This is a genomic window from Streptomyces sp. NPDC088810, from assembly GCF_044750305.1.
GTDB lineage: Bacteria > Actinomycetota > Actinomycetes > Streptomycetales > Streptomycetaceae > Streptomyces.
Genome location: NZ_JBIVJQ010000002.1, coordinates 224,389 through 280,869, shown reverse-complemented (window position 1 = coordinate 280,869; position 56,481 = coordinate 224,389). Strand labels below are relative to the sequence as shown.

Sequence of the window (56,481 nt, the reverse complement as noted above, 5' to 3'; positions counted from 1 at the left end):
AGCACGTTGGAGGCGACCGAGTAGTTCCACTGGGTGCCCGGGTCGAACTGCAGCGGCAGCCGCGCGTACAGCTCCACGGTCCGCGCGAGGTCCTTGCCCGGCGGCACCGAGTACTCCAGGCCCGCCTCGCGGTACAGCGCGTCCACGGGGTGGCGGTGGTAGAAGCCGAAGGTGAGGCCCGCGGTGTGGGTCAGCAGGTGCCGGATCAGGATCGGGCCGGCGGCCGGGCGGGTGCGCACGTCGGCGCCCGAACCCTCCACGTACACACGGGGACCGGCGAAGGCGGGCAGATGGCGGTCCAGCGGGTCGTCCAGGGACAGCCGGCCCTCCTCCACCAGCAGCAGCACCGCGACCGCGGTGACCGGCTTGGTCATCGAGTAGATCCGCCACAGCGTGTCCGCCTCGACCGGCAGCCCGGCCGCCACGTCCCGCAGACCGTACGTGGTCAGATGCGCGACCCGGCCGCCGCGGGCCACGGACACCAGGTAGCCGGGCAGCCGGCCCGCGTCGACGTGCCCGGCGAAGTGCCGGTCCAGACGGTCCAGCGCCCCGGCGTCCAGCCCCGCCTGTGCCGGCTCCACGTCCTGTCGCAGCTGCGCCATCGCTCTCCTCCGGTCGCGTCGTCCGCGGTTACGTCCCGGCCGCCCTGCCGGCCCCGCCCCTCATCCTCGCGCAGGAGTCCCCGCCGGGACCGGTTTCCGGGGTGTGTGTGGTCGGCATGACGGCGGCCGGCCGGGGCGCGGCTGTCCGTGGGGCCTGCGGCCCGCGTCTCATCGTGGGGCAGGGCCCTGCGCCGGGACCGGTTCGTCCGAGGCGTGTGCGAGCTGCGCGGCGGCGGCCGGTCCCGGCAGCGCGCGGGTCGCGGGCAGGGCGAGGGCGGGCAGCACCGCCAGGGCGAGCAGGGCCGGACCGGGGCCGGCGGTGAGCAGTGCGGTCGCGCCGGCCACGCCCACGGCGGGGCCGATGTTCAGCGCGGTCTGCTGCAGCCCGCCCGCCACCCCGGCCGCCGTCACCTTCGCCCACCGTACGATCACCTGGGTGGCCGCCACCATCACCGTGCCGAACCCGGCGCCCAGCAGCGCGAACCCGGACCCGAGGGCGGCCGTGCGGGTGGCTCCGGACAGCACCAGCACGCCGAGCGCGAGCGCCACCGTGGCCCCCGCCGTCGTCGCCCGGGCGCCGCACCGGCGCAGCAGCGCGGGACACAGCGCGGCCGACAGCACCATGAGAACCGCGAGCGGCAGGCTGCGCAGGGCGCTGTCGAACGGATCGAGGCCGAGGCGGCGCTGCAGGACGTACGTGACGACGAACAGGGTGCCGAACAGGGACGCGGAGACGGCGACCAGGACGCCGAGCGCCGCCCCGACCGCACGGGAGCCGATCACCCGCGGCGGCAGCAGCGGACTCGCCGCGCGCCGCTCGTGCCGGACGAGGACGGCCGCCGTCGCCGCGGACAGGGCCAGACCCGCCCCGGAGACGGGCCGGGCCGTGACGGCGTACACCAGGCAGCCCAGCGTCACCGCGAGCAGGACGGCGCCGGGCAGGTCCAGCGGGGTCCGGGCAGGCACCGGGCGCCGGCCGGGCCGCAGCAGGGCCGGCAGGCCGAAGGCGAGCGCGGGCAGCACGTTGACGAAGAACACCGCCCGCCAGCCCAGACCGGTCACCAGCGCCCCGCCCACCAGCGGCCCCGCTGCCGCCGCCAGCCCGATCGCGGCGGTCCGCACGGCCAGCGGCGACGCCAGCCGGTCCGGGGGATACGCGGCCCGCAGCATGCCCAGCGTGGCCGGCTGCAACAGCGCCCCGAACACGCCCTGCACCGCCCGCAGTCCGATCACCCAGCCCACCCCGGGCGCGAGGCCGATCCCGGCGGAGGCGGCGCCGAAGCCCAGCATGCCGAGCCCGAACAGCCGCCGCTGACCGTACCGGTCACCGAGCCGCCCGGCGAACACCAGCAGGCTCGCCACCGCCACGAGATAGCCGGTGCTGGTCCACTGCACCTGGGCGAACGACGCGTGCAACTCCCTTTGCAGACTGGGCTGCGCGACCGTGAGGACCGTACCGTCCAGCGCGACGATCACCGCGCCCGCCACGCTGCTCGCCAGCGTCCAGGGCCGGTTCACCGCCCGTCCCCGGGTCCCAGGTGCGCGGTCAGCACGGTGTCGAGCAGCGCCCCGGAGTCCTCGTCGCCGAGGGCGAGCTGGAGACTGCGCCAGCGCCACAGCTGGGCGATCCCGTGCAGGTTCGCCCACAGAGCGGCCGCCACCCGCCGGGCGCAGGCAGCCGGATCCGCGGCGCCGATCAGATCCGCCAGCAGCGAGAACAGCGGAAGACTCGTCTCGCGCAGGCCCAGGCCCGACTCCCCGCTGTCCAGCAGGTCGTGACGGAACATCAGCTCGTACATTCCGGGCCGCTCCCGCGCGAACTCCAGGTACGTCCGCGCCAGCGCGGCCACCCGGGCGCGGGGCCCGCCGGCCTCCCGCTCCAGCGCCGCGTGGGCCCGTCCGGCCAGCTCGGCGAAGCCCCGCCGGGCGATGGCGGACAGCAGGTCCCGGTGGGTGGGGAAGTAACGGCGCGGCGCCCCGTGCGAGACGCCCGCGCGCCGGGCGATCTCCCGCAGGGTCAGCGCCTGCGCTCCCTCGGCGGCCAGCAGCTCCACGCCCACGTCGACCAGCCGGGCCTGCAGGCCCGCGTCGGAATCAGTCATAGACACTGTCTACCAGTCGCCGGTAGACACTGTCTACTGATCTTCGGGCGGGAGGGAATGCGCAGGGCACCCGGCCGAGTTGACCCGGATATGACTCAGGACTCCTCGCAGGACGCGCTGCTCGGCCTGCTCTCCGAAGGCCACGCCGGCGTGCTCGTCACCCTCCGGCGCGACGGCCGCCCCCAGCTGTCCAACGTCAGCCACGCGTACTACCCCGACGAGCGGATCATCCGGATCTCGGTCACCGACGACCGCGCCAAGACCCGCAACCTCCGCCGGGACCCGCGCGCCTCGTACCACGTCACCAGCGACGACCGCTGGGCGTACACCGTCGCCGAGGGCACCGCCGAGCTGACCCCGGTCGCCGCCGACCCGCACGACGACACCGTGGAGGAGCTGATCCGGCTCTACCGGGACGTCCTCGGCGAACACCCGGACTGGGACGACTACCGGGCCGCGATGGTCCGCGACCGCCGCCTGGTGGTGCGGCTGCGCGTCGAGCGGGCGTACGGCATCCCGCAGGGCTGAGCCGCGGCCGGGGCGCCGCTCACGACGCCCCGGCGGTCCGCGCCTCGATCGCCCGCAGCACGGCGACCATGTCCTCGCCGCCGTGGCCGCGCGTCACCGTCTCCTCGAACAGGGTGTGGCAGACGTCGAGGAGCGGCGAGGCGAGGCCGGCCGTGCGGGCCGCCTCGGCGATCAGCCGGTTGTTCTTCAGCACGTCCCGCGCCGCCGCCTGCACCGCGAAGTCCCGCTCGCGCAGCTTGGGCGCCTTCATCCGGGACACCGCGCTGGCCATCGGACCCGCGTCCAGGACGTCCAGGAACAGCCGGCGGTCCAGGCCCTGCCGTTCGGCGAAGTGGAAGGCCTCGGTGAGTCCGGTCACCTGGGTGATCAGGAAGATGTTCACCGCCAGCTTCATCAGCAGCGCGCCCGGGACCGGCCCGCAGGCGAACGTCTCCCGGCACATCGGCGCCAGCAGCGGCCGTACGGCTCCCACGGCGGCCTCCTCCCCGGCGAGCATGGCCACCAGCTGTCCCTCCTCGGCCGGCACCCGGGATCCGGAGACCGGTGCCTCGACGTACCGGCCGCCGGCCGCGCGGATGTCGGCCTCCAGGGCGTGGGAGTACTCCGGGGAGGTCGTGCCCATGTGGACGACGGTCCGGCCGGCGACCCGCGCGGCCAGGACGGGCGTGCCCCGGCCGAGGATCGCGTCCACCGCCGTCTCGTCGGCGAGCATCAACAGCACCGCCTCCGCCCGCGCGAACACCTCGGCGGGGTCCGCGGCGACCTCGGCGCCGGCCGCGCGCAGCGGCTCCGCGCGGTCCGGGGTCCGGTTCCAGACCACCAGCGGGGTGCCGGCGGACGCCAGCCGCAGGGCCATGGGGCGGCCCATCACTCCGAGACCGATGAATCCGACGCGCATGGGGCCGCCCTCCGCTGCCGCGGGCCGACTATGACAGTGGTCATAGTAGCCGCCGTTATGACGTCGGTCATAGGGTGGGGGCGAGGAACGGAGGCACGATGACCGAGGCGCGTCGCGGACCGCGGGAGCGGATGGTCTTCAGCGCGGCCCAGCTCATGCGGCGGGGCGGGATCGCCGCGACCGGCATGCGCGAGGTCGCCGCGCACGCGGACGCACCGCGCGGCTCCCTCCAGCACTACTTCCCGGGCGGCAAGGAACAGCTCGTCAGCGAGGCGGTCGAGTGGGCCGGCCGGTACGCCGGCAAGCGCGTCGCCCGGTTCCTCGCGGGACTCGAACGTCCCACCCCGAGCGGCCTGTTCGCGGCGATGGCCGGGCAGTGGACCGACGAGTACGCGGCGGACGGCTTCGCGGCCGGATGCCCGGTCGCCGCCGCCACGGTCGACTGCGCCGCCATCGGCGACTCGACCCGGGAGGCGGCGGCCACGGCGTTCGCGACCTGGCGGAACCCGGTCGCCGCGGCGCTCACGGACATGGGCGTGCCCCCGTCCCGCGCAGACTCCCTGGCCATCCTCATGATCAGCACCCTGGAGGGCGCGATCCTGATGGCCCGCGCCGAACAGAACGTACGCCCCCTCACCACGGTCGTACACGAACTGGGCCCCCTGCTCGACGCGGCCGTATGCGCCTGACCCACGCGGCCGTGCGGCCACGGCCCGGCGGGCGGGATGTTGCGCTCGCGTGTCCCCGGGTGCCAGGCGTCCGTGCGCGAACCCGTCAGCCGGCCGCCCGCTCCGCCGTCAGGTAGGCGATCACCATGTCCCCGAGCATGGACCGGTAGTGCTCGCGCTGCGCCGGGTCCACCAGGTCCCGGCCGAACAGTGCGCCGAACGTGTGCCGGTTGGCGACCCGGAAGAAGCAGAACGAGCTGATCATCGCGTGCAGGTCGACCGCGTCCACATCGGCCGTGAACAGCCCGGACTCCTGCCCGGCGGCGAGGATGCGGCGGATCACGTCCAGCGCCGGGGAGCCGATCCGGCCGAGCTTCTCGGAGGCCGCGATGTGCTCGGCGCCGTGGATGTTCTCGATGCTGACCAGCCGGACGAAGTCCGGGTGCCGCTCGTGGTGGTCGAAGGTCAGCTCCGCCAGCCGCCGGATCGCCGCCACCGGGTCCAGGTGCTCGACGTCCAGCTGCTGCTCGGCGTCCCGGATCACCCCGTAGGCCCGCTCCAGCACGGCCGTGAACAGCTGCTCCTTGCCGCCGAAGTAGTAGTAGATCATCCGCTTGGTGGTGCGGGTGCGGGCCGCGATCTCGTCCACGCGGGCGCCGTCGTAGCCGGCCCGGGCGAACTCCTGCGTGGCCACGTCGAGGATCTCGGCCTTGGTGCGGGCCGCGTCGCGCACCCGCCCACCGGGTCGTACCGGTTCTCCGACGCTGGTCATCGCTGTCCTCCGGGCCGTGAGGCGCCGGAACGGCGCGCTCGTTCGCGTGCCGGTGATTGTAGAAGCAGGGCGCCGGCGCGCGGCGGGGTCTCCCGGACGGCCCGTACGGCTGAATGCGGCTGACCGTTTCGGCAGCCGGTGCCTGGTGCAGCGCGGCCCCGGCCACCAGCGGTACGGCGCCGTGAGCGCGCCGGTGAGGCCGGCGGCCCGGCGCGCGGCTTCACTGGCGGCTGACCGTGCGGGTCACACCGGCGATCACGGTCGTCGCCAGGATCCAGCCGGTGAGGACGAGGACGTAGGCGAGGACCTGATGGCCGCCGCGCGGTGCGAACGCGGAGTCCTGCCCGAAGGAGATCACCGGCAGCAGCAGGTCGAGGGTGTAGAACACCGGGTTGAACGGCGGTGCCTCGCCCGCCTTCAGCGGCTGCGGGTGGTGCAGCGCGAACGCTAGGGAGCCGAGCGCGAGCAGCGACAGCAGCCACCCGGCGGCACGCAGCGGACGGAAGCCGTAGCCGACGGTGACGTCCTGGACCAGGCCCCACAGCCGGCCGTACCAGGGGAGCGTGCGGCGGTGCCGGCGCTGCTTGGCGAGCTGCACCAGCCGGGCCGCGTGGTCGTCGCCGACGCGGCGGTAGGCGGCCGTCAACTGCTCGTAGGCGTACGGGACATAGCCGTCGCGCTCGCGTTCCAGCAGGGGCAGGCGGCGCTCCGCCGGCTCGTGCGGGGTGAGCGAGGTGTACGTCAGGTCGCCGAGCAGCACCTCCTCGGGCACCGACTCCGGTTCCAGCAGCAGCACGTCGAGCTGGGCGCGCCGCAGGTTGAGGGCGCCCTCCATGGGGGGGCGCCTTGCGCAGCCACAGCTCGCCGATGGTGGTGCTGCCGGCCCGCAGCGCCGAACTGCCCGGATTCGACAGGACGGTGTACGACAGGTCGAGCCGCCCGGCGATACGGGCGCCGCGCAGGCCGATCCAGCCGCGCACCTCGGCGTGCCGGACCAGCATGTCGCCCCCGACGGTGAACGTCTGGGCGTCGAGCGCCGCCTGCCCGGGATGGTTCAGCCGCGCCTCGCAGAGGTTGAACGACCCGGCGACGGACGCGCCGTTGAGCCGTATCTGCCCGTGCGTGCGCAGCCCCGGCGCCCACAGGTCGGCGCCGACGGCGGCCTGGTTGAGCTGGAGCACCGGCTCCTCGGTGCCGGGCGCGGCCATGTCCGCGCTCTCCAGGTACAGGCTGCCGGCGATCCGGGCGCCGCCCAGGCGCACGGTGCCGGTGCACCGGGCGCGGGTCAGGCGGACGACGCCGTCGACGTGCACGGCGTGGGCGACCAGGCCGGGCAGGACGGACTCGCTGAGGTTGAGCTCGCGCAGCCGGGCGGCGTCGCACCGCGGGGCCTGGTCGAAGTGGCAGTGCCGCAGTCGCACCGGGTGGTCGATCGTGGCGTACTGCAGATCGAGCCGGCCGGTGATCCGGGCGCCCGCCAGGCTGAGCGCGGCTGTCTCCCCGTCCTGCCGCGGCCCGCCGAGCAGCAGCGCCCGCACCACCTGGGCGCGCACGGTCCGTTCGGCCCCCCAGCTCTCCCCGTCGGCGGCATCCTCGTCGGGTGACTCCCGGAAGTCCACGGCCTCCCCGCGCGGGAAGGCCCGCCACACCCGTTGCTCGGCCGCCGTCAGATCGTCGATCTCCACCAGCCGGACTCTCGCCCGAGCGGGGAGCGGCTGTCAATCCGCCCTGCTCGCCGTGCCCTTGACGCCGCGTGCCCCCCCGGCCCGCCGGGGCGGCGAACCGGGGGCACACGGGTGTGCGGTGTCCGGCTACGGCCGGACGTTCCACTCGGCGATCACCGGGCGGCCGTGTTCCGTCGACAGGCGGCTGACCGTGCCGGTGGCCAGCTGGAACAGCCGGCCCTCGGCGGGCGGCAGGCCCAGGCGGCGGGCGGTGAGGACGCGCAGGAAGTGCGCGTGCGCCACCACGACCACGTCCCCCTCGGCCAGGGCCGGGGACAGCCGGGCCAGGACCCGGTCGGCGCGGGCGCCGATCTGCGCCGGCGACTCGCCGGGGTGCCCCTCGGGGCCGGGCGGCACGCCGTCGGTCCACAGGTCCCAGTCGGGCCGGGTGCGGTGGATCTCGGCGGTGGTGACGCCCTCGTAGCCGCCGTAGTCCCACTCGTGCAGATCGGGGTCCGGTACGACCCCGGGGATGCCCGCCAGGTCGGCGGTGCGCAGCGCGCGGCCGAGCGGGCTGGCCAGCGCGCGGGCGTAGGTCCGGCCGGTGAGGAGCGGGGCGAGGGACTTGGCCTGTTCCTCGCCGTGCTCCGTGAGGGGCAGGTCGGTCCAGCTGGTGTGCTGTCCCGACCGGCTCCACTCCGTCTCACCGTGGCGGACCAGCAGGAGGTCCCCCACGGCAGGTCAGTCCTTCTTCTCGACCGCGTGGCCGCCGAACTGGTTGCGCAGCGCGGCGATCATCTTCATCTGCGGGGAGTCGTCCTGCCGGGAGGCGAACCGGGCGAAGAGCGAGGCTGTGATCGCGGGCAGCGGTACGGCGTTGTCGATGGCCGCCTCCACGGTCCAGCGGCCCTCGCCGGAGTCCTCCGCGTAGCCGCGCAGCTTCTCCAGGTGCTCGTCCTCGTCCAGGGCGTTGACCGCGAGGTCCAGCAGCCAGGAGCGGATGACCGTGCCCTCCTGCCAGGAGCGGAACACCTCGCGGACGTTCTCCACCGAGTGGACCTTCTCCAGCAGCTCCCAGCCCTCGGCGTAGGCCTGCATCATGGCGTACTCGATGCCGTTGTGGACCATCTTGGAGAAGTGCCCGGCGCCGACCCGCCCGGCGTGGACGTAGCCGTACGGGCCCTCCGGCTTGAGCGCGTCGAAGATCGGCTGCAGCGGTTCCACGTGCTGCTTGTCGCCGCCGACCATCAGCGCGTAGCCGTTCTCCAGGCCCCACACACCGCCGGAGACACCGGCGTCGACGAAGCCGATGCCCTTGATGCCGAGGGCGGCGGCGTGCTTCTCGTCGTCCGTCCAGCGGGAGTTGCCGCCGTCGATGACCGTGTCACCGGGGGAGAGCAGGTCGCCGAGTTCGTCGACGACGGTCTGGGTGGCGGTGCCGGCCGGGACCATCACCCACACATGGCGGGGCGCGTCGAGCTTCTCGACCAGTTCGGCCAGGCTCTTGACGTCCGAGACCTCCGGGTTGCGGTCGTAGCCGATGACGGTGTGGCCGGCGCGGCGGATCCGCTCGCGCATGTTGCCGCCCATCTTGCCGAGACCGATGAGACCGAGCTGCATGATCAGTTCTCCGTTGCGTTCTTGAGAGTGCGGTAGGCGGCGACGAGGGCCGTGGTGGACGGATCGAGACCGGGCACGTCCGCGCCCTCGGTGAGGGCCGGCTCGACGCGCTTGGCGAGGACCTTGCCCAGCTCCACGCCCCACTGGTCGAAGGAGTCGATGTTCCACACCGCCCCCTGCACGAACACCTTGTGCTCGTAGAGGGCGATCAGCTGGCCGAGCACGGACGGGGTCAGGTCGCGGGCGAGGATCGTGGTGGTGGGGTGGTCGCCGCGGAAGGTGCGGTGCGCGACCTGCTCCTCGGCCACGCCCTCCGCGCGGACCTCCTCGGCGGTCTTGCCGAAGGCGAGCGCCTGGGTCTGGGCGAAGAAGTTGGCCATCAACAGGTCGTGCTGCGCCTTCAGTTCCCCGCTCAGCTCGCCGACGGGGCGGGCGAAGCCGATGAAGTCGGCCGGGACGAGCCTGGTGCCCTGGTGGATCAACTGGTAGTAGGCGTGCTGCCCGTTGGTGCCCGGGGTGCCCCAGACGACCGGGCCGGTCTGCCACTCCACCGGGGTGCCGTCGCGCTGCACCGACTTGCCGTTGGACTCCATGTCCAGCTGCTGGAGGTAGGCGGTGAACTTCGACAGGTAGTGCGAGTACGGCAGCACCGCGTGGGTCTGGGCGTCGAAGAAGTTGCCGTACCAGACGCCCAGCAGGCCCAGCAGCAGCGGCGCGTTGGCCTCGGCGGGCGCGGTGCGGAAGTGGTCGTCGACGATCCGGAAGCCGTCCAGCATCTCGCGGAAGCGGTCCGGGCCGATGGCGATCATCAGGGAGAGGCCGATGGCGGAGTCGTAGGAGTAGCGGCCGCCGACCCAGTCCCAGAACTCGAACATGTTGTCCGGGTCGATGCCGAACTCGGTGACCTTCCCGCCGTTCGTGGACAGCGCCACGAAGTGCCTGGCGACGGCCTTCTCGTCGCCGTCGAAGGCCCTCAGCAGCCACGAGCGGGCCGAGGTGGCGTTGGTGATGGTCTCGATCGTGGTGAACGTCTTGGACGCCACGATGAACAGCGTCTCCGCCGGGTCCAGGTCGCGGGTCGCCTCGTGCAGGTCGGAGCCGTCCACGTTCGACACGAACCGGAACGTCATCTCCCGTGCGGTGTACGGGCGCAGCGCCTCGTAGGCCATCGCGGGGCCGAGGTCGGAGCCGCCGATGCCGATGTTGACGACGTTCTTGATGCGCTTGCCGGTGTGGCCGGTCCACTCGCCGGAGCGGACCCGCTCGGCGAAGCCGGCCATCTTGTCGAGCACGGCGTGCACCTTCGGCACCACGTTCTCGCCGTCGACCTCGATCACCGCGTCCCGCGGGGCGCGCAGCGCGGTGTGCAGCACGGCCCGGTTCTCGGTGAGGTTGATCTTCTCACCGCGGAACATGGCGTCGCGCAGCGCGAACACGCCGGTGGCGGAGGCGAGTTCCTGGAGCAGGGCCAGGGTCTCGTCGGTGATCAGCTGCTTGCTGTAGTCGATGTGCAGGTCGCCGACCCGCACGACGTACCGCTCGGCGCGGCCCGGGTCCGCCGCGAACAGCTCGCGCAGCCGCGGCTGGCCCTGGGCGCGGTGGTCGGCCAGCGCCGTCCATTCGGGCCGGTCGGTGAGCTTCGGGAACTCTGCCATGTCAGGCGTTCTCCTTGGCGGCCTCGCCCTGCAGGGCGATGGCGTACATCTCGTCGGCGTCGAGGCGGCGCAGCTCCTCGGCGATCAGTTCGGAGGTGGGGCGGACCTTCAGCGCGAGGGTGCGCGGCGGCTGGCCCGGCAGGGTCAGCGTGGCCAGCGGGCCCTCGGGGCGGTCGACGACGATCTCACCGTTCGCGGTGCCGAGGCGGACGGCCGTCACGAACGGGCCGGCGCTCTGCACCCGCTCCACCGGGACGCCCAGGCGGGCCTGGAGCCAGCGGGCGAGCAGCTCGGCGCTGGGGTTGTCGGCCTCGGCCTCGACGGCCGCCGAGGCCACCTTCACCCGGGCCTGGTCCAGGGCCGCGGCCAGCATCGACCGCCACAGGGTCAGCCGGGTCCAGGCGAGGTCGGTGTCGCCGGGCGCGTAGGTGCGGGCCCGGGCGTTCAGCACCTCCAGCGGCCGCTCGACGGCGTACAGGTCGGTGATCCGGCGCTGCGCGAGCGCACCCAGCGGGTCCTTGGCGGGGGCCTCGGGGGCGTCCCCCGGCCACCACACCACCACCGGGGCGTCCGGCAGCAGCAGCGGCAGCACCACCGAGTCGGCGTGGTCGGACACCTCGCCGTAGGTGCGCAGCACCACCGTCTCCCCGGTGCCGGCCTCGGAGCCGACCCGGACCTCGGCGTCGAGCCGCGAGTGGGTGCGGTCGCGCAGGGTGCGGGCCTGGCGCCGGATGACGACCAGGGTGCGCGAGGGGTGCTCGTGCGAGGCCTCCTCGGCCGCCTTGATCGAGTCGTAGGCGTTCTCCTCGTCCGTGACGATGACCATCGTCAGGACCATGCCCACAGCGGGCGTACCGATGGCGCGGCGGCCCTGCACCAACGCCTTGTTGATCTTGCTTGCCGTGGTGTCGGTCAGGTCGATCTTCATGGCCTGCGCCAGCTCCGTCCGTCTCGTGCGAGCATCTCGTCGGCTTCCCTCGGCCCCCAGCTGCCCGACGCGTACTGGGCCGGCCGGCCGTGCGCCGCCCAGTACTCCTCGATGGGGTCGAGGATCTTCCAGGACTCTTCCACTTCCTGGTGGCGGGGGAACAGGTTGGCGTCGCCGAGCAGCACGTCCAGGATGAGCCGCTCGTACGCCTCCGGGCTCGACTCGGTGAACGACTCGCCGTAGGCGAAGTCCATCGACACGTCCCGGATCTCCATCGAGGTGCCCGGCACCTTCGAGCCGAACCGCACGGTCATGCCCTCGTCCGGCTGGACGCGGATGACGATCGCGTTCTGGCCGAGTTCCTCGGTGGCGGTGGAGTCGAACGGGGAGTGCGGGGCCCGCTTGAAGACCACCGCGATCTCGGTGACCCGGCGGCCCAGCCGCTTGCCGGTGCGCAGGTAGAAGGGGACGCCCGCCCAGCGGCGGTTGTCGATGCCCAGCTTGACCGCGGCGAAGGTGTCGGTCTTCGACTTGGGGTCGATGCCGTCCTCCTGGAGGTAGCCGACGACCTTCTCGCCGCCCTGCCAGCCGGTGGCGTACTGGCCGCGCACGGTGTGCCGGCCCAGGTCCTCCGGGAGGCGCACCGACTTCAGCACCTTCAGCTTCTCGGTGAGCAGCGCCTCCGCGTCGAACGCGATCGGCTCCTCCATGGCGGTGAGCGCCATGAGCTGCAGCAGGTGGTTCTGGATGACGTCCCGGGCGGCGCCGATGCCGTCGTAGTAGCCGGCCCGGCCGCCGATGCCGATGTCCTCGGCCATGGTGATCTGCACGTGGTCGACGTACGACCGGTTCCAGATCGGCTCGTACATCTGGTTGGCGAAGCGCAGCGCCAGGATGTTCTGGACGGTCTCCTTGCCGAGGTAGTGGTCGATGCGGAACACCTGGTCCGGCTCGAACACCTCGTGCACGATCGCGTTCAGCTCGCGCGCGCTGACCAGGTCGTGGCCGAACGGCTTCTCGATGACCGCGCGGCGCCAGGAGCCCTGCGGCGGGCTGGCCAGGCCGTGCTTCTTCAGCTGCTGGACGACCTTCGGGAAGAACTTCGGCGGCACCGAGAGGTAGAAGGCGAAGTTGCCGCCGGTGCCGCGGGAGGCGTCCAGCTCCTCGACAGCGTCCTTGAGCTGCTTGAACGCGGTGTCGTCGTCGAAGTCGCCGGGGATGAACCGCATGCCCTCGGCGAGCTGCTGCCACACCTCCTCGCGGAACGGGGTGCGGGAGTGCTCGCGCACCGCGTCGTGCACGACCTGCGCGAAGTCCTGGTCCTCCCAGTCCCGGCGGGCGAAGCCGACGAGGGAGAAGCCCGGCGGCAGCAGACCGCGGTTGGCCAGGTCGTAGACGGCCGGCATCAGCTTCTTGCGGGACAGGTCGCCGGTGACTCCGAAGATGACCAGGCCCGAGGGACCGGCGATCCGGGGGAGCCGGCGGTCGCGGGCGTCCCGCAGCGGGTTCTCCCAGTCGGCGGCCGGGGCCACCGGGACCCGCACCGGCTGCGGTGCGGGCGCCTGGGCGGGTGCGTTGTCGGTCATCGGGCGTCAACTCCCTTGCTCGTCAGGGACTTCGCTACGGCGTCCAGAAGGTCCTGCCAGGCCGCCTCGAACTTGGCGACACCCTCGTTCTCCAGCTGCCGGACCACCTCGTCGTAGCCGATGCCGAGCCGTTCGACGGCGGCCAGGTCGGCGCGGGCCTGCGCGTAACCGCCGGTCACCGTGTCACCGGTGATCTCGCCGTGGTCGGCGACCGCGTTCAGCGTGGCCTCGGGCATCGTGTTGACGGTGCCCGGCGCGACCAGTTCGTCCACGTACAGAGTGTCCTTGTACGCAGGATCCTTCACCCCGGTGGACGCCCACAGCGGACGCTGCTTGTTCGCCCGGTCACCGGCGAGGGCCAGCCAGCGGTCGGAGGCGAAGACCTCCTCGTACGCCTCGTAGGCCAGACGGGCGTTGGCGAGGGCCGCGCGGCCCTTGAGCGCGAGCGCCTCGTCGGTGCCGAGGGCGGTCAGCCGCTTGTCGATCTCGGAGTCCACGCGGGAGACGAAGAAGGACGCCACCGAGTGGATCGCGGACAGGTCGATGCCCCGCTCGCGGGCCTTCTCCAGACCGGCCAGGTAGGCGGCCATGACCTCGCGGTAGCGGTGCAGGGAGAAGATCAGGGTCACGTTGACGCTGATGCCGCTGCCGATGACCTCGGTGATCGCCGGCAGACCCGCCTCGGTCGCCGGGATCTTGATCATCACGTTGGGGCGGTCGACCAGCCAGGCCAGCTGCCTGGCCTCGGCGATCGTGGCCTCGGTGTGGTGGGCGAGGCGGGGGTCGACCTCGATGGAGACCCGGCCGTCACGGCCGCCGGTGGCCGTGTATACAGAATGCAGAATATCGGCGGCAGACCGCACGTCGGCGGTCGTCATCATCCGCACCGCCTCGTCGACCGTCACCCCGCGCACCGCGAGGTCGGCCAGCTGCTCCTCGTAGCCCTCACCGGAGCCGATGGCGGCCTGGAAGATGGACGGGTTGGTGGTGACACCGACGGCGCTTCCGCTCGCCACCAGCTCGGCGAGGCTGCCCGAGGTGATCCGCTTGCGGGACAGGTCGTCCAGCCAGATCGACACGCCCTCGTCGGCGAGGCGCTTGAGGGCTCCCGGGGTCGCGATTGCTTCGGTCACTGTGATCATCTTTCTTTCGCGTCGGTGGAGACGTCGGTGTCAGGCGCGCGCGGCGGCGAGCGACTCGCGGGCCGCCGCGGCGACGTTCTCGGGGGTGAAGCCGAACTCGGCGAAGAGGGTCCTGGCGTCCGCGGAGGCACCGAAGTGCTCCAGCGAGACGATGCGTCCCGCGTCGCCCACGAACCGGTGCCAGGTCAGACCGATCCCGGCCTCGACGGCGACCCGGGCCTTCACGGCCGGCGGCAGCACCCGCTCGCGGTAGGCGCGCGGCTGCTCCTCGAACCACTCCACGGACGGCATGGACACCACCCGGGTGCCGATCCCCTCGGCCTCCAGCTGCTCCCGCGCGGCCACGGCCAGCTGCACCTCGGAGCCCGTCGCGATGATGATCACCTCCGGGACCTGGGTCGAGGACTCGCGCAGGACGTAGCCGCCCTTGGCCGCGTCCTCGTCCGGCGCGTACACGGGCACACCCTGGCGGGTGAGCGCGAGCCCGTGCGGGGCGGGGTGCGTGGCGTGCCTCTTCAGGATCTCGGCCCAGGCGATCGCGGTCTCGTTGGCGTCCGCCGGGCGGACGACGTTCAGACCGGGGATGGCACGCAGCGAGGCCAGGTGCTCGACCGGCTGGTGGGTCGGGCCGTCCTCGCCCAGACCGATGGAGTCGTGCGTCCACACGTACGTCACCGGCAGCTGCATCAGCGCCGACATGCGCACCGCGTTGCGCATGTAGTCGGAGAAGACGAGGAAGGTGCCGCCGTAGATGCGGGTGTTGCCGTGCAGGGCGATGCCGTTCATCTCCGCGGCCATGGAGAACTCGCGGATGCCGAAGTGCACCGTACGGCCGTACGGGTCGGCCTCCGGCAGCGGGTTGCCCTCCGGCAGGAAGGAGCTGGTCTTGTCGATGGTGGTGTTGTTCGAGCCGGCCAGGTCGGCGGAACCGCCCCACAGCTCGGGGAGCACCGGGCCGAGTGCCTGGAGCACCTTGCCGGAGGCGGCACGGGTGGCCACCGACTTGCCCTCCTCGAAGACCGGGATGCTCTGCTCCCAGCCCTCGGGCAGCTCGCCCTTGCTCACGCGGTCGAACAGCTCGGCCCGCTCCGGCTGGGCGGTGCGCCACTCGGCGATCCGCTTGTCCCAGGCCGCGTGCTCCTCGGCACCCCGGTCCAGGGCCCGCCGGGTGTGTTCGAGGACCTCGTCGGCGACCTCGAAGGTCCGCTCCGGGTCGAAACCGAGCAGGCGCTTGGTGGCGGCGATCTCGTCCTCGCCGAGCGCGGAGCCGTGGGAGGCCTCGGTGTTCCGGGCGTTCGGGGCGGGCCAGGCGATGATCGTGCGCATCGCGATGATCGACGGCCGCCCGGTCTCGGCCCGGGCGGCCTCCAGCGCCCGGTACAGGGCGGGGGCGTCGATGTCCCCCTCGGCGGTCGGCTCGACGCGCTGGACGTGCCAGCCGTAGGCCTCGTACCGCCCCAGCACGTCCTCGGAGAACGCGGTCGCGGTGTCGCCCTCGATGGAGATGTGGTTGTCGTCGTAGAGGAAGACCAGGTTGCCGAGCTTCTGGTGGCCGGCGAGGGAGGAGGCCTCGGCGGAGACGCCCTCCTGAAGGTCGCCGTCGGAGACGATCGCCCAGATGGTGTGGTCGAACGGGGAGGTGCCCGCGGGGGCCTCGGGGTCGAACAGGCCGCGCTCGTAGCGGGCGGCCATCGCCATGCCGACGGCGTTGGCGACGCCCTGGCCGAGCGGGCCGGTGGTGGTCTCCACGCCGGCGGTGTGCCCGTACTCGGGGTGGCCCGGCGTCTTCGAGCCGTGGGTGCGGAACGCCTTCAGGTCGTCCAGCTCCAGCTCGTACCCGGCGAGGTACAGCTGCGTGTAGAGGGTCAGCGAGGTGTGCCCGGGGGAGAGGACGAACCGGTCACGGCCGGTCCACTCGGGGTCGGCCGGGTCGTGTCGCATCACCTTCTGAAAGATCGTGTACGCGGCAGGGGCCAGGCTCATCGCGGTGCCCGGGTGTCCGTTGCCCACCTTCTGTACCGCGTCCGCCGCCAGAAGTCGGGCCGTGTCCACGGCACGCCGGTCCAGGTCGGTCCACTCGAAGCCGTCGGAAGTCTGCGTCGTCATCTTCAAGAAGTCCTCGTTCAGTGCGGAATGGCTGGCCGGACGCGTTCAAACTTAAAAGTCTGACTTTTTCGAAGAAAGGTCGGGGTGTGTCAGCCTGTGGTGAATCTGGGACAGTGATCGCGCGACAGGGACGGCACGAAAAGGGCATGGCAGTCATAAGAGACCAAGCTGAGGGTGACGGGATCAGAACCTTCCCCTTCCCGGCCGAGCTGGCCGTCGGCGGCGTGGGCATGCAGGTCGGGCCCATGGGCACCGAGCGCCGCTGGCACGCCGACGCCCCCCTGCACCGCGTCCACCGCATCGACTTCCACGTGGTCATGCTCTTCACCGACGGCCCCGTACGGCACATGATCGACTTCGCCGAGTACGAGGCCGACGCCGGCGACCTGCTGTGGATCCGCCCCGGACAGGTCCACCGGTTCTCCCGCGAGTCCGTGTACCGCGGAACCGTGCTGACCATGCAGCCCGGCTTCCTGCCCCGCGCCACCGTCGAGGCCACCGGCCTGTACCGCTACGACCTGCCGCCGCTGCTGCACCCCGGCCCCGCGCAGCTCACCGCACTCCGGTCCGCCCTCGACCAGCTGCGCCGCGAGTACGAGGACACCGCCACGCTCCCGCTCAGCCTGCACACGGCCGTCCTGCGGCACACCCTGACCGCCTGTCTGCTGCGCCTGGCCCACCTCGCCGCCAGCTCGGCCAAGACCTCCGAGCGGCACGCCGACAGCACCTTCACCCGTTTCCGGGACGCCGTCGAGCAGGGCTTCGCCACCAACCACAGCGTCAGCGCCTACGCCGACACCCTCGGCTACTCCCGCCGCACCCTGGTCCGCGCCGTCCGCGCGGCCACCGGCGAGACCCCGAAGGGCTTCATCGACAAGCGTGTCGTCCTGGAGGCCAAACGCCTCCTCGCCCACACCGATCTGCCCATCGGCCGCGTCGGGGCGGCCGTCGGCTTCCCCGACGCGGCGAACTTCTCCAAGTTCTTCCACCTGCACACCGGTCAGACGCCGGTGGCGTTCCGGGCGGAGCTGCGCTGAGCCGTTCCGGCCCCCACCGGCCCGCCGGCGAGCCACGGCATCCGGCGTACGAGGGTGTCCCGCATCCGGGTCAGCGCCTCGATCCGCGCCTGGAGTTCGGCCACCCGGCGCGCACCCACCTCGTAGTGGGCCGCGCAGGCCTCCGCGTACGCGAACACCTCCGGCAGGTCGCTGTCGAGGTAACGGACGAAGGACGTCACGTTCTCCACCGTGAACCCGGACGCGAGCAGGTCGCGCACATTGCGGACCCGGACGACCGCCTCCGGCCCGTAGACCCGGTACCCGGCCGCGGTCCGCCCGGGCTCCAGCAGACCCTGCTCCTCGTAGTAGCGCAGGGTGCGGGTCGTCGTGCCCGTCGCGGAGGCGAGTTCACCGATCAGCATCACGGTCGCCCTCAACGCCCAGCCGGACCACGGTCTTCCCGGTGTACCGGCCGCGCACCAGGTCGGCCAGTGCCGCGGGCGCGTCGAGCAGGCCGTCGATCACCGTCTCGTCGTACACGATCGAACCGTCCCGCAGCCAGCCGCGGAACCGCTCCCCGAACTCCGCTGCCCTCTCCAGGTGTTCACCGACCGTGAAGCCGCGCAGCGTCAGCCGCTTGGCGATGATGTCCATCGGGTCGCCGGGCCCGGGATCGGGCCGGCCCGTGGACTGCTGTTGCAGCGCTCCGCACAGGGCGATCCGGCCGTGCTCGTTCATCACCTGGACCGCGGCCCGCAGTTGCTCGCCGCCGACATTGTCGAAGTAGACGTCGATGCCGTCGGGCGCCGCCTCGCGGAGCCGGTCCAGGACCGGGCCGTCGTGGTGGTCGAAGGCCGCGTCGAAGCCGAGCCGCCCGGTCAGATGCGCCGCCTTCGCCGCCGAGCCGGCGCTGCCGATCACCCGCCGCGCTCCGGTCAGCCGGGCGATCTGCCCGGCCAGGCCGCCGACCGCGCCGGCCGCGCTGGAGACGAACACCGTCTTGCCGGGCTGGAGCCGGGCCACCTCCATGAGGCCCACATAGGCGACGAGCCCGAAGCCGAGGTGCAGGGACGGGCTCGGGTAGGCGTCCCGGTCGACCCGCCGGAACGCCTCCGCGTCGGCCACCGCGTACTCCGCCAGCCGAGCCGGTGCACCACCAGGTCGCCCGGGGAGAGCGAGGGATGAGCGGAGAGGAGGACCTCGCCGACCGCGTCGCCGTGCATCGGCGCGCCGATCTCGTAGCGGGGCAGCGGCAGCCGGCCGCCCTCCGCCATCAGCAGCAGCATGCCGGGGTCGAGGGAGAGGAACAGATTGCGGACGAGGACCTGGCCGGGCGCCGGATCCGGTACGGCCACCTCGGCGATCTCTATGTCGCCGGGTGCGGGCAGTCCGTGCGGGCGGGCGGCGAGGCGGGCCTGAAGTCCGGTGCGGGCAGGAGCCGGTGTGGTCGTCATGGCGGCGACGCTAGGGGTTGACGTATGCGTGAAGGTCAACTCCCCGGCGCCGCCGCCCCTTTGCCGGTCAGTGCCCGAAGTCGAACCAGTTTACGTTCACGAAGTCGGCCGGCTGCCCGCTGGTGAAGGTGAGGTAGACGTCGTGCGTGCCGGTCACCGCGCCGATGTTGGCCGGAACCGTCCGCCAGGACTGCCAGCCCCCGGTGTTGCCCACGGCGAAGCTGCCGACGGGCGCGTTGCCACGGCTGTCCAGGCGCACCTCGACCAGCCCGCTGACCCCGCCCGCCGCACCGCTCGCGACCCGCGCGTAGAACTGCCTGGCCGCTGTGGACCCGAAGTCGACGCCCTTGTACAGCGCCCAGTCGCCGTTCGCGAGGGAGCCGATGTCCTGGCCGCCGCCGCTGTCCGTGGTGGTCTCCCGGACGACGCCGGACTGACTGTCGTAGGACTCGGCCTGGATGGCGCTGTAGGCGTCCCGGTTGCCGGTCGGCGGGGGAGTGGTGGTGCCGCCGGAGGACTGCAGGACCTGCACGTAGTCGACGGTCATCGGGTGGCCGGGCTCGGTGCCGCTGTCCGGGCCGCCGCCGAACGCGTCCGGGAAGCCGCCGCCCATCGCGACGTTGAGGATGATGAAGTAGCCGTGGTTGGTGGCATTGGCCCAGGTCGTCGCGTCGACCTGGTTCGCCCGCACGGTGTGGAAGTTGACGCCGTCGAGGTAGAAGCGGATCTCCTCGGGGCTGGTCGAGCGGTCCCACTCCATCGCGTAGGTGTGGAATCCGGCCTGACAGGTGGTGCCGGTGCAGGAGGTGGAGTTGCCGATGCCGGAGGTCTCGTTGCACGGGCCGCCCGGGTTGGTGCCGCAGTGCATCGTGGCCCAGTCGGTGTTCAGGCCCTGGACGTTCTCCATGATGTCCAGCTCGCCGATGCCCGGCCAGTTCCAGTAGTTGCCGCGGAACGGGGCGCCGAGCATCCAGAACGCCGGCCAGTAGCCCTTGGCGGCCGCGCCGGTGACGGCAGGCATCTGGATCCGGGCCTGTACCCGCAGCTTCCCGCCGGCCGGGGGCTGGAAGTCGGTGCGGTTGGTCTCGATCCGGCCCGACGTCCAGTGGCCGGACGCGTCGCGGCGCGGGGTGATGAGCAGGTTGCCGTTCCCGTCCAGCGCGACGTTGCTGGTGCTCGACGTCATCGTCTCGACCTCGCCGGTGCCCCAGTTGGCGGCGCCGCCGGGGTAGGACGTCCCGGTGTCGTACTGCCAGTCGGCGGTGTTGACGCCGGAGCCGGCCGCGCCGTTGAAGTCGTCCACGAACACCTGCGTCCAGCCGGAGGGCGGGGCGGGCGCGGAGGCGCTGGCGGGCGCGGTGGCGGCGGTGGCGACGGCCGCGGCCAGGCCGAGTGCGGCGGCGAGGGCGACCAGCGCGCGGCGCAGCGGGCGGGGTCTGGGTATGCCGGAGGATGCGCTCATGGGGAGCCTCTCGGGTACGGGTACGGAGAGTGTGCGGGGGGTGTGAGAGCGCTCCCATAGTGGCGTGAGAGCGCTCTCACGGTGCCGCCAATGTGCTCCGCGGGCCCGTGACCGTCAAGACTTGAAACAAACAAAGTCGTTGCGGGGCGTGGGAGTTCACCCGGTGAAGCCGTCCGTATCCGCACAGATGGCGATGGAGGGGCCGCCGGTCGGTCGACGGCGGGTACCGGTCGCCGGGTCTGGCGTCGGCTGGGTCGCCGGCGGTCCGTGGATGCCGTGCTGGTGCTCCTCGGGCGGTGGGGGTCTGCTAGAAGGGTGCAGGCGTGGAAGAAAGGTGCGGGTGTGAAGCTGACGATTCTGGGTGGCGGGGGGTTCCGGGTTCCCCTGGTGTACGGCGCACTGCTGACCGACCGTGCCGCGGGGCGGGTTACCGAAGTCGTTCTACAGGATCCGGACGACCGTCGACTGTATGCAGTAACCCGTGTATTGGCGGAACAATCCGCCGGTATCCCCGACGCCCCCACGGTGACCGCCACCACCGACCTGGACGAGGCCCTGCGCGGCGCCGACTTCGTCTTCTCCGCGATCCGCGTCGGCGGCCTGGAGGGCCGGGCGAACGACGAACGGGTCGCGCTCGCGGAAGGCGTGCTGGGCCAGGAGACCGTCGGCGCGGGCGGGATCGCATACGGTCTGCGCACGGTCCCCGTCGCCGTCGACATCGCCCGGCGCGTGGCCCGTCACGCCCCGGACGCCTGGGTCATCAACTTCACCAACCCGGCCGGTCTGGTCACCGAGGCCATGTCCCGCCACCTCGGCGACCGCGTCATCGGCATCTGCGACTCCCCGGTCGGCCTCGGCCGCCGTATCGCCCGCGTCCTCGGCGCCGACCCGAAGGAGGCCTTCATCGACTACGTCGGCCTCAACCACCTCGGCTGGGTGCGCGCCCTCCGGGTCGCCGGACGCGACGAACTGCCTCGCCTGCTGGGCGATCCCGCGCTGCTCGGCTCCTTCGAGGAGGGCCGGCTGTTCGGCGCCGACTGGCTGCGCTCGCTCGGCGCGGTCCCCAACGAATACCTGCACTACTACTACTTCAACCGGGAGACCGTCCGCGCCTACCAGGAGGCCGAGAAGACCCGCGGCGCCTTCCTGCGCGACCAGCAGGCCCGGTTCTACGAGGAGGCGGCCGACCCCGGCGGCTCCGCCCTGCGCGCCTGGGACCGTACCCGCGCCGAGCGCGAGGCGACGTACATGGCCGAGAACCGGGAGAGCGCCGGCGCGGGCGAGCGCGAAGCCGAGGACCTGTCCGGCGGGTACGAGAAGGTCGCCCTGGCCCTGATGCGGGCCATCGCCCGCGACGAACGCGCCACCCTGATCCTCAACGTCCGCAACCGCTCCACCCTGCCGGTCCTCGACGCCGACGCGGTCGTCGAGGTGCCGTGCCTGGTCGACGCGGGCGGCGCCCACCCGCTCGCCGCCGATCCGCTGCCCGGGCACGCCACCGGCCTGGTGTGCTCGGTCAAGGCCGTCGAGCGCGAGGTGCTCGCCGCCGCCGAGTCGGGTTCCCGGACGACCGCCGTGAAGGCCTTCGCGCTGCATCCGCTCGTGGACTCGGTCACCGTGGCCCGCAGGCTGGTCGGGCGCTACACCGAGGTCCATCCGGGCCTGGCCTACCTGACGTAGACGCGGAGGGCCGCTCCGCCGAGCGGCCCTCCGCCGTGCTCCCGGTGACCGTCAGCCGGTGAAGCCGGCCGTGATCGAGGTGAACTGCCAGGTGCTCTGGCTGATGCCGGAGCAGTTCTCGGCGACGCCGCCGCCCGGGCAGGGCCGGTCGCGGTTGACCGACCAGAAGGCGAGCCGCGCGATGTGGTGCGTGTCGGCCCAGTCCCGGATCTGCGTCCAGATCGCGGGGGTCGTCGTCTCCTGCTGGTCGGACAGGCCGTTCATGCCGGAGATGCCGATGTGCGCGTAGGCGGTGGCGTCGTCCCAGCCGAAGGTGGACTTCAGCTTGTTCTTCAGCCCCTCCGCCGCGTTCACGGTGTTGCCGTACATGTCCGAGCCGCCGCCGAAGTCGAACGGCATGATGGTGAACACGTCGATGTTCGCGCCCAGCGACTGCGCCTGCTCGATGAGCCGGTTGCCGTAGTACGTCGGCCCGGTGGTGGACGTGCCGAAGGTGACGATGGTCTTCAGGCCGGGGTTGTTCGCCTTGACCGTCTTCAGCGCGGTCAGGATCTTCGCCTGGACGGCCTCGTTCTCGAACTCGTCGGTGTTCTCGATGTCGAAGTCGATCGCCTTCAGCCCGTAGGCGTCGACCACCTTCTGGATCGCCCCGGCGAGCGCGCTCGCGGAGGAGCAGTTGGCGCCGAGCTTGCTGCCCTGCCAGCCGCCGAACGACGGGACGACGTCACCGCCGGCGGACCGTATCTGGTTGATCGCCGTCTGGTCCACGCCGCCGGTCAGCGCCCGGCTGCCGTCCCAGGCCGGGGTGCAGCCGCCGGAGTCCAGCACGAACGCCATGGTGAACCATGTGGCACCGGTCGCGCTCATCACCGTTGTGGGGTTCGGCGGATCGCCCCAGCCCTCGTACAGGTACGGAGCCGCCTGCTTGAAGCCGGTGCCGCCGCTGCCCGCGTCGGTCGTCACCGTGACCGCGTTGGAGGCGGGTGAGGTGTTGCCCGCCGCGTCCCGCGCCTTCACGGTGAAGGTGTAACTCGTACCGGGAGACAGCCCGCCGACCGTGGCCGACGTGCCGGAGACGCTCAGGAGCCGGTTGGCGCCGCTGTAGATGTCGTACGCCGTCACGCCCGCGTTGTCCGTGGCGGCGTTCCACTTCAGGGACACGCTCGAGGACGTCTTGCCGGTGGAGGCGAGGCCGCTCGGCGCGGTCGGCGCCTGGGTGTCCCCGCCGCCACCGCCGCCTGGGCCCTCCAGGCTGATGTCGTCGGCGTAGTAGGTGCCCTGGCCGTACCAGCCGTGGACGTAGAGGGTGGCGCTGGTCTGCGAGGCCCCGGTGGTGAAGGTGAGGCTCAGCTGGCTGTACGCCGACGGGGACGTGGTCCAGGTGGAGGCGCCGCCGTTGACGCCGAGGTACACGTAACTGCCGCGCACCCAGCCGCTGAGGCTGTACGTCGTGTTCGGCTGCACGGCGACGGTCTGGCTGCACTGGGCGTTGTCGCTGGACGTCACCGCGCCCTGCAGCGCCTTGGCGCCGCCGTGCACGGGGGAGGAGACGACCGAGCCGAGGTTGCCGGTGCAGGTCCAGGGGGAGAGGCCGCCCGATTCGAAGCCGGGGTTGGTGAGGATGTTCGCCGCGTGGGCGGTGCCGGGGAGGGCGACGGCCCCGCCGAGCGCGAGGGCGGCGGAGCCGAGCAGGGCGAGAAGCCGGCGTCTGGGACGTCCGAGTGTGTGGCGCACGCTATCTCCCTGTGGGGATGGGGTGTCCGGGAGGGCAGGGGAGTGCGGATCCTGGTGCGTCAATGAATTTGGTATGGACCAATCGGCCTGTCAAGAAGGCGGACCGAACGGGGCCGTACCGGCGGGGGTGAGCGCCCCGGCAGGGGTGCGGGGAACCGCGTGGCGAGCCGCGGCCGACCCGCGGCCGGCCGACGGCCTAGAGCGGCAGGACCTCACCCGCCGAGGCGGCCCGCACGGGCGCCGGCACGGCAGGCAGCAGCACCTCGGAGTCCACCCTCTGCCGCGGAAGCGCCGTGGGCACCAGCGGACGCGGCCCCGACACCACCGTGTAGTCCTGTCCGAGGAACGGCGGCTCGATCACCCCCGGGTCCTCGCCCAGCGCCAGCTGCACCGCCGCCCACGGCGCGTTCACCCCACAGAGCGACAGCTGATGCAGGCCTCCGGCGGGCCTCGTGTTGACGTCCAGCAGCACCGGCCGGTCGCCGAGCATCCGGAACTGGATGTTGGACAGGTGGTGCAGCCCGAAGCCCTCCGCGATCAGCCGGGCCGGCGCCAGCCACCGCTCGTCCAGGGTGAAGCCCCGGCGGCGGCCGTTCTTGGTGCGTCCCACCGCGAGCCGCACCCGGTTGTCCGGCCCGGTCAGGCAGTCGACGGACACCTCGGGCTGCTCCAGGCGGGGCATCACCAGCCAGTCCACGGGCTCCTCGGCCCGCCGCAGCGCGTCCACGACCAGGTCCAGCTGGACGTACGGGCCGGGGAAGCCGTTCAGGTGCACCATCGAGAAGGGCGTCCGGGTGATCATCCGGAAGCCGACCCCGCCCGCACCGGAGGCCGGCTTGAAGCAGGGCAGGTGTCCGGAAGCCTCCAACTCCGCGACCGCGGCCACGAGTTGGTCTGCGGTCCGGACCCGGTGCCACGGCGGCACGGGAACGCCCACCGAGCGCACCGCCTCGTACGCGGTCGCCTTGTCCTCGAAGACGGCGACCGCCTCGGGCGTCGGCGCCAGCAGGGCCGTACCGGCCGCCGCGAACTCGGCGCGGTGCGCCACGATCGCGGCCTGGTGCAGCCGGGGCACGAACACGTCGATGCCGCGCCGGGCGCACTGGTCGAGGGCGTACTCGACGTACGCGGCCGGGGACAGGCCCTCCGGCTCCAGGTCGGCGGTGTCGGCGGCGGCCAGCACGGGGGAGTCGGGGTCGCCGTGCGTGGCGTGGATCTCCACCGCGCGGTCGCTGGGATTTCTCCGCAGCTGATCCATGAAGAACACGTTCTCCGCGTACGTGCGGTTGAGCCAGACGCGTACGCGAGAGAGCATGCAGGCCGCCTTTCGGGGGTGTGCGGGCAGGGCGGAGCGGCCCGTGCCCGGGCAGGAGGAAGGAAGGGTCACCGAACAGCCCCGTCGAAAGGGGGAGTTGAGGGCGTCGGTGTCGGGGCGATCATACGGCTTTCAAGAGCTCCCTCGTGCAACGCGCGGGTTACGGATTCAGGGAGCCCAGGCCCGCCGGCGGACACGCGGCGCCGGCCCGGCCGGAAGCTGACACGCGGACAGGTTGCTCTTGTCCGTGGACCGGTCGATGTGTTCTTGTTGTGTCATCGGATGATCGGAAGGGGTGCGCAGGTGGAGTCGACGGCCGGGGCCGGACAGCTGCTGGCCATCAGCGACCTGCACATCAGCTACCCGGACAACCGCGCCCTGGTCGAGGACATGCGTCCGCACAGCGACGAGGACTGGCTGATCGTGGCCGGTGACGTCGCGGAGACCGTCGCCGACATCCGCTGGGCCCTCGGCACGCTCGCCGGCCGCTTCCGCAAGGTGCTGTGGGCGCCGGGCAACCACGAGCTGTGGACCCATCCGAGCGACCCGGTCACCCTGCGCGGCGCCGCCCGCTACGACCACCTGGTCGAGGTCTGCCGGGAGCTGGGCGTCGTCACCCCCGAGGACCCCTACCCGGTGTGGCACGGCCCCGGCGGCCCGGTCGTCGTCGCCCCGCTCTTCCTGCTGTACGACTACTCGTACCTCCCGGCCGGCAGCACCACCAAGGCGGAGGGCCTGGCCTACGCCGAGAGCACCGGCATCATCTGCAACGACGAGTTCCTGCTGCACCCCGACCCCTACCCGACCCGCGAGGCGTGGTGCCGGGCCCGGGTCGCCGAGACCGAGCGCAGGCTCGCCGAGCTGCCCGCGGACCTGCCGACCGTGCTGGCCGGCCACTGGCCGCTGCACCGGCACCCCACCGAGGTGCTGTGGCACCCCGAGTTCGCCATGTGGTGCGGCACCACGCTGACCGCCGACTGGCACCGCCGTTTCCGCGTCGCCACCATGGTCTACGGCCACCTGCACATCCCCCGCACCACCTGGCACGACGGAGTCCGCTTCCTGGAGGTCTCCGTCGGCTATCCCCGCGAGTGGCGCAAGCGCCCGGACCCGCCGGGACGGCTGCGCCGTGTCCTGCCGATGGAGGTCGACGCAGGTGATCGAGGAGCTGCTCCCGGAGTCGGTCGTGGCCGTGGAGGCGCGCGCTGACGACCCGCTGTGGGACGCCCCGCTCTACCCGGCGGAGGAAGCGCTCGTAGCCCGCTCGGTGGCCAAGCGGCGGCGCGAGTTCGCCGCCGTCCGCGGCTGCGCCCGGCGCGCCATGGAGAAGCTCGGCGTGCCGCCGCAGCCGGTGCTCACCGGCGAACGCGGCGCCCCGCGCTGGCCGGACGGGCTCGCCGGCAGCATGACCCACTGCGACGGCTACTGCGCCGCCGCCCTGGTCCGCGCCACCGACCTGGTCTCCCTCGGCATCGACGCCGAACCCCACGGGCCGCTCCCGGAGGGCGTCGGCCCCTCCGTCTTCCTGCCCGCCGAGGCCACGCGGCTCGACGGGCTGGCCGCGCGGTGGCCCGCCGTGCACTGGGACCGCCTCCTGTTCAGCGCCAAGGAGTCCGTCTACAAGGCGTGGTTCCCGCTCACCCGCAAGTGGCTGGACTTCTCCGAGGCCGACATCACCGTGCAGCCGGACGCCGACGGCGCGCCGTACGGCACCCTGCGCGCCGTACTCCTCGTCCCCGGCCCCCTGGTCGGCGGCCGGCGGCTCCAGGTCTTCGAGGGCCGGTGGACCGCACGTGAAGGCGTGGTCGCCACCTCCGTGGTCATACCGCACGCCACGTCCGACCCGGAGCGGTCCTGACACCCACGGCGGCCCGGCGCGGCCCTGACGCCCGGCCCCGCCCGGTCGCCGCACCGGCACGGCCGCCGGCGTGCGCATCCTGCCGCCGGGGTACGGCCGCCGCCGTCGCGGTGCCGTCCCGGTGACGGCGGCGGCGCGGAACCGGCCCGGCGCTCAGGCCGGCGGCGGGCACCACCCGCTCAGGAGCCGGAAGAACGCTTCCTCGTTGCCCGCCAGCCCCGCCCGGGCCAGCGCCCGTTCCGCCTCGGCGAGCACGGCGGGCGGGACGACGGCGGGCCGGTCCGCGTCCGGTGGCCCGTCGAAGGCGGCGCGCACCGTATGCAGCAGCCGCAGGTAGGCCTGCACGGCGGTACGCTCACGGTCGGTCAGTACGGCGGTGGGCATCGGTCGGCTCTCCCCGAGTAGGCGTCACGGTCACGCGCTCTGCAGCGCACCCCCCAGCTTGCCGCCCACCACTGACAACGCCGTCTGGCTCCTCGCCGGTTAGCCCGCTTAGCCGAGGCGGAACCGCCCCCAGACCAGCGGTCCCACGCAGAGGAAACGGTTCACTTCCGGCGCCCGTACCGGCAAAGGGACGGTGCCGCTTGGGCGCGCACCAGCGGGGCGCGCGCCCCGGCCGGCGGCCCCGGTCAGCCGTGCTGGCCCGGATAACCCAGCGACGCCTCGATACGGCCCGCCACGCCGTCCCGCTGCACCGGCACCCGCAGCGCGGGACCCGCCAGCCACGTACGGCACTTGCTCGCCAGGAGAAGGCCGAAGGTCTCGGCGTCCCGCTCCTCGGCGAGGTCGAAACGGGTACGGGCCGCGACCCGTTGCACCGCCGCCTCCAGCGCCTCCTGGTCGGTGTCGTCGCCCAGCAGCCGTGTCGCCGCGCCGACCCCCTCCACATGGAGCCCGCAGTGGTCGGCCTGCATGTGCCACAGCTCATGGCCCAGGATCACCAACTGGTGGTCGGGAGCGGTACGTTCCTCCACCACCACGACGTCCCGGTCGGTCAGGTCCAGCCACAGCCCGCTGGCCGTGCCAGGCGGGAAGGCGGCCGTACGGAAGTGCACCGGACGGCCGCGGCGGCGGCTCATCGCCTCGCACAGCGCCCGGTACAGCTCGTCCGGCGGCGCGGGCGCGGGCAGGTCCAGCCCGCCCACCAGTTCGTTGCACAGCCGGCGCATGTCCCTGCCGATGCCCACAGTCCTCCCCCGGCTCACGACTCGGGTCGTTTGACGCTCTCCAGGAGCATGTCCAGCCACTCGGCGACCTTGTCCCGGTGCTGGTCGGTGGGCAACTGCGCGGCGCGCCAGGCGATTCCGCGCACGCCGTGGTCCTGCAGCAGCCGCTCCAGCGGATCCTCCGCGGTCTCGGCGGCGGCCCGCTCCCGGTCCGCGAGCTTCTGCAGCAGCTCCTGCTCGGTGCGCTGCAGGGCGCCCGCCAGCGCCTCGGGGTCCTCCGCGGTGAGGAAGCCGGCGTGCACCCGGAAGAAGCGCTGCAGCGCGTCGCAGTGCTCCATGGTGGGCCGCCGGTCGCCGTTGATGAGAGCGCCGGCCTGCTGCCGGGACATCCCGGCGCCGTCGGCGATCTCCTGCTGGGTGTAGCGGCGTCCGCCCGGCTTCAGCCGGGTGCGGCGCAACAGATCCAGGCGTTGCAGGAAACGGGCCTGGACGTCCGGCTCGCCCGCGGGACGGCCGCTCAGCAGGGCCCTGACCACCGGCTCCGGCACCCCGCAGGCGGTGGAGAGCCGCCCGACGTCGAAGACCTCGGCGTGCGGCACACCGAGGCGGTCGGCGAGCGCGGTGACGCGGGCGACGACGGCCGGCAGCTGGGCGGTCGCCGAGGCGCCCGGATCCTCGTAGCCATCCGTCACCGACAGAACTCCTACGTCTCTAGAGGGCTTCAGATGCGTCCGTGCTTCTCACGAGCGATCGCCGTGAACTTCCCGGAGAGTAGCCGGTGTCTCGAACTCACATCCAGGTGTCGCCACAACTGTGGCGAATTTCAGCCGTCAACCGGCATGAAATGCCACGATAGTTGACACGACTCTCGCCGGGGCAGCAGGATCGCATCGCCGCGAGAAAGGCCGCAGAGGCAAGAGGGGTGACCTCCCGATGGCACATCAGGCAGGAGGGCAGCGGCCGGCACCGCGGCCCGTCCCCGAGACCTGCGAGACCCAGGCGTACCTTCAGGACTACGGAGCACTGCTGGAGTACCTGTCCTGCCCGGCGCTGGTCGTGGACCGCCACTGGAACGTGGTCATGGCCAACAGCGCGTTCGAGACACTTTTCTGCGGCGTGCGCCCCCATCCGACGGCCATGCCGGGGGAGAACTTCCTCCGTTTCGTGCTGTTCCACCCCGACGCGGGCGAGGTACTCGGCGAGCACGAGCCCGGCTGGTGCCTGCCCATGCTGGCCCAGGTCCGCTCCGCCCTGGAGACGCACGGCCACGACCACGAACTCCAGGCGGTCCGCCGGGAGATCGCCCAGGACCCGATCATGGAGGCCGCCTACCGGCAGGGTCTGCCGCACTGGATCCGGTCCGTCGGCGAGGCCGCGACCCGCCTCGACGGCGCGGTACGCCTCCTGCACCACCCGGACCCGCGCCGCGGGCGCACCGAGTGCCGCATCGTCGAGGAGTCGCCGGAGCCGCTGCTGGAACTCGGCTACCGGCGCCTGACGATGATCCTGCGCGACCCCCGCCGGGCCGTCGCCCCGGTCCGCCGGCCGCGCCGCCCGCGCGGCGGCGCCTCCCACCTGACGGTCGTCCCGTCCCCCGGGAACTGACCCGGCACCGTCGGCGTTCAGGTCGCCGGCGGCGCCGGGCCGGTCCCCTCGGCTTCCCTTCGACACGCAAGCCGCTTGCATGACTTGCGCTACGCTTGCGGCCATGACGCGACGACTTGCGGAAGTGGCGAAGAAGGTCGGGGTCAGCGAGGCCACGGTCAGCCGGGTGCTCAACGGCAAGCCCGGGGTCTCCGGCGCCACCCGGCAGGCGGTGCTCACGGCTCTCGACGTCCTCGGCTACGAGCGCCCCACCCAGCTGCGCGGCGAACGCGCCCGGCTCGTCGGCCTCGTCCTGCCCGAGCTGCAGAACCCCATCTTCCCGGCCTTCGCCGAGGTCATCGGCGGCGCCCTCGCCCAGCTGGGGCTCACCCCGGTGCTGTGCACCCAGACCAAGGGCGGGGTGTCCGAGGCGGACTACGTCGAACTGCTCCTCCAGCAGCAGGTCTCCGGTGTCGTGTTCGCCGGCGGCCTGTACGCCCAGGCCGACGCGCCGCACGACCACTACCGGCTGCTGGCCGAGCGCAACATCCCCGTCGTGCTGGTCAACGCGGCCATCGACGACCTCGGCTTCCCGGGCGTGTCCTGCGACGACGCCGTCGCCGTCGAGCAGGCCTGGCGGCACCTGGCCTCCCTCGGCCACGAGCGCATCGGCCTGGTCCTCGGTCCTCGCGACCACGTCCCCTCGGCGCGCAAACTGGCCGCCGCCCGGTCGGTCGCCGGCGATCTGCCGGAGGAGTTCGTCGCGCGCGCCATGTTCTCCCTCGAGGGTGGTCACGCCGCCGCTTCCCGGCTGATCGACCGGGGGGTCACCGGCATCATCTGCGCCTCCGACCCGCTGGCGCTCGGCGCCGTCCGGGCGGCCCGCCGCAAGGGCTACGACGTCCCTGGCCGGATCTCCGTCGTCGGCTACGACGACTCGGCGTTCATGAACTGCACCGAGCCCCCGCTGACCACCGTGCGCCAGCCCATCGAGGCCATGGGGCGCGCGGCCGTGGAGCTGCTGAACGCGCAGATCGGCGGCACCGCCGTACCCGCCGAGGAGCTGCTGTTCGAGCCGGAACTGGTGGTGCGCGGGTCCACCGCGCAAGCCCCGCGCGACTGAACCCCGGTAGATCCAGCCTGCTGTCGAATAATTACAGATTGTGCGCGACATCTTGCGGGCCGATGTCGGCGGTGCTTGAGTGTGCGGCGCCCACCGCTCCTGCCACGAGTGCCATGAGGGGTCCACCGATGACCAGCACCGGGTTCCGCCGTACCGTCGTCGCGATCGGCGCCTGTTCCTCCCTCGCCCTCGCCGCCACCGCCTGCGGGCCGGGCGACGGCGGCTCGGCGGACGGCAAGACGCGCATCACCGTCAACTGCGAGCCGCCCAGGAGCGCCAAGGTCGACCGCCGGTTCTTCGAGGAGGACATCGCCGCCTTCGAGGAACACCACCCGGACATCGACGTCGTCGCCCACGACGCCTTCCCCTGCCAGGACCCGAAGACCTTCGACGCCAAGCTCGCCGGCGGCCAGATGGAGACCGTGTTCTACACGTACTTCACCGACGCCCGGCACGTGGTCGACATCCGCCAGGCCGCCGATCTCACTCCGTACCTCAAGGAACTGAAGAGCTACGCCAGCATCCAGAAGCAGCTGCGGGACATCTACACCGTGGACGGGAAGGTATACGGCATACCGCGTACCGGATACTCCATGGGATTGATCTACAACCGCGCCCTCTTCCGCAAGGCCGGCCTGGATCCGGACAAGCCCCCGGCGACCTGGGACGAGGTCCGCGCCGCCGCCAAACGGATCGCCGCCCTCGGCGACGGCACCGTCGGCTACGCCGACTACAGCGCCCAGAACCAGGGCGGCTGGCACTTCACCGCCGAGCTGTACTCCCAGGGCGGCGACGTCGTCAGCGCCGACGGCACCAAAGCCACCATCGACACCCCGGAAGGCCGCGCCGTCCTGCGCACCCTGCACGACATGCGATGGACCGACGACTCGATGGGCAGCAAACAGCTCCTCGTCATCAACGACGTCCAGCAGATGATGGGTTCGGGCAAGCTCGGCATGTACCTCGCCGCCCCCGACAACATCCCGATCCTGGTCAAGGAGAAGGGCGGCAGCTACCAGGACCTCGCCCTCGCGCCCATGCCCGGCGGCAAGGGAACCCTCATCGGCGGCGACGGCTACATGGTCGGCAAGAAGGCCACGCCGGCCCAGATCCGCGCCGCCCTGAAGTGGCTGGACCACATGTTCCTCACCCCGGGCAAGGGCTTCCTCGGCGACTACGCGCGCGCCAGGAAGAACGACGCCCCCGTCGGCCTGCCCGAGCCACGCCTGTTCACCGGCGCCGCCGACGCCACCGACCAGCGGATCAAGAAGGCCAACGCCAACGTCCCGGTGCGCAACTACCAGGCGTTCCTCGACGGCAACCACAAGCTCCGGCTGAAGATAGAACCGCCGCACGCCCAGCAGATCTACTCCGTCCTCGACGCCACCGTCTCCGCCGTCCTCACCCGGAAGGACGCCGACATCGACCAGCTCCTCACGGACGCGTCCGGCAAGATCGACAGCATTCTGGCCCGGAGCTGACCGCCATGACGAAGACGGCGAACACGGCCGAGCGGCAGCCCACGGCGCACACCGCCGTCCCGCCGGCCCCGGCGCCGCCCCCGGCAGGGAACCGCAGACGCCGCCGCCTGACCGACCAGGTCCGGGCCTACGCCTTCCTCCTCGGCGGACTGCTCTGCTTCGCCCTGTTCTCCTGGTACCCGGCGATCCGCGCCGTCGTCATCGCCTTCCAGACGTACACACCGGGCTCCCCGCCCGCATGGGCCGGCACCGCCAACTTCACCCGCGTCCTGCACGACCCCGAGTTCACGGCCGCCTGGCGCAACACCCTCGCCTTCACCCTGCTGGCCCTCCTCCTCGGCTTCGCCGTCCCCTTCCTCCTCGCCCTCGTCCTCAACGAACTACGGCACGCCAAGGCCTTCTTCCGGGTCGCGGTCTACCTGCCGGTGATGATCCCGCCCGTGGTCAGCGCCCTGCTGTGGAAGTGGTTCTACGACCCCGGAGCCGGCCTCGCCAACGAGACGCTGCGCCTGCTGCACCTGCCCACCTCGAACTGGTCCAACGGCACCGGCACCGCACTCGTCTCCCTCGTCATCGTGGCCACCTGGGCCAACATGGGCGGCACCGTCCTCATCTACCTGGCCGCCCTGCAGTCCATCCCCGGCGAGCTGTACGAGGCGGCCGAACTCGACGGCGCGAACCTCCTCCAACGCGTCCGGCACATCACCGTCCCGCAGACCCGGTTCGTGATCCTGATGCTGATGCTCCTTCAGGTCATCGCCACCATGCAGGTGTTCACCGAACCGTTCGTCATCACCGGCGGCGGCCCCGAGAACGCCACCGTCACGGTCCTCTACCTCATCTACAAATACGCCTTCCTCTACAACGACTTCGGCGGCGCCTGCGCCCTGAGCGTCATGCTCCTCCTGCTGCTCGGCGCCTTCTCCGCCGCCTACCTCCGGCTCACCCGCTCCGAGGGGGACGCATGACAACCGGCACCCGCACCCTCGTCTCCCCGGCCGCCCTCGCCCGCCCGCGCGGAAAGGCCGTCTACTGGACGGTTTTCACGGCCGTCGTCCTCCTCTTCACGCTCGCCTTCCTCTTCCCCGTCTACTGGATGGTCACCGGCGCCCTGAAATCCCCGGACGAGGTGACCAGGACCCCTCCGACACTGCTGCCCGAGCACTGGCACCTCGCCGGCTACACCGACGCCTGGAACCTGATGCAGCTCCCGCAGCACCTCGTGAACACGGTCGTCCAGGCCGCCGGCGCCTGGGCCTTCCAACTCGTGTTCTGCACGGCCGCCGCGTACTCCCTGTCCAGGCTGCAACCCGCCTTCGGCAAGGCGGTCCTCGGCGGCATCCTCGCCACCCTCATGGTCCCGGCGCAGGCGCTGGTCGTCCCCAAGTACCTCACCGTCGCCGACCTCCCGTTTCTCCACACCAGCCTGCTCAACGACCCCCTCGCCGTCTGGCTGCCGGCCGCCGCCAACGCCTTCAACCTCTACCTGCTCAAACGGTTCTTCGACCAGCTGCCCCGCGATGTCCTGGAGGCCGCCGCGATCGACGGCGCCGGCCCGCTGCGGATCCTGCGGTCCGTCGTCCTGCCCATGTCCCGGCCGGTCCTCGGCGTGGTCTCGATCTTCGCTCTGGTCGCCGTCTGGCAGGACTTCCTGTGGCCGCTGCTGGTCTTCTCCGACACCGGCCGGCAGCCGATCAGCGTCGCCCTGGTCCAGCTGTCGCAGAACATCCAGCTCACCGTGCTCATCGCCGCGATGGTGATCGCCAGCATCCCGATGGTGGCGCTGTTCCTCGTCTTCCAGCGGCACATCATCGCCGGGATCAGCGCGGGCAGCACCAAGGGCTGACGCCGCCGCCCCCTCCACAGAAAGGCACGCCCCGTGGGACAGCCCAGCCATGCCCGCAAAGACCCTGACTGGTGGCGCTCGGCCGTCATCTACCAGGTGTACGTCCGCAGCTTCGCCGACGGCGACGGCGACGGCACCGGCGACCTCGCGGGCGTCCGCTCCCGGCTGCCATACCTGGCCGAACTCGGCGTCGACGCCCTGTGGTTCACCCCCTGGTACCTGTCACCCCTGAAGGACGGCGGCTACGACGTCGCCGACTACCGGACCATCGACCCCGCCTTCGGCACCCTCGCCGAGGTCGAGAAACTCATCGCCGAGGCCCGTGAGCTGGGCATCCGGACCATCGTCGACATCGTGCCCAACCACGTCTCCGACCGGCACCCCTGGTTCCGGGCCGCCCTCGCCGCCGGGCCCGGCAGCCCCGAACGCGAACTCTTCCACTTCCGGCCCGGACGCGGCCCACACGGCGAACTCCCCCCGAACGACTGGCCGTCACAGTTCGCCGGCTCCACCGAACCGGTGTGGACCCGCCTGCCCGACGGCGACTGGTACCTGCACCTGTTCACCCCCGAACAACCCGACCTCAACTGGGCCCACCCCGCCGTCCGCCGGGAACACGAGGACATCCTGCGCTTCTGGTTCGAGCGGGGCGTCGCCGGCATCCGCATCGACTCCGCGGCCCTGCTCGTCAAGGACGCGGACCTCCCCGACCTCGCCGCACACCCCGAACCGCACCCCTTCCTCGACCGCGACGAACTCCACACCATCTACCGCTCCTGGCGGCGCGTGGCCGACGCCTACGACGCCGTGTTCGTCGGCGAGGTCTGGCTCCCCGACCCCGAACGCTTCGCCCGCTACCTCCGCCCCGACGAACTCCACACCGCCTTCAACTTCTCCTTCCTCACCTGCCCCTGGGACGCCGGCCGGCTGCGCGCCTCGATCGACACCACCCTCGCCGCACACGCCCCCGTCGGCGCCCCGGCCACCTGGGTACTGTGCAACCACGACGTCACCCGCACGGTCACCCGGTACGGCCGCGCCGACACCGCCTTCGACTTCGCCACCAAGGCCTTCGGCACGCCGACGGACCCGGCGCTGGGGACCCGGAGGGCGCGGGCCGCGGCGCTGCTGTCGCTGGCGCTGCCGGGGTCGGTGTACGTCTACCAGGGGGAGGAGCTGGGGCTGCCGGAGGCCGAGATACCGGTCGACCGCATACAGGATCCGATGTACTTCCGATCGCATGGAGTCGACCCCGGCCGCGACGGCTGCCGGGTGCCGCTGCCGTGGGTCGACGGTATGCCGTATGCGGGATTCGGTTCACGCCAGGAGCCGTGGCTGCCGCAGCCGGTCGACTGGCCATCGTATGCAGTCGACCGTCAACTCCAGGACCCCGACTCCATGCTCACCCTCTACCGCCAGGCCATCGCCCTCCGCCCCCGGTTCGGCGACGGCCCCCTGACCTGGCTGCCCGCCCCCGACGGCGTGCTCGCCTTCTCCCGCGCGGACGGTGTGCTGTGCGTGGTCAACCTCGCGGCCACGCCCGCCGACCTCCCCGCCCACTCCCGGCTCCTGCTCGGCAGTGGCCCGCTGGACGACGCGGGCCGGCTGCCGCAGGACACGGCGGCCTGGCTGCGCGCCTGAGCCGCACCCGAACGCACCTTGCTATCCCAGACACCCCCACCACGAAGGGATCAGCACATGCACAGCAGCACCGCCAGACATGTCAGGCGCATGCCGGCGATCGGGGCGGTCGTCGCCCTCGCCGCCGGCATGCTCGTCGCCGTCGCCCCGGCCGCCCACGCGGCGGCGGGCGCCACACTGCCCTTCACCTCCGTGGAGGCCGAGTCGGCGACCGGCAACGGTACGAGAATCGGCCCGGACTACACGCAGGGCACCCTCGCCTCGGAGGCCTCCGGCCGGCAGGCCGTGCGGCTGGCCGCCGGGCAGCGGGTGGAGTTCACCGTGCCGCGTGCCTCCAATGCACTGAATGTTGCATACAGTGTCCCGGACGGTCAGTCCGGGGCGCTGAACGTATACGTCAACGGCACCCGGCTCGCCAAGACCCTCCCGGTGACCTCCACGTACTCGTACATCGACACCGGCTGGATCCCCGGCGCCAAGACGCACCACTTCTTCGACAACACCCGGCTGCTGCTCGGGCGGAACGTCCAGGCCGGCGACAAGGTCGCCGTCGAGGCGGCCGGCGTCCAGGTCACCGTCGACGTCGCCGACTTCGAGCAGGTCGCCCCGGCCGCCACCCAGCCCGCCGGATCGGTGTCCGTCGTCTCCGAGGGCGCCGACCCCAGCGGCGGCGGCGACTCCACCCAGGCCTTCCGGGACGCCATCGCAGCAGCCCAGGGCGGCACGGTGTGGATACCACCGGGCGACTACCGGATCACGTCCTCCCTGAGCGGCGTACAGAACGTGACCCTCCAGGGCGCCGGCAGCTGGTACACGGTCGTCCACACCTCCCGTTTCATCGACCAGTCCGCCTCCGCCGGCAAGGTCCGCATCAAGGACTTCGCGGTCATCGGCGAGGTCACCGAACGCGTCGACTCCAGCCCGGACAACTTCGTCAACGGCTCCCTCGGACCCGACTCGTCCGTCTCCGGCATGTGGATCCAGCACCTGAAGGTCGGCCTGTGGCTCACGGGCAACAACGACAACCTGGTGGTGGAGAACAGCCGCATCCTCGACACCACCGCCGACGGCCTCAACCTCAACGGCACCGCGAAGGGCGTCCGGGTCCGCAACAACTTCCTGCGCAACCAGGGCGACGACTCCCTCGCCATGTGGTCGCTGTACTCCCCGGACACCGGCTCCAGCTTCGAGAACAACACCATCTCGCAGCCCAACCTCGCCAACGGCATCGCCATCTACGGCGGCACCGACATCGCCGTACGCAACAACCTGATCTCCGACACCAACGCCCTCGGCAGCGGGATCGCCATCTCCAACCAGAAGTTCCTCGACCCCTTCCACCCCCTCGCCGGCACCATCACGGTCGACGGCAACACGCTGGTGCGCACCGGTGCGATGAACCCCAACTGGAACCACCCGATGGGTGCCCTGCGTGTCGACTCCTACGACAGCGCCATCGGCGCGACCGTCGACATCACCGACACGACGATCACCGACAGCCCGTACAGCGCCTTCGAGTTCGTCTCCGGCGGCGGCCGCGGCTACCCGGTGCGGAACGTCAACGTCTCCGGCGCGACCGTGCGGAACACCGGTACGGTCGTCGTCCAGGCCGAGGCGCAGGGCGCGGCCACCTTCAAGAACGTCACCGCCACCCAGGTCGGGGCGGCCGGCGTCTACAACTGCCCCTACCCGGCGAACTCCGGCTCCTTCACCCTCACCGACGGCGGCGGCAACTCCGGCTGGTCCAGCACGTGGTCGGACTGCTCCACCTGGCCGCAGCCCGGACAGGGCAACCCCGATCCCGGCCCCGACCGGAACCTCGCCAAGGGCCGCCCGGCCACCGCGACCGGCTCCCAGGACGTCTACACGCCGGGCAAGGCGGTCGACGGCGACGCGAACAGCTACTGGGAGTCCGCCAACAACGCCTTCCCGCAGTCCTGGACGGTCGACCTCGGCTCGTCCTACGCGGTGCGCCGCCTGGTGCTGAAGCTGCCGCCGTCCGCCGCCTGGGGCGCCCGTACCCAGACCGTCACGGTGCTCGGCAGCACGGACGGCTCCGGCTACTCGACCGTCGTCGGCGCCCAGGGTTACCGCTTCGACCCGGCCACCGGCAACACCGCGACGGTGTCCCTGCCCGGCAGCACGAACCTGCGCTACCTCCGCCTGACGGTCAGCGCCAACACGGGCTGGCCGGCGGGTCAGTTCAGTGAGGTGGAGGCGTATCTGACATCCTGAGGCCGCCCATAGCCGTGCCCCGGTGCGGGCGCGCCGGGGCACGGCGCCGAGGACGAGGAGAAGCGGGCCGCCCGCCGCCGGGCGCGCGGCACCGCACGGACCGCCGAGTTTCACATGGGTGCCACCAGACCCTTCCCTGACGTTTGCTGCTCTTGGAACACTCGCTCCGCGCAGATTCCGTCATCTGACGGCATCAGGTACGTCAGGATGAGAGGACCCTCACTCATGCCCGAAGTCAACCGGCGGCGCTTCCTGCAACTCGCCGGCGCCACCACGGCGTTCACCGCGCTGGCCGGCAGCATCCAGCGCGCGGCAGCCCTGCCCGCCCACTACCGCACCGGATCGGTGGACGATGTCGAGCACATCGTCGTCCTGATGCAGGAAAACCGTTCCTTCGATCACTACTTCGGTTCGCTCCGAGGAGTCCGCGGCTTCGGCGACCCCCGCCCGGTCACCCAGAACGGCCGGTCGGTCTGGAAACAGTCCGACGGCACGAAGGACGTCCTGCCGTTCCATCCCGACGCCGACGACCTGGGCCTGGCCTTCATCCAGGACCTCCCGCACGGCTGGAACGACGGCCACACCGCGTTCAACGGCGGCAAGTACGACAAGTGGGTGCCCGCCAAGTCCGCGACGACGATGGCGTACCTGACCCGCGACGACATCCCCTTCCACTACGCGCTCGCGGACGCCTTCACCATCTGCGACGCCTACCACTGCTCACTCATCGGCTCCACCGACCCCAACCGCTACTACATGTGGACGGGTTACACCGGCAACGACGGCACGGGCGGCGGCCCGGTCCTCGGCAACGACGAGAAGGGGTACGGCTGGACGACGTACCCCGAACGACTGGAGCAGGCCGGGGTCTCCTGGAAGATCTACCAGGACGTCGGCGACGGCCTCGACGCCGACGGCGGCTGGGGCTGGATCACCGACGCCTACCGCGGCAACTACGGCGACAACTCGCTCCTCTACTTCAACCGGTACCGGAACGCGGCGCCCGGCGATCCCCTGTACGACAAGGCCCGCACCGGCACCGACGCCCGCAAGGGCGAGGGCTTCTTCGACCAGCTCAAGGCTGACGTACAGCGGGACAGGCTGCCCCAGGTCTCCTGGATCGTCGCCCCCGAGGCCTTCACCGAACACCCCAACTGGCCCGCCAACTACGGCGCCTGGTACGTCTCCCAGGTCCTGGACGCGCTCACCGCCAACCCCGACGTATGGGCGAAGACGGCGCTGTTCATCACCTACGACGAGAACGACGGCTTCTTCGACCACGTCATCCCGCCCTACCCGCCGGCCTCCGCCGCCCAGGGCAAGTCGACGGTCGACCCCGCGCCGGACCTGTTCAAGGGCGACGCCGGCCACGTCGCCGGCCCCTACGGGCTCGGCCAGCGGGTGCCGATGCTGGTCGTCTCCCCGTGGAGCAAGGGCGGTTACGTCTGCTCCGAGACCCTCGACCACACCTCGATCATCCGGTTCATCGAGCGGCGTTTCGGTGTCCAGGAGCCGAACATCTCGCCCTGGCGGCGCGCCGTCTGCGGCGACCTGACCAGTGCCTTCGACTTCTCCCGCAAGGACACCGCGCCCGTCGCCCTGCCCTCCACGGCCGGCTACCAGCCAAAGGACCACGACCGCCACCCCGACTACGTGCCCAAGCCGCCCGCCAACCCGTCCCTGCCCCGGCAGGAGCCCGGCTGCCGGCCCACCCGTCCGCTGAAGTACGCCCCGGTGGTGGACGGTTCGGCGGACACCGCGGCCGGAAAGTACACGCTCAGGTTCGCCTCGGGCGCGCACGCGGGCGCGGCCTTCCTCGTCACGTCCAACAGCCGTACCGACGGCCCCTGGACCTACACCACGCAGGCCGGCAAGACGCTCTCGGACACCTGGAACTCCGTCTACTCCGGCGGCAGCTACGACCTCGCCGTGCACGGCCCCAACGGCTTCCTGCGCGTCTTCAAGGGCCGCAACAAGGTCGCCGGGCCCGAGGTCACCGCCCGGCACGCGGGAGACGACATCGAGCTCACCTTCACCAACAAGGGTTCCGGCACCGTGAAACTGAAGCTGGCCAACGGCTACGGCGGCAGCCCGGTCACGGTGACGGTGCGCCCCGGCGCGACCGTGCGGCACACCGTCGCACTGGCGGCGAGCAGGCGCTGGTACGACCTGACCGTCACCTCCGACGCCGACCCCGCCTTCCTGCGCGGCTTCGCCGGTCACGTGGAGAACGGCCTGCCCGGCATCAGCGACCCGGCGATCGTCACGGGGTGAACGCGCGATGAACACCGCTCCGTGCGGACTGGTCAGGTACCGGTCACAGCAGGGTAGTGTGCCCCGGTGACCACGCAATCGAACACTCCTGCAGGCTGGTACCCGGATCCGCACGGGGCGGCGCAGACGCTCCGCTACTGGGACGGCTCGCAGTGGACCGAGCACACCAACCCGGCCGAGCAGCCGGCCGGGCAGGTTCCGCCGCAGCAGGCCGCCTTCCCGCAACAGCAGGCCGGTGACGCCAAGGTGCAGCGCCAGGTGCAGCAGCAGGCCGGCGTCACGGCCGGCGGCCCCGGTGGCGGCACCCTCTTCACCGAGCCCGTCCTGGTCGTGAACCAGAAGGCCAAGCTGATCGAGCTGACCAACGAGTACAAGGTCATGGATCAGAGCGGCCGGGAGATCGGCTCGGTCACCCAGGTCGGGCAGGGCGTGCTGCGCAAGATCCTGCGCTTCGTCTCCAGCCTCGACCAGTTCCTCACCCACAAGCTGGAGATCCGCGACGCCTACGGCCAGCCCCAGCTGCTGCTGACCCGGCCCGCGAAGATCTTCAAGTCGCGGGTCGTCGTGACCCGCCCGGACGGCTCGCCGGTCGGTGAGATCGTCCAGAAGAACATGATCGGCAAGATCAACTTCGCGATGATGGCGAACGGCCAGCAGGTCGGCGCGATCAAGGCGGAGAACTGGCGGGCCTGGAACTTCGCCATCGTCGACCACGCGGACAACGAGGTCGCCCGGATCACCAAGACCTGGGAAGGCCTCGCCAAGACCCTGTTCACGACCGCGGACAACTACGTCCTGCAGATCCACTACCAGCTGCCCGAGCCGCTGCTGAGCCTCGTGGTGGCCACGGCGCTCACTGTGGACACTGCCCTCAAGCAGGACGCTCGCGGCTGGGGGTGACCCGGCGGGGACGCCGCTGCAGCGGCGACGAGTACGGCGACGGCGGCCGGTGCCTGCGGATGTCTCCGCGCACCGGCCGCCGCCGTATGCCGTGCGGTGTATGGGGTTCGCGGTATGCGATCTGCTGGATCCGGGTTGGTGTATGCGGTCTGTCTGCGGCCTGCTGTCTACGGACCAGCAGCATGCGGTCCGCAGTATGCGATGTCGCGTCTCGCGTCTGCCGTCTGCTGTCTGCCGCATTCCGTATTCTGTATTTCGTATTCCGTATGCAGATCACAGCGCCGTGAGATGCCCCGGCTGCTCCGGCTGCCGAGGCACCAGCACGGGCTCCGCCGCAGCCGACCCCGGCTCCAGCGCCAGCACCGCGGCCACCGGATGCTCATCGTGCCCGCCGTACTCCCCGGACTGCCCGGCACGGCCGGGGCCGCCACCGCTTTCCGGGGCCGCCCGGGTGAGCAGCACGACCCCCCACGCCGCCAGCCCCGCGCCCGCCAGGGCCAGGAGCGTGCCCGCCGCACCGCCCTGCAGGCCCTGGCCCAGCAGGGTGAGGCCGATGACGGCGGCGGAGATCGGGTTGGCGAGGGTGACGACGGCCAGGGGGGCGCCGAGGCCGCCGCGGTAGGCGGTCTGGGACAGCAGGAGTCCGCCGACGGCGAAGGCGGCGACGAGCACGGCGACCACGATCACCTCGGTGCTGAGGGTCGGGCCGGAGCGGTCGGTGGCTGCCACGGTGACCGTCTGGGTGAGCGCGGAGGCGACACCGGAGGCGAAGCCGGACGCGGTCGCGTGCCGGAGGCCCGGCCGGACGCCGGGCCAGGTCAGCAGGCCGATCGCGGTGCCCGTCGTACCCGCGACGGCCAGGGCCTCGGTCAGGGACAGGGCCCGGGCGGGAGCGGGGCCGGAGGCGGTGATCAGCAGCGCGGCGAGTCCGAGCAGGGTGAGTGCCGTACCGCGCCACTCCGCGGCGGTGACCCGCCGTCCGGCCGCGCGTGCGCCCAGCGGTACGGCGGCGACCAGGGTGAGCGCGCCCAGGGGCTGTACGACGGTCAGCGGGCCGTACTTCAGGGCGATGACGTGCAGCAGTGCGGCGGCGGCGTTGAGGCCGACCGCCGACCACCAGGCGCCGGTGCCCAGCAGTCGCAGCAGGCCGGTGCCGGCGCTGCGGGAGGCGAGGCGTTCCTGGGCGACGGCGGCGAGCGCGTAGGCGACGGCCGAGACGAGTGACAGGCCGAGGGCGGCCACGGTGGCGGTGCTCATCGGCTCGCTCCCGCCAGGGCGGGCTCGGGGGTGTTCAGCCGGCCGGTGCCGCGCGCCGCCGTGGTGGCGGTGCGGTGCGGCGGGTGTATGGCGGCGAGGACGAGGCCGAGCATGGCCGTGGCGACGATCGCGTCGAGCCAGTAGTGGTTGGCGGTGCCCACGATCACCAGGAGGGTGATCAGGGGGTGCAGCAGCCAGAGCCGGCGCCATCGGGACCGGGTGGCGGCGATCAGGCCGATCGCGAGCATCAGTGCCCAGCCGAAGTGCAGCGAGGGCATGGCCGCGAACTGGTTGGAGAGGTGGTCGCTGGACGGGGGGCCGTACACGGAGGGGCCGTAGACGCGGGCGGTGTCGATGAGGCCGGTTCCGGCCAGCATCCGCGGCGGGGCCAGCGGAAAGGTGAACGGCAGGACGAGGGCGGCGCTGGTGACGACCGCGAGGACCCGGCGGGCCCAGACGTAGTGCGCGGGCCGCCGCAGGTAGAGCCAGACGAGGAAGGCGAGGGTGGCCGGGAAGTGGACGGTGGCGTAGTAGGTGTTCGCCACGTGGACGAGGGTGTCGCCGTGCAGCAGTGCGGACTGCACGGCGGTCTCGTGGGGCAGGTGCACGGTCCGCTCCAGGTGCCACACGCGGCGGGCGTTGCGGTACGCCTCGCCGGTGTGGCCGGTGGCCAGTTGCCGGCCGAGCTTGTAGACGAGGAAGAGTCCGGCGACCAGCAGGAACTCACGTATCAGAGGCGGCCGTGCCGGTGCTTCCGGCTCGGTGTCCGCCTCCGCAGGCTCGGTTCGGGCGTTCATCCCCCGGCCCCTTCGCTGACGGTGGTGCGGTGGTGGTGCGTGCGTCCCGGTCGGCACCGGAACTCATCGATACGCTGTCGTACCGATACGCCAGTGTACCGATACGGTTGAGTACCGGTACACTGGCGTATCGATTGATGTGCGACACACTGGGAAACAGGCACGAGTGAGGGGAAGCACCGCATGACGTCGCAGGCCGCGGACGGACCGGACACGGTCGTCGCCTCGCGCCGCTCCAAGATCACGCCGGAGCGTGAGCGGGAGTTCTTCGACGCCGTGCTGGAACAGATCCGCGAGTGCGGCTACGACTCCGTCACCATGGAGGGCATCGCCGCCAGCACCCGGTGCAGCAAGTCCACGCTCTACCGGCAGTGGAAGACCAAGCCGCAGTTCGTCGCGGCGGCGCTGCGCGCCAGCCGCCGGGTGAAGTTCGCCGGCATCGACACCGGATCACTCGCCGAGGACCTGCGCCAGGCCGCGCGGGCCGCGGGCGACTGGTCCGGCAAGGACACCCGGCTGCTGCAGGCGCTGGGTCACGCGGTGACGACCGACCAGGAGCTGGCCCGGGCGCTGCGCGAGGCGCTGGTGGACCCGGAGATCGCCGCGCTGGAGGAGATCCTCGCCCGGGGCGTGGCGCGGGGTGAGGTCCGGGCGGGCCACCCGGCGCTGGAGTACATCCCCGCCATGATGTTCGGCGTCCTGCGCGTGCGGCCGGTGCTCAACGGCCAGTACGCCGACTCCGACTACCTGGTCCGGTTCGTGGAGGCCGTCGTGCTGCCCGCGCTCGGACTGACATGAGACCCAGGCCGCCGTCCACGGGATGACTGGACGGCGGCCTGCCCGCGCCGCACCGTGGGGACGGGGGCGGCGCGCACCCCCCGGCCGGGTGGGGTTCCTCTTGAGCGGAGGGGAATCCCACCCGGCCGATCCGTGTCACGCCGGTCCGGTCTCAGACGTCCTGGCCGTACCCGCCGCCGGAGGAGACCTTGATCCCCTTGAGGATCTCGTCGATGACGGACAGCTGCTGCCCGGCGTCCACGCCGAAGCGGACCACCACGATCTGCCGGGCGTCGTTGGGCGAGGGGAAGGCGACCGACTCGACATAGCCGTCGGCGCCCTTGCTGGTGACCGCCTTCCAGCGCACCAGGTAGCCCTTCTGCCCGGCCACCGTGACCGCCTCGGAGGCCAGCTGCCGGTGCGAGGTGATGCTGCCGTAGGTGGTGCCGCCGTACGACTTCTTGGCGTTGGCCGCGATGTCCGCCTTGGCGACCTCCTCGGCGGTGTCGCCCTTGGTGCCCAGCACCACCGCCGGAGCCGTGTAGGCGCCGCCCGCGGTGCACGTCTGGGCCGGGTTGCCCGGGCACGTGTAGGAGTCGTCGGAGGTCACCTGCGCCCCGACGTCGATCGCCTGCCCGGTCCAGCCCTTCGGCACCGGCAGGCTGATCCCGTTGACCGGGTCCGGTACCGAGCCGCCGCCCTTGACCTTCGGCGCCTCGGACTGCCTCGGGGACGGCGAGGCCCCGCCGGAGCCGCCGGATCCGCCCGAGCCGCCGGGCCCGTCGAACGGGCTGCCCTGCCCGCCGTTCCGCCCGTCGCCCGGCCCCTGCCGCGAGCCCGCCCGGTCGCCGCTGCCGTCGTCGCCCTTGGTGAGGAGGTACACGCCGACTCCGACGCACGCCAGTACCGTGGCCGTCACGGCGACGGCTATGCCGGTGCGCAGTCCGCGCCGGGGGCGGGCCGGCGGCTGGGCGAAATATTGCGGATACGGCGGATGGCCCGGAGGTGCGGGGTGGGCGCCGTACCCCGTGGGGGCGGAGGGCGCCGGGCCGGCCGGCTGCGGGCCGTCCGCCGGCGGCTGTGCCGGGGGACCCCAGGAGGCGGCCGTGCCGGCGGGGCGGGTCTGGTCCGTCCAGGCCTTGCCGTCCCACCAGCGCTCGGTGGGCGGGCCGTCGTTCGTCTGCCCGGGGTCGGGATACCACCCGGGGGGAGTCACCTGCGTCATGCCCCCACCGTATGAGGTGACGGTGAAAGCGGGATGAGAGGATCAGCCGCCCGGTGGGCGGACCGCGGCGTTCCGCCCGGTTTGTTTCCCGCAGACGTCGCCCGGGCCGCCTTGTTGACACTCCGTCCGCTGGTGGGACAGGCGCGCGCGTCGCCTGCCCGCACCCTCTTTCACCCGGGCGGGCAACAGGTGCCGCGACCGGCCACCACGGGCCCCGCCGGAGGGCTACGCTCGGGCTCTGTACGTCATTCGGGCGACCTGGGGAGGTAACGGGATGACGGAGGGACGGCCGTCGGCGGCCGGCTCGGCTCCCCTGTGGGAGCGGGACGCCGAGATCGCCACCGTCGCGCAGGCACTCGACGTCCTGTGCGCGGACCAGTCGTCCGCGGGCAGCCTGCTGGTCCTGCGGGGCGAGGCCGGACTCGGCAAGACCGCGCTGCTGGCCGAGATCCGCCGCATCGCCGAACGCCGCGGCTGCGCCGTCTGGTCCGCCCGCGGCGCCGAGACGCTGAGATCGGTCCCGTTCCACGTCGTACGACAGCTGCTCCAGCCGGCGCTGCTGTCCTTACTGCCCGAGGAGGCCCGCGAGTACCTCGGTGACTGGTACGACATCGCCGGCCCCGCCCTCGGCATAGCCGAACCGCAAGGGGACAACGCCGACCCGCAGTACGTCTGCGACGGACTCGTCGCCGCGGTGCGCCGGCTCGCCCGCCGCGAATGGCCGCTGGTCCTCCTCCTCGACGACGCGCACTGGGCCGACCAGGAGACCCTGCGCTGGCTCGCCGCGTTCGCCGAACGCCTGGACGACCTGTCGGTCCTCGTCGTGGTGGCCCGCCGTCCCGGCGAGGTCAGCGGCGACAGCGCCCGCCTGCTCGACGAGGTGGCCGCCGCCGCGGGCCGCCCCGTCCAGAACCTCAGCGCCCTCACCCCGGACGCCACCGCCGGGCTCACCCGCGCCACCCTCGGCCGGCACGCCGACGACCCGTTCTGCCGCGAGGTCTGGGCCGTCACCGGCGGCAACCCCTACGACACCGTCGAACTCCTCGCCAAGGTCCAGGACAGCGAACTGCAGCCGGCCGAGGCGCAGGCCGCGGAGCTGCGCGCGCTCAACCGCGCCGCCCGCGGCGGCGGACTGGTCGACCGGCTCAAGGGCCTCGGCCTGGAGGCCACCCGGTTCGCGTGGGCCGCCGCCATCCTCGGCACCGGCATCACCGTCGACATGGTCGCCCGCCTCGCCACCATGAACGACGAACTCGCGCGGAACTGCGCCGAGCTGCTGTGTAACGCCCGCATCCTCACCGAACCCCAGCCGGCCGCCGGCACCGAACCGACCGGCGACGAGCTGGAGTTCGTCCACCCGCTGATCGCCACCGCCGTCTACAACTCCATCCCGCCCGGCGTGTGCACGGCCATGCACGGCGTCGCCGCGCAGATCATCACCGAGCTGGGCCGGGGCGCCGCCGAGGCCGCCCGGCACCTGCTCAAGGTGCACCCGGACGACGACGAGGAACTCGTCGAGCAACTGCGCGAGGCCGCCCGCGAGCACCTCGCCGTCGGCGCGCCCGACGCGGCCCGCCGCTGCCTGGAACGCGCGCTTCAGGAGCCGCCCCGCCCCGAGGTGCACGCGCACGTCCTCTACGAACTGGGCTGCGCCACCCTCCTGACCAACCCCGCCGTCACCATCGACCATCTGCAGAGCGCGCTCGGCATGCCCGGCCTGGACGGGGACGACCGGGTCGACGCCGTCGTCCGCCTCTCCCAGGCGCTGCTCCACAACGACCAGCTGGAGGAGGCCGTCCGCACGGTCGAGGCCGAAGCGGCCCGGCACGAGGCCGGCCCGGTGCGGATGCGGCTGCAGGCGTTCCAGTTCATGTGGGAGGGCATCCACGGCGAGACCGTCTCCCCGGCCCGCTCCCGGCGCCTCGCCGAACTGGCGAGCACCTGCTCCGGCCGTGACAACGCCGAACGCGCCCTGCTGATCCTGCGCGGCTTCGACGCGATGACCCACGGCGAGAGCGCCGACGAGGTCCTCGAACTGTGCGACCGCGCCCTGGTCAACGGCCGGCTCGCGCCCGGACTCGGCTGGACCGACCCCGAGTGGGGCATGGAGCTGCTGATGATGCTCGGCAGCGCGTACGCCTACGCGGACCGGCTCGACCGGGCCGAGAGCCTGTTCGCCGAGGCCCGCCGCGTCTACACCACGGCCGGCTGGCGCGGCGGCCACCTCTCCCTGGCCAACGCCTTCCTCGGACTCGCCTACCGCAGACAGGGCCGGCTCCGCGACGCCGAGTCCACCCTCCGCGAGGCCCTGGTCCTCGCCGAACGCGTCGGCCGCCGCCTGCCTCTGTACTGGTCGGCCAGCTGCGGCCTGGTCGACACCCTGCTGGCCCGGGGCCGGGTGGAGGAGGCCTGGTCGGTCGCCGAACAGTACGGGTTCGCGCCGCCGTACCCGTCCACCATCGTGCTGCCCGACATCCGCTCCGTGCGCGGCCGGCTGCTCCTCGCCGTCGGCCGCACCGAGGAAGGCATCAACGAACTGGAGGCCGCCGAGAAGACCGCCGCCTCACGCGGCGGTCACAACCCCGTCCTCGCCCCCTGGTCCATCGAGCTCGCCAAGGCCCTCGCCGGGCAGGACCCGGCCCGGGCCGCCCAGCTGGCGGCCGACGCCCGCCGGCAGGCCGAGCGGTTCGGCACGGACACCGCCATCGGCGAGGCCCTGCGCTGCGCCGCCGCCCTGGAGACGGGCCAGCGCGCGGTCCAGCTCGCCGCCCGCGCCGTCACCTACCTGGAGGCCTCGCCCTGCCAGTACGAGCACGCGGCGGCCCGCGTCGAGTACGGCATCGCCGCCCGCTCGGTCGCGGAACTGGGCCGGGGCCTGGACCTCGCGCGGGCCTGTGGGGCGGAGGGGCTGGTGACGCAGGCGCGGGAGGTGCTGGAGACGGGGCGGGGTTTGCGGTAGACGGGCGACTGAACGGTCAAGGTCGCTCCAGGGTACGGTCGGTGGGCCGGCGAAGCCGGTGCAGTGGGCGGGGTCGCCCGGGTCGTCCAGGTCGCTGACCCGCGTCCCTCCTCAGAACGCCGGTACGAACACCACCCACACCTGCCCGGCGGCGAAGTCCAGCCGTCCGCCGTCCGCCGTCGTGAACGCCGTACCGTCCGCCGCCGTGGGCCGCGACCAGAAGCCGTCGTACGACCGGCCGTCGCGCAGCACCTCCGCCCGCCCGGAGCCGACCGTCTCGGTGTACGGCGTCCGGTTGCCGAGCACGTCGTGGTAGCGGGAGGTACGGACCCTCACGTGCTGCACGACCACCGTGGCCGGTGCCGGCCGGCCGCTGTCGGTCGTCACGGAGGGCGCGCCGTCCATCGCGACGAGCCAGCCGCCGCGCCCGGCGGACCAGGTGAAGGCGAGGCGGGCGGCCGGGTAGCGCACCGTGCGCGCGGACACCGGGGTGCCGCCGGAGGGCGCCGGGCCGTAGCGGAAGCCCGTGGTCAGCGCCGCCGCGCCCGGGGCGGCGGGCAGCAGCGCGGCGGGGTGCAGGTAGAGGTTGTGCGGGGCGGCCCGGCCGGTGCCCCGGTAGTAGGCGTCGGGGGCCTCGTCGGGTGACCGCGGGCGCAGCGGTGCCCGGTCGATCAGCGGCAGCAGTGCGCGCTGGGCGCCCGAGTAGGCGAGCGTCGGCATCGTGAACTGGCGCAGCAGTTCCAGGTCGGACTCGCGGGCGCTGCGCACCGGTCCGACGGTCTTCGGCAGCCGTGTCGCGTACACCGCCAGCAGGCGGCTCAGGCCGCCCTCGACCTGTTCCACGTACACCACGTCCGCCGCGCCGAGCCCGGTCTGCGGACGTGCCGCGCCCACGTTGTCGATCTTCACGGCGAGTGGTGAGCCGGCCGCGGCCGGACGGCTCGGCGTCGGGGTCGCGGTGCCGTGCGGGGCGCGGTCGTCGTCCCTGCCGTGGCCCGTGCAGCCCGCTACGAGGGAGGCGGTCAGCGCGACGCTCAGCAGCGCCGCCGTCCGTGCCGCACGCCGCGTGCGTGCCCTGTGTCCCGTGCCCACCGTCGCCACCCCGTCCGTGTCGTCCGATTGTGCGCGCACCGGGGCACCGTTGGCCATGGGTTCGGCGGGGGTGCGGGCGGGTACCCGGCCGCCACCGCATCGGGACGCAGGACGCATCCGTACGCGACCAAGGGAGCGCGACCCCATGAAGGCAGTCACCTGGCAGGGCAAACGGGACGTCCGGGTCGAGGACGTGCCCGACCCGCGGATCGAGGAGCCCACCGACGCCGTCATCCGCATCACGTCCACCGGACTGTGCGGCTCCGACCTGCACCTGTACGAGGTACTCACCCCGTTCATGACGCCGGGGGACATCCTCGGCCACGAACCCATGGGCATCGTCGAGGAGGTCGGCCCGGGTGTGCCGGACCTCGCGGTGGGGGACCGGGTCGTGGTGCCGTTCCAGATCGCCTGCGGCAACTGCTGGATGTGCCTGACCGGGCTGCCCACGCAGTGCGAGACCACCCAGGTCACCGGCGAGGGCATGGGCGCCGCCATCTTCGGCTACACCCGCCTGTACGGCGCCGTGCCCGGGGCCCAGGCCGAGTACCTGCGTGTCCCGCAGGCCCAGTTCGGCCCGATCAAGGTGCCCGAGGGCCCGCCGGACGACCGGTTCGTCTACCTCTCCGACGTGCTGCCCACCGCCTGGCAGGCCGCCGAGTACGCGGCCGTGCCGCCCGGCGGCACCCTCGCGGTCCTCGGCCTCGGCCCCATCGGCGACATGGCCTGCCGGATCGCCAGGGCCCGCGGCGCCGAGCGCGTCTTCGGCGTCGACCTGGTGCCCGAGCGGCTGGCCCGGGCGCAGCGGCGCGGTGTCGAGACGTACGACCTCAGGGCCTTCGACGACGAGAAGACGCTGGTCCAGGCCATCCGGGACGAGACCGGCGGCCGGGGCCCGGACGCCGTGATCGACGCCGTCGGCACCGAGGCGCACGGCAGCGCCGCGGCCAAACTCGCCCAGACGGCCACCGCGCTGATGCCCCGCAAGCTGAGCGCGCCGCTCGCCGAACGCTTCAGCGTCGACCGGCTCGGCGCCCTGTACACGGCCATCGACCTGGTCCGCCGCGGCGGCACGATCTCGCTCAGCGGTGTCTACGGCGGCATGGCCGACCCGATGCCGATGCTCACCCTGTTCGACAAGCAGATCCAGTTGCGCATGGGCCAGGCCAACGTCCGCCGGTGGACCGACCTGATCCTGCCCTACCTGACGGACGAGGACACCCTCGGCGTCGACGACTTCGCCACGCACCGGCTGCCGCTGGCGCAGGCACCGCACGCGTACGAGATGTTCCAGCGCAAGCAGGACGGCGCCGTCAAGATCCTCATGCAGCCGTAGCCGGGCATCCGGCTCAGCCGGGGTCCTTCTCGCCGAGGATCTCCGCCAGGTCGTAGCGCACCGGCTCCTCCAGCTGGGCGTAGGTGCAGCTCTCCGGCGTACGGTCCGGCCGCCAGCGGCGGAAGCGGGCCGTGTGCCGGAACCGCTGCCCGTTCTCCATGTGGTCGTACGCCACCTCGGCCACCCGCTCCGGCCGCAGCGGCACCCAGGACAGGTCCTTCTTGCCGGACCAGCGGCTCGGCGCGCCCGGCAGCCGGGCCGTCTCGTGCGCGGCCTCGTCCGTCCAGGCGGCCCACGGGTGCCCGGAGACGTCGTCCATGCGCAGCGGCGCCAGCTCCTCGACCAGCTCGGCCCGCTTCTTCATGGCGAACGCGGCCGACACGCCGACGTGCTGGAGCCGGCCGTCCGCGTCGTACAGCCCGAGCAGCAGCGAGCCGACCACCGGGCCGCTCTTGTGGAAGCGGTACCCGGCGACCACGACGTCCGCGGTCCGCTCGTGCTTGATCTTGAACATGGCCCGCTCGTCCTGCAGGTAGGGCAGGGTGAGCGGTTTGGCCACGACCCCGTCCAGGCCGGCGCCCTCGAACTGCTCGAACCAGTGCCGGGCCACCTCGATGTCGGTCGTCGAGGGCGCCAGGTGCACCGGCGGGGTCGCCTCGGAGAGGGCCCGGTCCAGCAGGGCGCGGCGGTCGGCCAGCGGGACGTCGAGCAGGGCGTGGTCGTCCAGGGCCAGCAGGTCGAAGGCGACGAAGGACGCCGGGGTCTTCTCGGCGAGCATCCGCACCCGGGAGGCCGCCGGGTGGATCCGCTCGGTCAGCGCGTCGAAGTCCAGCCGGCCGCCGCGCGCGATCACGATCTCCCCGTCCAGCACGCACCGCTCGGGCAGCCGCTCCGTCAGCGCCGCGACCAGCTCGGGAAAGTACCTGGTCAGGGGCTTTCCGGTACGGCTGCCCAGTTCGACCTCGGCCCCGTCCCGGAACACGATCGACCGGAAGCCGTCCCACTTCGCCTCGTAGTGCATCCCCGGCGGGATCTTCGCCACCGACTTGGCGAGCATCGGCTTCACGGGCGGCATGACGGGGAGATCCATGCCTCGATTCTGCTCGCATACATACGGCTTCGCCCGGTATGCGAGCAGTGCGGGGTGCGCCTACCGTGGCCGCATGGGTGATGCGGTGGAACTCGAGGTGGGCGGCCGGACCGTACGGCTGTCCAGCCCGGACAAGGTGTTCTTCCCGGAGCGCGGTTTCACCAAGCTGGACCTCGCCCGGTACTACGCCTCCGTCGGCCCCGGCATCCTGCGCGCCCTGCGCAACCGCCCCACCACCCTGGAGCGCTACCCGGACGGCGTGGGCGGCGAGTGGTTCTACCAGAAGCGGGCCCCCAAGGGCATGCCCGGCTGGATCCCGACCGCCCACATCACCTTCCCCAGCGGGCGCAGCGCCGACGAGATGTGCCCCACGGAGGAGGCCGCCGTGGTGTGGGCCGCCCAGTACGGCACCCTGACCTTCCACCCCTGGCCGGTGCGCGCCACCGACGTCGACCGCCCCGACGAACTGCGTATCGACCTCGACCCGCAGCCCGGCACCGACTACGCCGACGCGGCCCGCGCCGCCCACGAACTGCGCGCGGTGCTGGAGGAGTTCGGCGGGCTGCGCGGCTGGCCGAAGACCTCCGGCGGCCGGGGCCTGCACGTCTTCGTCCCCATCGAACCGCGCTGGACCTTCACCCAGGTGCGCCGCGCGGCGATCGCGGTCGGCCGGGAGATGGAACGCCGGATGCCCGGCCAGGTGACCATCAAGTGGTGGAAGGAGGAACGCGGGCGCCGGATCTTCATCGACTACAACCAGACGGCGAGAGACCGCACCATTGCCTCCGCCTATTCGGTACGTCCCCGCCCGCACGCCCCCGTCTCGGCGCCGCTGCGCTGGGAGGAGGTCGGCGTGGCCGAGCCCCGCGACTTCGACCTCGCCACCATGCCGGCCCGGTTCGCCGAACTCGGTGACGTGCACGCCGGCATGGACGACCACGCGCACTCCCTGGAGGCGCTGCTGGAACTGGCCCGCCGGGACGAGCACGACCACGGCCTGGGCGACCTGCCGTACCCGCCGGAGTACCCGAAGATGCCCGGCGAACCCAAACGCGTCCAGCCGAGCCGGGCCCGGCGCGAACCCTGACGGGTGGGGCCGCGGACCGGTGAGCGATCATGACCGGGTGACCCGTGTGCTGACCCGCAGCGATCTGGAGGCCGTGCTCGACCCCGCGGCCTGTCTCCGCGCCCTGCGCGACGGCTTCCGTACGGCCGGCGAGGTGTCCGTCCCCGGGCGACGGGTCCGCACCGGCCTGCCGTTCCCCGGCACCGCCACCGCTCTCATCCCCGGCCTGCTGCCCGGCGTCGACGCCTACACGGTGAAGGTGAACGCCAAGTTCCCCGGCGCCCGGCCCGCCCTGCGCGGGGTGATCTGCCTGCACGCCGGCGCCGACGGGGAACTGCTCGCCCTGCTGGACTCCGCCACCGTCACGGCCTGGCGCACCGGACTGGCCGCCGCCCTCGGCACCAGGCTGCTGGCCCCCGCCGGGTACGAGGTCCTCGGCGTCATCGGAGCGGGCGCGCAGGCCGAGCTGACCCTGCGCGGCCTCGCCGGCGGGCGCCGGTTCCGGGACCTCGTCGTCCACGACACGGACCCCGCGCGGGCCGCCGGGTTCGCCGCCCGGCACGGCGGCCGGGCGCTCGGCTCGGCCCGGGCGGTGGCCGGGGCGGCCGACGTCGTCCTGCTCGCCACCTGGTCCCGGACACCGCTGCTGGCCCTCGCCGACACCAGCCCCGGGCAGCACCTCACCAGCCTCGGCACCGACGAGCCCGGCAAACGGGAACTCGCCGCCGACCTGCTGGACGCGGCCCTCCTCGTCGTCGACGACCGGGAACTGGCCGCCACGGCGGGCGCGTTGGCGGCACCCGGACCGACCCGGACGGCCGCCGACGCCACCCTCACCGACATCCTGCGCGGCACGCACCCCGGCCGGACCTCGGCCCGGCAGCGCACCGTGTACGCCCCCGTCGGACTGCCCTGGCAGGATCTCGCCCTCGCCTGGCACGCGTTCCGGGAGGCGGAGCGCCGGGGCCTCGGGACGACGGTCGATCTGCTGGGCTGAGCCGCCCGGTTCCGGTCGCTCCGGGCACCGTCCGGGCGGGCGCCGCGCGGCTATCCTGATCGCCACCCGCCGAGGAGGAGTCCCGAAGTGACCGAGGCAGTGTCGCGTCCCACGCTGGAGGCCGTGGCCGCGCGGGCCGGCGTGTCCCGGGCCACCGTGTCCCGCGTGGTCAACGGCGGCGACGGGGTCCGCGAACCCCTGGCCGAGCGGGTCCGGCGGGCCGTGGAGGAACTGGGCTACGTCCCCAACCAGGCGGCGCGCAGCCTCGTCACCCGACGCCACGACGCCGTCGCGGTCGTCATCGCCGAGCCCGAGGCCCGGGTCTTCGCCGACCCCTTCTTCGCCCTCCAGCTGCGCGGCATCAGCAAGGAGCTGACCGCGCACGACAACCAGCTCGTGCTGCTGCTCACCGAGGGCCGCGCCGACCACGCGCGCGTGGCCCGGTACCTCGCCGGCGGCCATGTCGACGGCGCGCTCGTCTTCTCCCTCCACCTGGACGACCCGCTGCCCGGTCTCATCCGCGACGCCGGCGTGCCCACCGTGTTCGGCGGACGCCCCGACTGGGGCGAGGGCGTGCGGGCCGAGGACCCGGGCGTGGTGTACGTCGACTGCGACAACCGGGGCGGGGCGCGCGCGGCCGTACGGCATCTGCTGGACCTCGGCCGCCGGCGCGTCGCGCACCTCACCGGTGCGCTGGACCAGACCTCGGCGGTGGACCGGCTGGACGGCTACCGGGACGTCATGGCCGACGTGCTGGGCGAGAGCGATCCCCGGCTGGTCGTGGAGAGCGACTTCACCCCGTCCGGCGGCGAACGCGCCATGCGGGAACTCCTGGAGCGCTGCCCGGACGTCGACGCCGTGTTCGCCGCCAACGACCTCACCGCGCTCGGCGCGCTGCGGGTGCTGCGCGAGAGCGGCCGGCGGGTGCCCGAGGACGTGGCCGTGGTCGGCTTCGACGACATGCTGCCGGTCACCGAGCAGGCCGACCCGCCGCTGACCACGGTCCGTCAGGACATCGAGGAGATGGGCCGGCTGATGGCCCGCCTGCTGCTGCAGGGCCTGTCCGACGGCCGGGACCGGGAGCGTGCGTCGGCCGGTGCCCCGGGCGCACCGGCGACGGGAGTGATCCTGCCGACGACCCTGATACGCCGCGCCTCCGCGTGACCGCCGCCCAGGCGCTACGGGGGTTCAGGGGGGTTCAGCCCTGCGCCGGCTCGCTTCTGATCACCGCGAAGCGGACCCCGTACGGATCGGCCAGCTTGGCCATGCGGCCCACGCCCTCCAGGGTCGTCGCGGGCATCCGTACCGTCCCGCCGAGCCGCTGTGCCTGTTCGGCCACGGCGTCGGTGTCCGCCACCTCGAAGTACGGCAGCCAGTAGGCGCCGGACTCCTTCTCGGTCGGATCGTCGGCCAGCGGCACCATCCCGCCGAACATCGCGTCCTCCCCGGCGCCTTCCGGGTTGACGCAGGTGTAGGTCCCGCCCGGGAACGGCACCCCGGACGTCTCCAGGCCGAGCACCCGCCGGTAGAAGGCGGCGGCCGCCGCGATGTCCGGCGTGTACAGCTCGACCCAGCACAGCGCGCCCGGCTCGTTCGCCACGTCCACGCCCTTGGTCTGCCCCGGCTGCCAGATCCCGAAGTACACGCCCGCCTGGTCGGCGAGGAGCGCCATGCGGCCCTGGCCCATCACGTCCGTCGGCTGGAACACCACTCTGCCGTGGGCCTGTTCGGCCGCCTCGGCGGTGGCCTGGGCGTCCTCGCTCCGGAAGTACACCGTCCAGGCCGGGGGTCCCTGCCCGGGGCCGGTCTGCATGCCGCCCGCCACGGTCCGGCCGTCCAGCTGGAAGAAGCCGTAACCGCCGGCGTCCGGCCCCGCCGACCGGAACTCCCAGCCGAACAGGCCGCCGTAGAAGGAGGTGGCGCCGTCGATGTCGGGGCTGCCGACGTCGATCCAGTTGGGCGCGCCGTTGACGAAACGGGTGGTGAGCATCTCGGCCCTCCTCGCAAGGGGTCCCGTCCTGTGCACTGCCGAGTCTGGCACCGCCCACTGACAATCGCCGCCGGAGCCGTGCGACGCGCCGCACCGGCCCGCGCTCACCCCGCGTGGCGGTCTGCGTTCCCCGGGTTTTCGTGCCGGTGCCGCGCGCCGCCGTGCGCGCGCCGGGCCCGGGGGAGCATCATCGGGGCGGCCGGGGGCCCGGGGCGCGCCGTTGAGCCGGCGTTGATCGAACGTTTTTCGGCGTGGGGCAGGCTCCTGGCCATGCACTCCGAAACCATCACCCCGGCCGACGACACCTGGCAGGCGCAGGCCCTGTGCGCGCAGACCGGGCCGGACTTCTTCTTCCCCGACCCGGGCAGCTCGGTGCGCGAGGCGAAGCGCATCTGCGCCATGTGCGAGCTGCGCCCGGCCTGTCTGGAGTACGCGCTGGCCAACGACGAGCGGTTCGGCGTCTGGGGCGGCCTGTCGGAGAAGGAACGCCTGGCCCTGCGCCGCACCGCCCGCTGACACCGCCGCCGCACACCGCCCGCAGGCACCGCCCGCCGGCCGCGGAGACCGCGCGCCCCGCGCGCGGGGCGTCAGCCCGCGGCGCGTGCCGCCATCCGGGCCTTGCGCGCGGCCAGCTTCTCGTCGAACTTCGCGGCCTCCGCGTCCAGCCCGCCCAGGTACAGACCGAGCTCCTCCTGCGCCTGGAGCCCCTCGGGGCCGAGGCCGTCGATCTCCATGACCTTCAGGAAGCGCAGCACCGGCTGCAGCACGTCGTCGTGGTGGATGCGCAGGTTGTAGACCTCGCCGATCGCCATCTGCGCGGCGGCCCGCTCGAAGCCGGGGATGCCGTGACCGGGCATGCGGAAGTTCACGACG

Annotated in this window: 48 protein-coding genes and 3 pseudogenes (2 of these 51 cut by a window edge); 22 read left to right on the top strand and 29 right to left on the bottom strand. The window is 72.5% G+C overall.

Annotation, left to right across the window (positions count from 1 at the left end; all coding sequences use genetic code 11):
• The 3 genes from ACIP4Y_RS07935 to ACIP4Y_RS07925 all read right to left on the bottom strand — a co-directional run.
• Positions 1 to 602: the start of a serine hydrolase domain-containing protein gene (locus ACIP4Y_RS07935; protein WP_401389263.1), read on the bottom strand. Its footprint begins 622 nt before the window's first position; only the first 602 of its 1,224 coding nucleotides appear in the window; it begins with the start codon at positions 600 to 602; the stop codon falls past the left edge of the window.
• Positions 603 to 770: 168 nt separating this feature from the next.
• On the bottom strand, positions 771 to 2,120 hold the full coding sequence (locus ACIP4Y_RS07930) for an MFS transporter (protein ID WP_401389260.1): 1,350 nt from the start codon (positions 2,118 to 2,120) through the stop codon (positions 771 to 773).
• Entirely contained in the window at positions 2,117 to 2,704 is a 588-nt protein-coding gene (locus tag ACIP4Y_RS07925) for a TetR/AcrR family transcriptional regulator (RefSeq protein ID WP_401389257.1), read from the bottom strand. Before ACIP4Y_RS07925 ends, ACIP4Y_RS07930 begins: the two co-directional genes overlap by 4 nt.
• 90 nt (positions 2,705 to 2,794) lie before the next feature.
• On the opposite strand from ACIP4Y_RS07925, the gene ACIP4Y_RS07920 reads away from it, so the two are divergent.
• Entirely contained in the window at positions 2,795 to 3,232 is a 438-nt protein-coding gene (locus ACIP4Y_RS07920) for a PPOX class F420-dependent oxidoreductase (protein WP_358636971.1), read from the top strand.
• A gap of 19 nt (positions 3,233 to 3,251) precedes the next feature.
• Here ACIP4Y_RS07920 and ACIP4Y_RS07915 read toward each other — a convergent pair.
• A pseudogene (locus ACIP4Y_RS07915) lies at positions 3,252 to 4,148 on the bottom strand (NAD(P)-dependent oxidoreductase); the annotation flags it as partial.
• An 80-nt stretch (positions 4,149 to 4,228) separates the two neighbouring features.
• Between ACIP4Y_RS07915 and ACIP4Y_RS07910 the strand changes: the two are divergent.
• Entirely contained in the window at positions 4,229 to 4,819 is a 591-nt protein-coding gene (locus tag ACIP4Y_RS07910; RefSeq protein WP_401389253.1) for a TetR/AcrR family transcriptional regulator, read from the top strand.
• Between the two features lie 85 nt (positions 4,820 to 4,904).
• On the opposite strand, the gene ACIP4Y_RS07905 is transcribed toward ACIP4Y_RS07910, so the two are convergent.
• The 9 genes and pseudogenes from ACIP4Y_RS07905 to tkt form a co-directional block, all read right to left on the bottom strand.
• The gene (locus ACIP4Y_RS07905; protein ID WP_401389250.1) at positions 4,905 to 5,570 is read right to left on the bottom strand and encodes a TetR/AcrR family transcriptional regulator; all 666 of its coding nucleotides are present in this window, start codon (positions 5,568 to 5,570) and stop codon (positions 4,905 to 4,907) included.
• Between the two features lie 220 nt (positions 5,571 to 5,790).
• Positions 5,791 to 7,255, bottom strand: a pseudogene (locus ACIP4Y_RS07900) (membrane-associated oxidoreductase).
• A 126-nt stretch (positions 7,256 to 7,381) separates the two neighbouring features.
• Positions 7,382 to 7,969, bottom strand: a complete 588-nt coding sequence (locus ACIP4Y_RS07895) for a histidine phosphatase family protein (protein WP_401389247.1) — start codon at positions 7,967 to 7,969, stop codon at positions 7,382 to 7,384.
• Between the two features lie 6 nt (positions 7,970 to 7,975).
• The gene (gnd, locus tag ACIP4Y_RS07890) at positions 7,976 to 8,854 is read right to left on the bottom strand and encodes a phosphogluconate dehydrogenase (NAD(+)-dependent, decarboxylating) (protein ID WP_358636981.1); all 879 of its coding nucleotides are present in this window, start codon (positions 8,852 to 8,854) and stop codon (positions 7,976 to 7,978) included.
• A gap of 2 nt (positions 8,855 to 8,856) precedes the next feature.
• A complete protein-coding gene (gene pgi / locus ACIP4Y_RS07885) occupies positions 8,857 to 10,509 on the bottom strand; it encodes a glucose-6-phosphate isomerase (RefSeq protein ID WP_401389244.1) in 1,653 nt (550 codons plus the stop codon).
• A 1-nt stretch (position 10,510) separates the two neighbouring features.
• Positions 10,511 to 11,437, bottom strand: a complete 927-nt coding sequence (gene opcA / locus ACIP4Y_RS07880) for a glucose-6-phosphate dehydrogenase assembly protein OpcA (RefSeq protein WP_401389241.1) — start codon at positions 11,435 to 11,437, stop codon at positions 10,511 to 10,513.
• Positions 11,434 to 13,023 (bottom strand): glucose-6-phosphate dehydrogenase, encoded by a 1,590-nt coding sequence (gene zwf, locus ACIP4Y_RS07875; RefSeq protein ID WP_401389238.1) that lies wholly within the window; start codon positions 13,021 to 13,023, stop codon positions 11,434 to 11,436. The genes opcA and zwf overlap by 4 nt, the downstream gene beginning before the upstream one ends.
• Positions 13,020 to 14,165, bottom strand: a complete 1,146-nt coding sequence (gene tal / locus ACIP4Y_RS07870; protein WP_401389235.1) for a transaldolase — start codon at positions 14,163 to 14,165, stop codon at positions 13,020 to 13,022. The genes zwf and tal overlap by 4 nt, the downstream gene beginning before the upstream one ends.
• A 30-nt stretch (positions 14,166 to 14,195) precedes the next feature.
• Positions 14,196 to 16,271, bottom strand: coding sequence for a transketolase (gene tkt / locus ACIP4Y_RS07865; protein ID WP_401389233.1), 2,076 nt, complete (start codon positions 16,269 to 16,271; stop codon positions 14,196 to 14,198).
• A gap of 146 nt (positions 16,272 to 16,417) precedes the next feature.
• Between tkt and ACIP4Y_RS07860 the strand changes: the two genes are divergently transcribed.
• Positions 16,418 to 17,308: a helix-turn-helix domain-containing protein gene (locus ACIP4Y_RS07860; protein WP_401389230.1), complete on the top strand. Its 891-nt coding sequence runs from the start codon at positions 16,418 to 16,420 to the stop codon at positions 17,306 to 17,308.
• Here the strand turns inward: ACIP4Y_RS07860 and ACIP4Y_RS07855 are convergent.
• The 4 genes and pseudogenes from ACIP4Y_RS07855 to ACIP4Y_RS07840 all read right to left on the bottom strand — a co-directional run bounded on the left by ACIP4Y_RS07855 (position 17,272) and on the right by ACIP4Y_RS07840 (position 20,185).
• The gene (locus ACIP4Y_RS07855) at positions 17,272 to 17,691 is read right to left on the bottom strand and encodes a MerR family transcriptional regulator (RefSeq protein ID WP_401389227.1); all 420 of its coding nucleotides are present in this window, start codon (positions 17,689 to 17,691) and stop codon (positions 17,272 to 17,274) included. The genes ACIP4Y_RS07860 and ACIP4Y_RS07855 overlap by 37 nt on opposite strands.
• The gene (locus ACIP4Y_RS07850; protein ID WP_401389224.1) at positions 17,678 to 18,394 is read right to left on the bottom strand and encodes a zinc-binding dehydrogenase; all 717 of its coding nucleotides are present in this window, start codon (positions 18,392 to 18,394) and stop codon (positions 17,678 to 17,680) included. The genes ACIP4Y_RS07855 and ACIP4Y_RS07850 overlap by 14 nt, the downstream gene beginning before the upstream one ends.
• A gap of 62 nt (positions 18,395 to 18,456) precedes the next feature.
• Positions 18,457 to 18,723: pseudogene (locus ACIP4Y_RS07845) on the bottom strand (NADP-dependent oxidoreductase); the annotation flags it as partial.
• 67 nt (positions 18,724 to 18,790) lie between these two features.
• A complete protein-coding gene (locus ACIP4Y_RS07840; RefSeq protein WP_401389222.1) occupies positions 18,791 to 20,185 on the bottom strand; it encodes a glycoside hydrolase family 16 protein in 1,395 nt (464 codons plus the stop codon).
• A 342-nt stretch (positions 20,186 to 20,527) separates the two neighbouring features.
• Between ACIP4Y_RS07840 and ACIP4Y_RS07835 the strand changes: the two genes are divergently transcribed.
• Entirely contained in the window at positions 20,528 to 21,865 is a 1,338-nt protein-coding gene (locus ACIP4Y_RS07835; RefSeq protein ID WP_401389219.1) for a 6-phospho-beta-glucosidase, read from the top strand.
• Positions 21,866 to 21,916: 51 nt separating this feature from the next.
• Here ACIP4Y_RS07835 and ACIP4Y_RS07830 read toward each other — a convergent pair whose 3' ends face one another.
• A complete protein-coding gene (locus ACIP4Y_RS07830; protein ID WP_401389216.1) occupies positions 21,917 to 23,599 on the bottom strand; it encodes a carbohydrate binding domain-containing protein in 1,683 nt (560 codons plus the stop codon).
• Between the two features lie 196 nt (positions 23,600 to 23,795).
• Complete coding sequence (locus ACIP4Y_RS07825; protein ID WP_401389213.1) at positions 23,796 to 24,914, bottom strand: ATP-grasp domain-containing protein; 1,119 nt, start codon at positions 24,912 to 24,914, stop codon at positions 23,796 to 23,798.
• Between the two features lie 303 nt (positions 24,915 to 25,217).
• Here ACIP4Y_RS07825 and ACIP4Y_RS07820 point away from each other — a divergent pair, with 303 nt between their 5' ends.
• Together ACIP4Y_RS07820 and ACIP4Y_RS07815 are read left to right on the top strand one after the other, a co-directional pair.
• Positions 25,218 to 26,123 (top strand): metallophosphoesterase family protein, encoded by a 906-nt coding sequence (locus ACIP4Y_RS07820; RefSeq protein WP_401390621.1) that lies wholly within the window; start codon positions 25,218 to 25,220, stop codon positions 26,121 to 26,123.
• Positions 26,071 to 26,772, top strand: a complete 702-nt coding sequence (locus ACIP4Y_RS07815; protein ID WP_401389210.1) for a 4'-phosphopantetheinyl transferase — start codon at positions 26,071 to 26,073, stop codon at positions 26,770 to 26,772. Before ACIP4Y_RS07820 ends, ACIP4Y_RS07815 begins: the two co-directional genes overlap by 53 nt.
• Before the next feature lie 153 nt (positions 26,773 to 26,925).
• Here the strand turns inward: ACIP4Y_RS07815 and ACIP4Y_RS07810 are convergent, their stop codons facing one another.
• From ACIP4Y_RS07810 to ACIP4Y_RS07800, 3 genes are all read right to left on the bottom strand, one after another.
• Positions 26,926 to 27,156, bottom strand: a complete 231-nt coding sequence (locus tag ACIP4Y_RS07810; RefSeq protein ID WP_358637008.1) for a hypothetical protein — start codon at positions 27,154 to 27,156, stop codon at positions 26,926 to 26,928.
• A 245-nt stretch (positions 27,157 to 27,401) separates the two neighbouring features.
• Positions 27,402 to 27,959, bottom strand: coding sequence for a toxin-antitoxin system, toxin component (locus ACIP4Y_RS07805; RefSeq protein WP_401389207.1), 558 nt, complete (start codon positions 27,957 to 27,959; stop codon positions 27,402 to 27,404).
• A gap of 14 nt (positions 27,960 to 27,973) precedes the next feature.
• Positions 27,974 to 28,630 (bottom strand): helix-turn-helix transcriptional regulator, encoded by a 657-nt coding sequence (locus tag ACIP4Y_RS07800; protein WP_358637012.1) that lies wholly within the window; start codon positions 28,628 to 28,630, stop codon positions 27,974 to 27,976.
• A gap of 241 nt (positions 28,631 to 28,871) precedes the next feature.
• On the opposite strand from ACIP4Y_RS07800, the gene ACIP4Y_RS07795 reads away from it, so the two are divergent.
• The 9 genes from ACIP4Y_RS07795 to ACIP4Y_RS07755 all read left to right on the top strand — a co-directional run bounded on the left by ACIP4Y_RS07795 (position 28,872) and on the right by ACIP4Y_RS07755 (position 41,022).
• Positions 28,872 to 29,543, top strand: coding sequence for a hypothetical protein (locus tag ACIP4Y_RS07795; protein WP_401389204.1), 672 nt, complete (start codon positions 28,872 to 28,874; stop codon positions 29,541 to 29,543).
• A gap of 103 nt (positions 29,544 to 29,646) precedes the next feature.
• Entirely contained in the window at positions 29,647 to 30,645 is a 999-nt protein-coding gene (locus ACIP4Y_RS07790) for a LacI family DNA-binding transcriptional regulator (protein ID WP_401389202.1), read from the top strand.
• A gap of 128 nt (positions 30,646 to 30,773) precedes the next feature.
• Positions 30,774 to 32,126 carry an ABC transporter substrate-binding protein gene (locus tag ACIP4Y_RS07785; protein ID WP_401389199.1) on the top strand — a complete coding sequence of 451 codons (1,353 nt, stop codon included), beginning with the start codon at positions 30,774 to 30,776 and terminating at the stop codon, positions 32,124 to 32,126.
• A gap of 5 nt (positions 32,127 to 32,131) precedes the next feature.
• Entirely contained in the window at positions 32,132 to 33,094 is a 963-nt protein-coding gene (locus ACIP4Y_RS07780; protein ID WP_401389196.1) for a carbohydrate ABC transporter permease, read from the top strand.
• A complete protein-coding gene (locus tag ACIP4Y_RS07775; RefSeq protein ID WP_401389193.1) occupies positions 33,091 to 33,972 on the top strand; it encodes a carbohydrate ABC transporter permease in 882 nt (293 codons plus the stop codon). The genes ACIP4Y_RS07780 and ACIP4Y_RS07775 overlap by 4 nt, the downstream gene beginning before the upstream one ends.
• Positions 33,973 to 34,005: 33 nt before the next feature.
• Complete coding sequence (locus ACIP4Y_RS07770) at positions 34,006 to 35,613, top strand: glycoside hydrolase family 13 protein (protein ID WP_401389190.1); 1,608 nt, start codon at positions 34,006 to 34,008, stop codon at positions 35,611 to 35,613.
• A 57-nt stretch (positions 35,614 to 35,670) separates the two neighbouring features.
• Positions 35,671 to 37,848 (top strand): discoidin domain-containing protein, encoded by a 2,178-nt coding sequence (locus ACIP4Y_RS07765; RefSeq protein WP_401389187.1) that lies wholly within the window; start codon positions 35,671 to 35,673, stop codon positions 37,846 to 37,848.
• Between the two features lie 225 nt (positions 37,849 to 38,073).
• On the top strand, positions 38,074 to 40,122 hold the full coding sequence (locus tag ACIP4Y_RS07760; protein WP_401389184.1) for a phosphocholine-specific phospholipase C: 2,049 nt from the start codon (positions 38,074 to 38,076) through the stop codon (positions 40,120 to 40,122).
• Between the two features lie 66 nt (positions 40,123 to 40,188).
• Positions 40,189 to 41,022, top strand: a complete 834-nt coding sequence (locus ACIP4Y_RS07755) for a phospholipid scramblase-related protein (protein ID WP_401389181.1) — start codon at positions 40,189 to 40,191, stop codon at positions 41,020 to 41,022.
• A gap of 273 nt (positions 41,023 to 41,295) precedes the next feature.
• On the opposite strand, the gene ACIP4Y_RS07750 is transcribed toward ACIP4Y_RS07755, so the two are convergent.
• Together ACIP4Y_RS07750 and ACIP4Y_RS07745 are read right to left on the bottom strand one after the other, a co-directional pair.
• A complete protein-coding gene (locus ACIP4Y_RS07750) occupies positions 41,296 to 42,279 on the bottom strand; it encodes a hypothetical protein (protein WP_401389178.1) in 984 nt (327 codons plus the stop codon).
• Positions 42,276 to 43,076: a phosphatase PAP2 family protein gene (locus ACIP4Y_RS07745; protein ID WP_401389175.1), complete on the bottom strand. Its 801-nt coding sequence runs from the start codon at positions 43,074 to 43,076 to the stop codon at positions 42,276 to 42,278. The genes ACIP4Y_RS07750 and ACIP4Y_RS07745 overlap by 4 nt, the downstream gene beginning before the upstream one ends.
• Positions 43,077 to 43,259: 183 nt before the next feature.
• Here ACIP4Y_RS07745 and ACIP4Y_RS07740 point away from each other — a divergent pair, with 183 nt between their 5' ends.
• Positions 43,260 to 43,874 (top strand): TetR/AcrR family transcriptional regulator, encoded by a 615-nt coding sequence (locus tag ACIP4Y_RS07740; RefSeq protein WP_401389172.1) that lies wholly within the window; start codon positions 43,260 to 43,262, stop codon positions 43,872 to 43,874.
• A gap of 151 nt (positions 43,875 to 44,025) precedes the next feature.
• On the opposite strand, the gene ACIP4Y_RS07735 is transcribed toward ACIP4Y_RS07740, so the two are convergent.
• Complete coding sequence (locus ACIP4Y_RS07735) at positions 44,026 to 45,078, bottom strand: DUF2510 domain-containing protein (RefSeq protein ID WP_401389169.1); 1,053 nt, start codon at positions 45,076 to 45,078, stop codon at positions 44,026 to 44,028.
• Between the two features lie 274 nt (positions 45,079 to 45,352).
• On the opposite strand from ACIP4Y_RS07735, the gene ACIP4Y_RS07730 reads away from it, so the two are divergent.
• On the top strand, positions 45,353 to 48,037 hold the full coding sequence (locus tag ACIP4Y_RS07730; protein ID WP_401389167.1) for an ATP-binding protein: 2,685 nt from the start codon (positions 45,353 to 45,355) through the stop codon (positions 48,035 to 48,037).
• A gap of 111 nt (positions 48,038 to 48,148) precedes the next feature.
• Here ACIP4Y_RS07730 and ACIP4Y_RS07725 read toward each other — a convergent pair whose 3' ends face one another.
• Entirely contained in the window at positions 48,149 to 49,186 is a 1,038-nt protein-coding gene (locus ACIP4Y_RS07725; RefSeq protein ID WP_401389164.1) for a DUF3048 domain-containing protein, read from the bottom strand.
• Positions 49,187 to 49,274: 88 nt separating this feature from the next.
• Between ACIP4Y_RS07725 and ACIP4Y_RS07720 the strand changes: the two genes are divergently transcribed.
• Positions 49,275 to 50,465, top strand: a complete 1,191-nt coding sequence (locus tag ACIP4Y_RS07720) for a zinc-dependent alcohol dehydrogenase (RefSeq protein WP_401389161.1) — start codon at positions 49,275 to 49,277, stop codon at positions 50,463 to 50,465.
• A gap of 13 nt (positions 50,466 to 50,478) precedes the next feature.
• On the opposite strand, the gene ACIP4Y_RS07715 is transcribed toward ACIP4Y_RS07720, so the two are convergent.
• Positions 50,479 to 51,555, bottom strand: coding sequence for an ATP-dependent DNA ligase (locus tag ACIP4Y_RS07715; RefSeq protein ID WP_401389158.1), 1,077 nt, complete (start codon positions 51,553 to 51,555; stop codon positions 50,479 to 50,481).
• Between the two features lie 73 nt (positions 51,556 to 51,628).
• On the opposite strand from ACIP4Y_RS07715, the gene ligD reads away from it, so the two are divergent.
• From ligD to ACIP4Y_RS07700, 3 genes are all read left to right on the top strand, one after another.
• On the top strand, positions 51,629 to 52,642 hold the full coding sequence (gene ligD, locus ACIP4Y_RS07710) for a non-homologous end-joining DNA ligase (RefSeq protein WP_401389155.1): 1,014 nt from the start codon (positions 51,629 to 51,631) through the stop codon (positions 52,640 to 52,642).
• Between the two features lie 37 nt (positions 52,643 to 52,679).
• Positions 52,680 to 53,618: an ornithine cyclodeaminase family protein gene (locus ACIP4Y_RS07705; protein WP_401389152.1), complete on the top strand. Its 939-nt coding sequence runs from the start codon at positions 52,680 to 52,682 to the stop codon at positions 53,616 to 53,618.
• Between the two features lie 87 nt (positions 53,619 to 53,705).
• Positions 53,706 to 54,782, top strand: coding sequence for a LacI family DNA-binding transcriptional regulator (locus ACIP4Y_RS07700; protein WP_358637050.1), 1,077 nt, complete (start codon positions 53,706 to 53,708; stop codon positions 54,780 to 54,782).
• 34 nt (positions 54,783 to 54,816) lie between these two features.
• Here the strand turns inward: ACIP4Y_RS07700 and ACIP4Y_RS07695 are convergent, their stop codons facing one another.
• Positions 54,817 to 55,608 (bottom strand): VOC family protein, encoded by a 792-nt coding sequence (locus ACIP4Y_RS07695; protein WP_401389149.1) that lies wholly within the window; start codon positions 55,606 to 55,608, stop codon positions 54,817 to 54,819.
• A 270-nt stretch (positions 55,609 to 55,878) separates the two neighbouring features.
• Here ACIP4Y_RS07695 and ACIP4Y_RS07690 point away from each other — a divergent pair, with 270 nt between their 5' ends.
• Positions 55,879 to 56,124, top strand: a complete 246-nt coding sequence (locus tag ACIP4Y_RS07690; RefSeq protein ID WP_401389146.1) for a WhiB family transcriptional regulator — start codon at positions 55,879 to 55,881, stop codon at positions 56,122 to 56,124.
• A gap of 71 nt (positions 56,125 to 56,195) precedes the next feature.
• Here ACIP4Y_RS07690 and ACIP4Y_RS07685 read toward each other — a convergent pair whose 3' ends face one another.
• On the bottom strand, positions 56,196 to 56,481 hold the 3' end of the coding sequence (locus tag ACIP4Y_RS07685; RefSeq protein WP_401389143.1) for an acyl-ACP desaturase. It continues 689 nt past the right edge of the window; the window shows 286 of its 975 coding nt (coding positions 690-975); the start codon falls outside the window, past its right edge; the stop codon is at positions 56,196 to 56,198.

Excerpts from the sequence above, each read along its gene's own strand:
- ACIP4Y_RS07925 (WP_401389257.1), bottom strand. The coding sequence starts at position 2,704 with ATGACTGATTCCGACGCGGGCCTGCAGGCCCGGCTGGTCGACGTGGGC.
- ACIP4Y_RS07920 (WP_358636971.1), top strand. The coding sequence starts at position 2,795 with ATGACTCAGGACTCCTCGCAGGACGCGCTGCTCGGCCTGCTCTCCGAA.
- ACIP4Y_RS07910 (WP_401389253.1), top strand. The coding sequence starts at position 4,229 with ATGACCGAGGCGCGTCGCGGACCGCGGGAGCGGATGGTCTTCAGCGCG.
- ACIP4Y_RS07905 (WP_401389250.1), bottom strand. The coding sequence starts at position 5,570 with ATGACCAGCGTCGGAGAACCGGTACGACCCGGTGGGCGGGTGCGCGAC.
- gnd (WP_358636981.1), bottom strand. The coding sequence starts at position 8,854 with ATGCAGCTCGGTCTCATCGGTCTCGGCAAGATGGGCGGCAACATGCGC.
- pgi (WP_401389244.1), bottom strand. The coding sequence starts at position 10,509 with ATGGCAGAGTTCCCGAAGCTCACCGACCGGCCCGAATGGACGGCGCTG.
- opcA (WP_401389241.1), bottom strand. The coding sequence starts at position 11,437 with ATGAAGATCGACCTGACCGACACCACGGCAAGCAAGATCAACAAGGCG.
- zwf (WP_401389238.1), bottom strand. The coding sequence starts at position 13,023 with ATGACCGACAACGCACCCGCCCAGGCGCCCGCACCGCAGCCGGTGCGG.
- tal (WP_401389235.1), bottom strand. The coding sequence starts at position 14,165 with ATGATCACAGTGACCGAAGCAATCGCGACCCCGGGAGCCCTCAAGCGC.
- tkt (WP_401389233.1), bottom strand. The coding sequence starts at position 16,271 with ATGACGACGCAGACTTCCGACGGCTTCGAGTGGACCGACCTGGACCGG.
- ACIP4Y_RS07860 (WP_401389230.1), top strand. The coding sequence starts at position 16,418 with ATGGCAGTCATAAGAGACCAAGCTGAGGGTGACGGGATCAGAACCTTC.
- ACIP4Y_RS07855 (WP_401389227.1), bottom strand. The coding sequence starts at position 17,691 with ATGCTGATCGGTGAACTCGCCTCCGCGACGGGCACGACGACCCGCACC.
- ACIP4Y_RS07840 (WP_401389222.1), bottom strand. The coding sequence starts at position 20,185 with ATGAGCGCATCCTCCGGCATACCCAGACCCCGCCCGCTGCGCCGCGCG.
- ACIP4Y_RS07825 (WP_401389213.1), bottom strand. The coding sequence starts at position 24,914 with ATGCTCTCTCGCGTACGCGTCTGGCTCAACCGCACGTACGCGGAGAAC.
- ACIP4Y_RS07810 (WP_358637008.1), bottom strand. The coding sequence starts at position 27,156 with ATGCCCACCGCCGTACTGACCGACCGTGAGCGTACCGCCGTGCAGGCC.
- ACIP4Y_RS07795 (WP_401389204.1), top strand. The coding sequence starts at position 28,872 with ATGGCACATCAGGCAGGAGGGCAGCGGCCGGCACCGCGGCCCGTCCCC.
- ACIP4Y_RS07790 (WP_401389202.1), top strand. The coding sequence starts at position 29,647 with ATGACGCGACGACTTGCGGAAGTGGCGAAGAAGGTCGGGGTCAGCGAG.
- ACIP4Y_RS07785 (WP_401389199.1), top strand. The coding sequence starts at position 30,774 with ATGACCAGCACCGGGTTCCGCCGTACCGTCGTCGCGATCGGCGCCTGT.
- ACIP4Y_RS07780 (WP_401389196.1), top strand. The coding sequence starts at position 32,132 with ATGACGAAGACGGCGAACACGGCCGAGCGGCAGCCCACGGCGCACACC.
- ACIP4Y_RS07775 (WP_401389193.1), top strand. The coding sequence starts at position 33,091 with ATGACAACCGGCACCCGCACCCTCGTCTCCCCGGCCGCCCTCGCCCGC.
- ACIP4Y_RS07765 (WP_401389187.1), top strand. The coding sequence starts at position 35,671 with ATGCACAGCAGCACCGCCAGACATGTCAGGCGCATGCCGGCGATCGGG.
- ACIP4Y_RS07760 (WP_401389184.1), top strand. The coding sequence starts at position 38,074 with ATGCCCGAAGTCAACCGGCGGCGCTTCCTGCAACTCGCCGGCGCCACC.
- ACIP4Y_RS07750 (WP_401389178.1), bottom strand. The coding sequence starts at position 42,279 with ATGAGCACCGCCACCGTGGCCGCCCTCGGCCTGTCACTCGTCTCGGCC.
- ACIP4Y_RS07745 (WP_401389175.1), bottom strand. The coding sequence starts at position 43,076 with ATGAACGCCCGAACCGAGCCTGCGGAGGCGGACACCGAGCCGGAAGCA.
- ACIP4Y_RS07740 (WP_401389172.1), top strand. The coding sequence starts at position 43,260 with ATGACGTCGCAGGCCGCGGACGGACCGGACACGGTCGTCGCCTCGCGC.
- ACIP4Y_RS07735 (WP_401389169.1), bottom strand. The coding sequence starts at position 45,078 with ATGACGCAGGTGACTCCCCCCGGGTGGTATCCCGACCCCGGGCAGACG.
- ACIP4Y_RS07730 (WP_401389167.1), top strand. The coding sequence starts at position 45,353 with ATGACGGAGGGACGGCCGTCGGCGGCCGGCTCGGCTCCCCTGTGGGAG.
- ACIP4Y_RS07725 (WP_401389164.1), bottom strand. The coding sequence starts at position 49,186 with ATGGCCAACGGTGCCCCGGTGCGCGCACAATCGGACGACACGGACGGG.
- ACIP4Y_RS07720 (WP_401389161.1), top strand. The coding sequence starts at position 49,275 with ATGAAGGCAGTCACCTGGCAGGGCAAACGGGACGTCCGGGTCGAGGAC.
- ACIP4Y_RS07715 (WP_401389158.1), bottom strand. The coding sequence starts at position 51,555 with ATGGATCTCCCCGTCATGCCGCCCGTGAAGCCGATGCTCGCCAAGTCG.
- ligD (WP_401389155.1), top strand. The coding sequence starts at position 51,629 with ATGGGTGATGCGGTGGAACTCGAGGTGGGCGGCCGGACCGTACGGCTG.
- ACIP4Y_RS07695 (WP_401389149.1), bottom strand. The coding sequence starts at position 55,608 with ATGCTCACCACCCGTTTCGTCAACGGCGCGCCCAACTGGATCGACGTC.
- ACIP4Y_RS07690 (WP_401389146.1), top strand. The coding sequence starts at position 55,879 with ATGCACTCCGAAACCATCACCCCGGCCGACGACACCTGGCAGGCGCAG.